Here is a 56830-nt window from a genome sequence, read left to right as displayed (position 1 = left end):
TGATTTTACTGAACTGGGCGCCGGCGAAATTGGTGGCCTGACTTTGGTCCCCGGCCTGTACAAATGGGGCACCGATGTCTTGATCAGCACCGACGTCACGCTTTCGGGTGGACCGAACGACGTCTTTATCTTCCAGGTGGCGGGCCAGCTGAAGCAGGCCAACGCTGCGCGGGTGACCCTGGCCGGTGGCGCACTGGCCAAGAACATCTTCTGGCAGGTCGCTGACAATGTGTCCATTGGAACGACCGCCCACTTTGAGGGCGTCGTGCTGGGTAAAACGCTGGTTGCCGTGAATACCGGCGCATCGGCGAACAGCAGACTGTTTGCACAAACGGCGGTGACTCTTCAGATGAACGCGGTCACGCAGCCCGCTCCTTAAGGACGCAAGGCGCACCCAGGGCCGGACTAAGTAGACGGCCAACCCATGGCTCCATTTTTCTTGCTCCGGCCTTTGCTATTTCCCCTGAAGCGCTGCCTCACCAGGTAAGCACCTTCAAGGGCTGGCAAAACGCTGGCGGCCGGCGGTTTACAGCGCTTTCAAGAAGCGCCAGATGCACACGCGCTCGGCGACCTGCACGAATCGATTGACGAACTGGAAGGCCACCGGGACCATTTTTTGGAGTGATTTTTTGGTGTTTTGATGCCTTGGGCCATACAGAATATGTGTTTAGTGCTATGAAAAAAATAGCAATAAACGCCAGGTCCATGACGTCCTGAGACATTGCATAACCTTCCCTATCCATCGGGATTGGTAAAAATCCGAAAGACGTGCCATAATCGAAGACTTGCAGTTGCACTGGGTGCCCTGCATTTGTACATCTACCTCACACTTTGGACTCTCTAGATTGAGTCACCGCTTCAGGCTGAGTTTGCAGCTGAACCGAATATTCGTTTGATGGTTGATGTTTTATTAACCATGAACGAAGCCTCCTGCATCGCGGGAGGTGGAGTTTCCTGCTCTTCGCCAAAAGCGTCGCACGCAGGGGATTATGAGAAAAAAACATGACTGACTCTTTTGAGGCTCGTGGCGACTCCTCGCCCGAATCTATTACTGATTCCATTTCCGACATCGAAATCAACGTGATTCCGGACTTTTCTTCCGACGAGCCGCTTGCTGTGGCCACCTCGCTGGAAGCCGTTGTTGCCGAGCCTAACGGCTTTGTGAAGCTGGGCCTGGCCAAGGAACTGCTGCAAGCCGTGGCCGATATGGGTTTCACCCAGCCGACCACCGTGCAGTTGGCCACCATTCCCAAGGCCATGCAGGCCCTTGATGCTGATCCAAAAGCGCCAAAATTCACCGATCTGCTGGTTTCCAGCCAGACCGGTAGCGGAAAAACCGCCGCTTTCCTGCTGCCCGTGCTGCACACCCTGCTGAAACAGCAGGAAGACGCCGAGCGCCATGAACGCGCGGAATTCGAACGCTTGAGCGCCGAAGCCATCGCGCGCGGTGAAGCGCCGATGAAAAAGCCCAAGCGCAAAGACCCGACCAACATGCGCAACTTCAAGGCCGCGACGCCCGGGGCGCTGATTTTGTGCCCGACCCGCGAACTGGCCCAGCAGGTTTGCGCTGACGCGATCGATCTGGTTCGCCATTGCCGCGGCCTGCGCATTGCCAACGTGGTTGGTGGTATTCCTTACCAGCTGCAAATTGCAAAGTTGCAAAACGCCGACCTCGTCGTGGCGACGCCCGGCCGCCTGCTGGACCTGCAGCGCAGCATGCAGATCAAGCTCGACCAGGTGCAATTCCTGGTGGTTGACGAAGCCGACCGCATGCTGGACCTCGGCTTTGCCGACGACCTGACCGAAGTCAACCAGCTCACGATCGAGCGCAAGCAGACCATGATGTTCAGCGCGACCTTTGCGCCGCGCATCATGCAGCTGGCTACCCGCGTCATGCGTCAGCCGCAGCGTGTCGAGATCGACTCTCCGCACGAAAAGCATGCGTCCATCACGCAGTCGCTGCTGTGGGCCGACAACATGACGCACAAGCGCAAGCTGCTCGACCATTGGCTGCGCGACACCAGCATCAACCAGGCGATTGTGTTTGCCTGCACGCAGGTCGAATGTGACGGCTTGGCCAATGATCTTGTGCAGGAAGGCTTTAGTGCTGTTGCCTTGCACGGCGCTTTAGGCCAGGGCCTGCGCAACCGCCGTCTGATGGCTTTCCGTGACGGCCGCGTGCAGATTCTGGTGGCTACCGACGTGGCCGCCCGTGGTCTGGACGTTCCGACCATCACCCACGTCATCAACTATGGCCTGCCGATGAAAGCCGAAGACTATGTGCACCGTATTGGCCGCACCGGTCGTGCCGGCCGCGAAGGCCAGGCGATCACGATTGCCGAGTTCCGCGACCGTCGCAAAATTCAGGACATCGAGCATTACACGCAGCAAAACCTCAAGCCCAGCGTGATTGCCGGTCTGGAGCCGCAGCAGCGTTTTGCGCCCACCTCCGAGCGCCCACGCGGCAACTTCGGTGGCGGACGTGATGACCGTGGCGGTGGCCGTAGTTTCGGCGGCGGTGGTGGCGGCTTTGCTGGTCGCAAGCCAGCCGGTGGCGGCTATGCTGGTAATTCGGGTGGTGGCTTTGGTGGTAACCGGGATTCCGGTGGCGGCTTCGGCGGCAACCGTGATGACCGCGGCGGAGCCTTCCAGGGTCGGCCATCTGCGCCTCAGGGCAATGCCTATGCCGATCGTTCGGGCTTCAATGACCGCAATGCCCGTCGCCCGGATGACCGTGGTTTTGGCAACAGCAACGCCGGTTTTGCACCTCGTGAAGAGCGCAATTTTGGCGCCCGCAACGATGGCTTTGCTCCGCGTCCTGATTTCGGGAACAGCAAACCAGCGTTTGCCCGCCCCGCCGGTAAAGTGTTTGTACCGCGCGATGCAGCCAAGAAGCCGGGCAAGTTTTCCAAGCCTGCACGTGACTGATCTTTAGTGATCTGATCCGCCCTGGCGCCAAAAGGCCGCTAGCCCCCGAAAGGTGGCTAGCGGCCTTTGTCATGGGCACTACCACTAACCGCTGGCGTATTCGACACCCTGGCTTACTCGAGCTTGATGCCGGTGTCCTTGACCACTTTGCCCCAGCGCGCCAGTTCCTGCACCAGGTACGACGACATGGCCTCGGGGCTGGATGGTGCAACTTCGACACCTGCGTCAAAGAGGGCCTTTTGGGTGTCGGGTGAATTCATCAACTTGCCAATCTCCAGGTTCAACTTGTTCACGATGTCAGGTGGTGTGCCGGCCGGCGCCAGCAGGGCCAGCCATACCGAAGCTTCATAGCCGGGCACGCCGGCTTCCTGCAGGGTGGGAACGTCAGGCAGCTGTGAAATGCGTTTGGCAGTCGTCACGGCCAGCGCCTTCAGGCGGCCCTGCGGTACCTGCGCCAGCGCATTGGGCACCCCCGCAAAGCTGCTTTCAACCACGCCCGCCACCAGGTCGGTGGCCGCAGCGCCGCTGCCTTTGTAAGGTACATGCTGCAGCTTTGCGCCAGTCATGGAAACAAAAAGCCCGCCCATCAGGTGCTGCGCGCTGCCGTTGCCCGATGACGCATAGTGAATGGTGTCGGGCGCGGCCTTGGCCAGCGCGATAAATTCCTGCACATTGCGTGCCGGAATCTTGGGATTGACCAGCAGCACGTAGGCCGAATCGACCAGTTTGGAGACCGCCGTGAAATTCTTGATGGGGTCGTAAGGCATGCTTTTGTAGATCCACGGGCTGATCACATGCGTGGTCGAAACCATCACCAGCGTGTAGCCGTCGGGCGCTGACTTGGCGACGAAATCAGTGCCGATGATGGAGCCCGCCCCGGCCTTGTTTTCGACCACGAACTGCTGACCCATGGCCGCCGAAAGACGCAGCCCCAGAATGCGCGCCACCACGTCGGTGAAACCGCCGGGCGCAAACGGAACAATCAGCCGGACCGGTTTGTTCGGGTAAGTCTGGGCGGCGCTCTGGGCCAATCCGGCTGACAGGGACGAGGCAAGCAGCGCGCCCAGCAACATTGACCTGACGATGCTTTTCATGGTGTTACCCCTTATAGGCCGGCTCTGGCATGGTGAAGAAGCTGTGCAGGATCTGGTAGACCATCATGTAATTTTTTTGCTGGAAGCTGGCGTGTGATACACCTGCCATCACGCTGAACTGCTTGTTCATGTTGGGCAGCCGCTTGAAGAAAGCTATCAGGTCGTCGAGTGCCGCAATGCCGTCATGCTCACCGCGCAACACGATGGTTGGCACGCTGATTTTTGTCGGGTCCAGCAGCGGCAGCTTCGAGCACATGTCGACATAAGTGCCCGTGGGCATAGAGTCATCGAGTGTCAGGATGGCGTCGGCAAAGGCGTTGACGGTGTTCTCGTCAGCCGTACCGGGATGGTCGCGCTGAAAAATGCTGTGGACGAAAGCGCGGTCGATAGCGCGGCGGTTTTTGGCCAGAAACTCCGGCAGCTTTTTCTTGCGCTGCTCCAGCGTGGGGCTGCCTTCGCCGGTCCAGACAAAGGCATCGAGTGCCAACTTGGCCACGCGCTCGGGGTGCCGTTCGGTGAACAGCGCGGCTTTCAGCGCGCCCGACGAAATGCCATACACCAGCAGCGACGGGGCGCCGGTTTTTTCCAGGATGTAGGCGCTGCCGGCGGCCAGGTCATCGGCACCGTTGCTGATGTCGAAGTTGATGTCACGCTGCTTGTCCGAGCGCCCATAGCCTTCGTTGTCCATGGTCCAGGTGTCAAAGCCTTGGCTTGCAAACCAGTCCATCGCCGACGACCAGGGGCGGCCGGGCACGTGCAGGTCAAACGTTGGCTGCGAAGCCATGGACGAGCCATGCACAAAAAATAGGGTGCCCGCATGCGGCACCTTGCCAGAGGCCTTCTTCTCCCAGAGAAAAAGCCGGATATCGCCTTTGCTGGTCCAGTGCTCCACACCGCCCGTCCATTTCACGTCACTCATGCAGTCTCCTTTTTGTGGCGCCTTAAAAGACGCCTTTGTTCAATCTTTGTTCAATGTTGGCCGGGGCTCAAACAAAACGGTTTTCGATCACGCCCAGGCCGTCGATCTCGATGCGCACGACGTCGCCCGCCTTCAGGTAGCGCGGCGGCTTCATGCCCATGCCCACGCCGGCCGGCGTGCCGGTGGCAATCACGTCACCAGGGTAGAGCGTGATGCCGCGCGAGCAGGTTTCGATCAGCGTTGGGATGTCAAAAATCAGGTCGGAGGTTTGCGCGTCCTGGCGCAGCTCGCCATTGACCCAGCCCCGCACGCGCGTATTTGTTCCGTCCAACTCGTCGGCGGTCACAATCCACGGCCCCATCGGGCAAAAGGTGTCGAAGGACTTGCCCAGGTCCCATTGCTGGTGCCGCATCTGCACGTCGCGCGCGGTCACGTCATTGATGATGGTATAGCCAAACACATGCTTGAGCGCATCCGCGCGTGCAATGTTGCGGCCACCGGTGCCAATCACGATGGCCAGCTCGGACTCATAGTCGATCTGCTCGGAGACGCCGGTCGGCAGCACCACGTCGTCGGTCGGCCCGACCACGCATTCGGGGACCTTGGTGAAGATGATGGGCCAGGCTTCGGGGTTGGTGGTGTTGTCCTTGAAAACCGACGCCGACAACTCTTTGGCGTGGGCGTGGTAATTGCGGCCCACGCAAAATAGATTGCGCCGCGGCAGCGGTAGCGGTGCCTCCAGCTTGACGTCGCGCATCAGAACCGGCGGGCCGAGGCGCCCGGCCAGCTGGCCAAGGTCGGCGCCCAGTTCGATCACCGCCTGCACGCCGGTGCGCGCCTGGCCCGGATCCAGATTTAAGGGCGAGACCGTCAGGCCGTCTTCGGCAACAACGCCCACCTGTCGTTGTCCGTTCAATTGAAAAGTCGCAATACGCAAAATAAGCTCCCTGGCCGTTAAAAAATAGTTGTCATGGGGCTTGCTCGCCCACATCCTGAGTCAAAACGAGGTGGCTGTCAGGCGGCCTTTTTCATGGCTGGTGCGAACAGCGTTTCCATCTCGTGGCGCACCTGGTAGGCCGGGGTCGAGGTGTCCATCGCCACATCGGCCCAGCTCAGGCTCTGGCCTTTCTTGACGGCACGCACCACCTTGACCTGATGCGCCAAGCCCAGCGGCAGGCCGCCCATCTTCAGCGAGGTGTCGGCCGGCAGCAGCTTGCCCCAGACCGTGTAACCTCCTTCGCCGTCCAGCATGTCGCCCGGGTTGAGGTCGCGTTTGGCGGTGGCCACCACGTCGGCGTTCCAGCAGGTCGCCACGCCGGTCGCTTCGCCGCGCAGCGCCACACTGGCGACCGAGACGCCAACCTCCAGCCCGATCAGGTGCCAGCGCTTGTATAGCGTGAAGTAGCGTCCGCTCGGGTCGGTGTGGGCGTTGTACTCTTCAAAGCAGTTCTTGATGTAGTCGGTCTCGGCTTCGACCGTGACCCAGACTCCCATGCGGATGTCGTAGGGGATCTTGCGTCCGTTGGTTTCCAGCGAAGAGATCACCTCGACCATGCCTTTGCGCTCCAGCACGCCGCCCTCGCTAATGGGCCGCGTCACAAACGGAATGTCTTCCACGCTGGCGGGCGGGTAGAGCAGGCCATTGCTGGGCACTGTCAAGCCGGTGGCGTTGGCCACGGCGGTCGATTCGATGGAGGGCTTGGAGCCATCGAGAAAGCTGTTGAACATTTTTGGATTCAGCCCGCCGCGCGCCGCCTGCTCTGGCGTCAAACCATAGTTGCCCCAGACCGTCTCGGGCGTGGATTCGCAAAAATGCGGAAGCCATTTGTGGCCCCGGCCCGCCGCCACCACGGGGAACCCACAGGTGCGCGCCCAGTCCACCAGGTCACAAATCAGCGCCGGCTGGTCGCCGAAGGCCAGTGAATACACCACGCCTGCCTCGGCCGCCTTACGCGCCAGCAGCGGGCCGCAAAAAGCGTCGGCCTCCACCGTGACGTTGACCACATGCTTGCCATGTGCAAAGGCTTGCAGGCAGTGCTCGACCGCCGCGATCGGGTTGCCGGTGCATTCCACAATGATGTCGATTTGCGGATGCGTGACCACCGCCCGCCAGTCATCGGTGATCCAGGTTGCTCCTGTTTTGATAGCTGCTTGCGCAGATTCTGCCTGGGCTAGAGCCGGATTCCATCCTACACGGGCAAGGTTGGTGCGGGCCGCCTCGGGCGATAGGTCGGCAATCGCCACCAGCTGCACGCCGGGGGTTTTGGGAATCTGCGCCAGGTACATGGAACCGAATTTGCCTGCACCTATCAAGCCGATGCGGATGGGTTGGTTGCGCGCTGCGCGCTGCTGGAGTTGGGTATAAAGGCTCATGGTGGACTCACGCGGCCTTGCGTTTCGGGGCGATCTCTTCCATCGAGGTTTGCAGCGCCGTCGCCGGCACGCCGTCTTTCCACGGCAGCGCCACCGCGTAGTCCTGCAGCAGACAGTCGTCGGGCAGGCATTCAATCGGCGTGAAGTCGCGGTGCGCTATGTACTCGGGGCGCTTGTGGCGGCGAATGTGGTTGCTGACCGCGCACAGGCTGAGGTAGACGCTGACACGGTTGAAGGGCGACAGGTTGCTGCCTGAGGCATGCACCAGGCAGGAGTGGAACAAAATCATCGAGCCGGCCGGGCCCTTGGGGCTGACGATGCCGCCCGGGATCGGACGACCGGCGGCGTCAAAGCCGCCTTTACCGCCAGCGCGCTGCACCAGCTGGCGGATCAAATCGTTGTCCACCGTCCATAGCGGGTAGCTGGTGGTGGTCAGGTCGTGCCTGGCATCGACCACGCCTTTCTTATGGCTGCCCGGAATGAACATCAGCGGGCCGTTGTGCTCGGTCACGTCGTCCAGAAAGATCGCCACATTCATCGCGCGTTCGGTCGGCATCAGGTCGTCGTTGAGCCAGGTGCCGTAGTCCTGGTGCCACTGCCAGACATCGCCTTCAAAGGCCATCTTGCCGTTGATCTTGAACTGGTGCATATACAGCGCTTCACCCAGCAGCTCCTGCACCGGTTCGATCATGCGCGGATGCCGTGCCAGTTTGGCAAAAGGCTCGCTGTACAGGTGTGCGGCGAAGTTGGTGCGCACGGCGTCTTTGCCTTTTTCGCGCACGTTGTAGCCCTCGCGCCGAGTGTAGAGATCAGGCACCGCCTGGTTCAGCGTCTGCGTTTCCTCTGGCGTGAACAGGCCGGGAAAAAACAGGTAGCCGTCGCGGTCAAATTGGACGAGTTGGTCGGGGGTCAGTTTCATCGTGGGTCTCCTGGGGTTGTGGCGGTCAGGCGAGTGCATGCCGTGCAGTTGGCGAGCCCGGTGGTTGCAATCGGTTCAGTGCGCCTGCTGACGAATCAGGGTTTCGGCCGTGCCCTCATTGCCGGCGCCTAGCGCTCTGGCAATGCTTTCGTGCTTATCAACCAGGTCCGGTGTGGATTTAATTTTGATGAGATCGGACAGCATGCGGGTGACTCTGTAGACAGAATACCCAGACAGGCTTGCTTTGTACTGCAGGTTTACCCGGATTTTTGGCGCATTGCGCTGGCTGTGCCAATATTCGCTCGTTTCACGATTCCATCAAACAGGAGCATTCATGACCCGACCCGATCCCGAGTGGCTGGACCGCATGTACAACAACCGCGCGCTGGTACCCGAGCACGCCGTCCATTTCAGCCGCTGGGCTGAAGATTCGGCGCAGGCTAGAGGCGCGCAACCCTGCACGCTGGACCTGGCTTATGGCGAAAGCCGCGGCCAAAACGACGGCGAAACCCTAGATATCTTCCCCGCTACGGCCCGGGCAAGCCAAACGCGCCAGCGCGGGGCGCCAGTGCTGGTATTCATTCACGGCGGTTACTGGCGTTCGCTGGACAAGGCCGACCACTCCTTTGTGGCGCCCGCCTTCACTGCGGCCGGGGCCTGCGTGGTGATACCCAATTACGACCTGTGCCCGGCCGTGACGATTCCTGACATTGTTCTGCAAATGGTCAGGGCGCTGGCCTGGACTTACCGCAACGTGGCGCGCTTTGGCGGCGACCCGAAGCGCATCAGCGTGGTTGGGCATTCCGCCGGCGGGCATCTGGCCGCGATGTTGCTGGCTTGCGTGTGGCCGGCGCATGGCGAAGATTTGCCGGCCGATCTGGTGAAGAACGCGCTGTCGATTTCAGGCCTGTACGAGCTCGAATCGGTCATGCAGACACCGTTCCTGAAGGAGTCGCTGCGCCTGACGCCGGCGCAGGTGGCGCAGGCCAGCCCGGCCTGGTTGCCGGCGCCGAAACGCGGCGTGCTTTACAGCGTGGCCGGGGCCGACGAAAGCGAGGAGTTTTTGCGGCATAACGCCCTGATCGAGCAGGCCTGGGGCCAAAAAACGGTGCCGGTGCGTGAAGCGCTGCTGGGCAAAAACCACTTCAGCGTGCTGGAAGCCCTGGTAGAGCCGGACCACCGCCTGCACGGGCTGGCGCTGCAACTGTTGCGGGCCACGGCTTAGTAATGCAGCGCTAGATATCGACGTCGTATTCCAGCGCTACGCTTGAAGCCGGCTGACCACCGCGGATCGCCCAGTTCTCGCGCGGCGCCTCGCGCAGCAGCACCTTGATGTGGTCGGCGGGAATGCCGCAGCGCCCGAGGTTTTGCAGCATGGCCTGGTATAGCGCGCGTTTGGTCTTAAGGGAACGGCCGATGAAACAGTCAATGCTGACCAGCGTGTAGCGGTCGCTCTTGTCGGGCGGCCCGACAAAGCGGTGGGCCTGGTGAACAATCAGGCGTATGACGGTGGTGAAGGGCGGGACCTTGAACGCTGTGGTCAGCGCGTCCTGCACGGCGGCTATGAGGGCGCTTTCCTCATTAGGCGTGTATTGCCGGCTTGTTTCAATCGCTGCAGTGGGCACGAAACCTCGCTTTCATGGGGGGTGAGGCTGGGGTTACTTCGGAGGAGCAATAGCGGTTGCTATTATTTTAATAGCTGCCTGCGCCCGTGTTTATTGGGCTAGAGGCTTATTTGATGGGTATTTTACGCCGCAGGGCTGGAAGCGCGCCGCCGGCTTGCGCCAGCGGCCAGCCAGACCGGTCCGACAGACCTGCAGCGCAGCGTCGCTTTCAGGGCGCAAGGCCTCACGTCAACAGATCTGCGCCAGCGTTGTCGCCACCCAAAATGACATAGTTCACCTTGCGAATGTCCAGCAGCTTTTTGCCGCCCGAATAGCTGATGGCGCTTTGCAGGTCTTCTTCCATCTCGCGCAGCGTATCTTTCAGACTGCCTTTGACGGGTTCCAGAATGCGTTTGCCTTCGACGTGTTTGTACTCGCCCTTGTTGAAGTCCGAGGCGCTGCCGTAGTACTCCTTGAAGCGCTTGCCCTCAATCGTCACGGTCTTGCCGGGACTTTCTTCCAGGCCAGCCAGCATGGCCCCCACCATCACCATGGTGGCGCCAAAGCGGATGGACTTGGCAATGTCGCCGTGCTCGCGAATGCCGCCGTCGGCAATGATGGGCTTGGTTGCCACGCGCGCGCACCATTTGAGCGCCGAGAGCTGCCAACCGCCGGTGCCAAAGCCGGTTTTCATGCGCGTGATGCAGACCTTGCCCGGGCCAATGCCCACCTTGGTCGCGTCCGCGCCCCAGTTTTCAAGGTCAATCACCGCTTCGGGTGTGCCCACATTGCCGGCAATCACGAAGGAGGCGGGCAGGTGCTGCTTCAGGTAGCCGACCATCTTTTGCACCGTGTCGGCATGGCCGTGCGCCACATCGATGGTGATGTACTCCGGCGCCAGACCCAGCGCAACCAGCTGGTCCACCGTGTCGTAGTCGGGCTTTTTCACGCCCAGCGAAATCGATGCGTACAGGCCTTTGGCGTTCATGGCCTTGACGAAAGCAACGCTGTCCAGGTCAAAGCGGTGCATCACGTAGAAGTAGCCGTTTGCCGCCATCCAGGTGCAGATTTCCTCGTTGACCACCGTTTTCATGTTGGCCGTCACCACCGGCAGGCGAAAGCTGCGCCCGCCCAGCGTCACGCCGGCGTCGCACTCCGAGCGGCTTTGCACCAGGCATTTGCGCGGCAGCAGCAAGATCTTGTCGTAGTCAAAAATTTCCATATGTTTCCCAAGCTTTGAAACTGTTGATGAACAGAGGGCGCTTGGAATGGACCGGTTTTGTTGAAACCGCTTGGCGCCGGAAACAAAAAAACCGGGCGCAATTGCTTGGGCCCGGTGCCTGATTTTAGACGCTTTGCCAGGCTCCCGGTATTAAAGCAAGGCTATAGCCATCCTATAAAAAAGTGAATCAGCCCCCAGTGGCCGCCCGCTTGAGCACGAAGGCATACACGACCAGGTTAAGCACCAGCACCCCGACGCCCAACCAGATTTGAAGCGTCCGCGTCAGGCCTTCCGGATAGATGACCGAGAGCAGGTAGTGTTCGATGAAATCGCCTGCATAGCCGTCCTGTCCGGCTGCGGCACGTAGGCTTTTCTCCCACGGCGTGAGCGGGCAGGTCCAGCCCATGATGACCACCAGGGCCGCCCAGGCCACTGCAGGGAGGTGCAGCCACATCCAGGCGCTGTGGTGCAAGGCCAGCAGCCCGCCGAAGACGGCGAAGAGAATAAAACCCGCATGCACCAGCACCAGGGCATCGGCGAGGATTCGGTAGCCCATGGCGGCTCAGGGCCTTTCGTTCTTGTTCTGGGGCACGCATTGCGACGCGGCTGCGACCACGACTTGCCCGGTTTGGTTCTCAACCCAGCCCATCACACGCAGCCGGCTTGCGTCAACGCCTGGGGCAAACCGCATGGAGCGTTGCTCAAAGAATCGATTCTGCTCTGTTTTTAATAGCGGTTTGCGCCCGTCCCAATTGGTCTGCAGCAGGTTTCTGACCAAATTTCGTGGCACCGGCGAGCCTTCGGTGCCAGCCGGCAGGGCTTCGACCAAGGCCAGCCAGGCGGTCCACGTCTGCGCCTTGGCCGCTGGGGGGATGGGTTTGAGCTCTATGGAGGCGCCCAGGTAGTCACCCAACGCCAGGCCGTGGGCCACGCGCAGGCTGCTGCCCGGCAGCCCCTTGATGCGGTGTCTGCTGGCGCTGGTCCGCGCCGGCGGCCGCTGGCGCAGCGCTTGCAGCCGGGCCAGCGCATCACCGCTGGCAGCGGCCGCCAGCGGCGCGTCGTCGCCCTTGGCGCCCGCAACAATCCAGTCCAGCGCGATGGCCCCCGCGTCCGGCCTGGGCGTGGCCGGGTCGGTCCAGCAGTTGTCGCAGTCGGCGTTGATGAAGCGCTCCAGCAGTTGCACCGGCCGGGGCTGGCCGTCGCTGGCGCAATACGACTGGGCGTTGGCTCCTTGCAGCGGTAGGAACGACGCCAGCGTGATCAGCAGGCAGGTCAAAAGGGGAGAAGCAGTAGGGTTCATTCAGGTGGCATCCAAGGGTCATCTAAAAGTTATTTAGAGGTTAATTGGGGCTTTCTACAATGGGGAATGATCCCAGAAACCATCGCTCGCGGCGCGCCAAGCTCCCCGCTCTTGCAAAATCTTAATCCAGAGCAGCTGGCCGCAGTGACCCTGCCCGCCACCCACGCGCTGATTCTTGCGGGCGCCGGCTCCGGCAAGACCCGTGTGCTGACCACCCGCATCGCCTGGCTGCTGCAAACCGGCCAGGTCTCGCCCGGTGGCATTCTGGCCGTCACCTTCACCAATAAGGCGGCCAAGGAAATGCTGCTGCGTCTGTCGGCGATGCTGCCGGTCAACGTGCGCGGCATGTGGATTGGCACCTTTCACGGCCTGTGCAACCGCTTTTTGCGCGCGCACTACAAGATGGCGAATTTGCCTTCGACCTTTCAGATACTGGACACGCAAGACCAGCTGTCAGCTATCAAACGGCTCTGCAAGCAGTTCAATGTCGATGACGAGCGCTTTCCGCCCAAGCAGCTCGCGCGCTTTATTGCCGGTTGCAAGGAAGACGGCCAGCGCGCCAAGGACATCGAGGTGCGTGATGAAGAAGGCCGCAAGAAGGTTGAGATTTATGCGCTGTACGAAGAGCAGTGCCAGCGTGAAGGCGTGGTGGATTTTGGCGAGCTGATGCTGCGCAGCTACGAGCTGCTGCGTGACAATCCTTCCGTCAGGGAGCACTACCAGCGGCGTTTTCGTCACATCCTGATCGACGAGTTTCAAGACACCAACAAGCTGCAATACGCCTGGATCAAGATGCTGGCCGGGCAGGGCGCCGATGCGGCGCAGGGGCTGAATGCCATGCCCGGCGGCTCGGTGATTGCGGTGGGCGACGACGACCAGAGCATTTACGCCTTTCGCGGCGCGCGCGTCGGCAACATGGCCGACTTCGTGCGTGAATTTCAGGTCACGCAGCAGATCAAGCTGGAACGCAACTACCGCAGCTTCGGCAACATTCTCGATTCGGCCAACGAGCTGATCAGCCACAACAGCAAGCGTCTGGGCAAAAACCTGCGCACCGAGGCCGGCCCCGGCGAGCCTGTGCGGGTGTTCGAATCGACCAGTGACTTTGCCGAGGCGCAATGGTTTGTTGACGAGGTCAAACAACTGGTGCGCGATGGTAGCGAGCGCAAGGAAATTGCGCTGCTGTACCGCAGCAACGCGCAAAGCCGGGTGATGGAAACCGCGCTGTTCAACGCCGGCATGCCGTATCGGGTGTACGGCGGGCTGCGCTTTTTCGAGCGCGCCGAGATCAAGCACGCGCTGGCCTACCTGCGCCTGCTGGACAACCCGCACGACGACACCAGCTTCATGCGCGTCGTCAACTTTCCGCCGCGCGGCATCGGTGCGCGCAGCATCGAGCAGTTGCAGGACATAGCGCGCGCTGCGGGCTGTTCGCTGCATGACGGCGTCAGTGCTGTGGCGGGCAAGGCCGGCGCCAATCTGGGCGCCTTTGTCGCCAGGCTGGACGTGCTGCGCGAGCAGACCGCTGGCTGCACGCTGCGCGAAATCATCGAGCAGGTGTTGCAGCACAGCGGGCTTGAAGAGCACTACAAAACTGAAAAAGAAGGCCAGGACCGGCTGGAGAATCTGGCCGAACTGATCAACGCCGCCGAGTCCTTCGTCAGCCAGGAAGGCTTTGGCCGCGACGCCGTGGCGCTGCCGGTCGATGAGCAAGGGGAGGGCTCGGTGACGCGCCTGAACCTCAGCCAGTCACCGGCCAGCCAGGGGCTGGATTCGTCGGCGCCGCTACTGGCTGAAGCCTTGCCCGGGTTGCTGGTGCCCGACACGGAAACCGGTGAAACGCTGTCGCCGCTGGTGGCGTTTTTGACGCATGCGGCGCTGGAGTCCGGTGACAACCAGGCGCAGGCCGGCCAGGACGCCGTGCAACTCATGACAGTGCACTCGTCAAAGGGGCTGGAGTTCGACTGCGTCTTCATCAGCGGGCTGGAAGAGGGACTGTTTCCGCACGAAAACTCCATGAGCGACCAGGACGGCCTGGAGGAGGAGCGTCGCCTGATGTATGTGGCCATCACGCGCGCGCGCAAGCGCCTGTACCTGAGCCATTCGCAAACCCGCATGCTGCATGGCCAGACGCGTTACAACCTGAAAAGCCGGTTCTTTGACGAGCTGCCCGAGGCGGCCCTCAAATGGATCACGCCGAAGCACCAGGGCTTTGCCTCGGGTCTGGGAATGGGTGCTGGCGCGGGCGTCGGCGGCTGGAACAATGCTATTAATTCAGGAGCTAGTGGCGCCCGTGGTGATTGGGCTAAGGGCGTTTTTTCTTCCAAAACAGGCGGTGCGGAGCGATTTGCCAGTCCGACCGTACCGCCGCAGCGCAGCGCACCCGCGCATGGCCTGAAAAGCGGCATGAACGTGTTTCATGCCAAGTTTGGCGAGGGCAAGGTGCAACTGCTAGAAGGCAGTGGCGACGATGCCAGAGCGCAGATCAACTTTACGCGGCATGGCGTGAAATGGCTGGCTTTGAGCGTGGCCAAGCTGACGGTGGTTTAGACGGTGATTTAGGCGCCCAAGTTACCCTGGCCCCTCTACGCCACCCCATGGATTATTTGCCAGCGAGATAAAGATGAACGAGCCCAAGACTTCCGCCGAAACGCCCGCCCCGGTTTATGTGCCGTACCAGGAGTTTCGCGCCGGCCTTCCCGCCGGACGTTTTCGCCTGATCGTGAATCCGGAGCGTGCGCAAAAGTATGTCAAGCAGCGCCTGTTTGTAGTGGGCGTATCACTGCCCATTTTGGGTATAGGCGTCGCCCTGAGCCTGTACGGTTACCCATGGATCGGCTTGCCCCTGGTGCTGATTGGTGCGCTGTTGCACCGCGTCATCAAGGCCCACGCCGCGAAAATCCTGCTGCACCTGGCACTGCACGATGACAAGACTTATCACGAAGCGCTGGAGTACGAAATCCTGGAAGTGCGTTACGCGACCTGATCAATGAGCCGCTTGCCGGCCCGGCCGCATGGTGCTGGCTGGGGTCACGAATCGTCTTCAGTTGTTGCAATCGGGTCGGTCGGTGACGGCTCGGAATCGGTGGCCTCAAAGCTATCACGAAACGTGAAATAAATAGAAGTAAAGAACATCGCCACGATCACCAGTGCGACCGGAAACATCACCACGGTCGCCACCGTCGGGTTGCCCAGCGCGGTGGCAATCAGCGAAACAATAATGGCTGCAAGTACGAAGACGCCGGTCCAGGCCAGGCCGAACACGATGAACGCGCCAAAGTTCTTATAGCAGGCCATGAAGCTGAAAAACAGGCTCTTGACCGGCGACACGCCATGCCAGTGCACCAGCGCAGGGGCGTGCCAAAACAGCAGCGACAGCGGCAGGTACAGTGCCATCGCCACCCACATCGCCGTCTGAAATCCGCTTTGCATCACCAGCTCTTCGGAAATCTTGCCGCCCACCAGGTAGAGCTTGGCAAACTGGCCGCCGTCAAACAGCGCCGACACCGCCATCAGCGCCAAAAAGCCCGCAGCATACAGCGCGCCCAGCACCATCATGGCGCGCTTGCGCTGCTGGCCGGCGCGAAAGGCGCTGATCAGGATAGAGGGCATGGGAAACTTGCCTTTGGTTGCCTCCTGGGTGGCGGCCATCAGGCCCAGCGTGGCGGCCGGCAGCAAAGCCAGCGCCAGCGCCGCCCCGACAAAAGGCACCAGCGTGGCCAGCGAGAGCATGGCCATGAACATGAAAAACAGCCCCGACATGGCCAATGGCTGCTTGACGAAGGTCTTGATGCCGAGCTTGACCCAGGTCAGTCCGGTGCGCGCGGGAACGATGTTTAGTTTCATGGATTCATGGAGAAATTGGGAGGACAGAAGCGTCTGCGTTCAGGGTGCGACAGGAAAATCGGGGCCGGCCGCGCCTGCCATGGAGCACCGTACAGTTTGCCTTAAAGCCGGCGCGCCACCTGCCAAGCCCTTTTGGATGCCATGAACGCCTGGCCTCAAGTACCTCACAGCTGGTAGGGCTGCAGCAGCTGTGCGCGCAAGACGCGCTCGAAATGGCCAGGATCGTGTGCCTTGAGCACGGCGGCCTCGCGCGGCAAGTGAAAGTCCCAGAGCCGGGAGATCCAGAAGCGCAGCGCCGCGGCACGCTGCAGCGCCGGTAACAGGCTTCGCTCCTGCGCCGTCAAGGGCCGCACGCACTGGTAGGCGGCCATAAAGGCATTGGCGCGCGGCGTATCTTGCGCGCCGCTGGCCAGGTCAATGCACCAGTCGTTGAGGCAGACGCCGATGTCAAACAAAAAAGCGTCGCAGCCGGCAAAGTAAAAGTCAAAAAACCCGGTGAGTTGGCCGTCCTCAAACATCACGTTGTCGCGAAACAGGTCGGCATGCACAGGACCGCGCGGCAAGCTGCGGTAGCCCGAAGCGGCGGCGACATGGTTCTGGTACGCCAGCTCGCCCAGGATCAGCGTGCGCTGCGCCGGCTCGAGTCGTGGCAGCACCACGGGCACGGTTTCGTTCCACCAGGCCAGACCGCGCAGATTGGGTTGCTTGCGCGGGTAGTCCAGCCCGGCCAGGTGCAGGCGGGCCAGCGCCTCGCCGACAGCGGCGCAATGCGCGGCCGTCGGCGCCAGTTCGCTGTGGCCACGCAGCTTGTTGACCACGGCCGCCGGCTTGCCTTTGAGTCGGTGCACGATGTTGCCCTTGGCGTCGGGCGCCGGGTCAGGCACGGCCACACCGTGCGCCGCCAGGTGCTTCATCAGGTGCAGGTAGTAGGGCAACTGCTCGAACGTCAGGCGCTCAAACAGCGTCAGCACGTACTCGCCCTGGTCGGTATTTACAAAATAGTTGGTGTTTTCGATACCATTTGCAGTGCCCTTGAGGCTTTGCAACTGGCCCAAATTCAAGGCGCTTAAAAACGCAGCAGCCTCGTCAAACGAGACTTCGGTATAGACGGCCATGCCTGAAACTGAACTAAAAAGGGAAAGGAGAAGAAAAGGAGAAAGCTAGAACTTAAGGAAGTTCCAGACGCGCGAACCGTTTGTGTCGCTGCTGCCTGCCGCCGGCGCCTTGCCGCGCGCGCCTTCCGCCGGCTTGACCTCGTAAGCGGGCGCCCTGGTCTTGGGCTGGATCGTGATTTGCTGGGTTTCGCCGCCTACCCGCAGCTCATCAATGCGCGCGCCGGCGTCTTCGGTGCGGATGCGTTCGATCGCCCGGTCTGGACGCGAGGCGCGGGCGGGGGCCTCTGCCGCCAAAGTGGGCGCGGCGTTTTGCGCAGTCGCCTGGGTTTGTGCCAAGGCTGCGGTCAGCGGCAGCGCAGTGAGTGCAGTGGCCAGCCCGAGGCGGCAAAGATGACCAAAAGAAGTGCGAAAAGCGTGTTCCATCCCTGTATTGTAGGCGGCCGGAGACCGACTGAAAAAGCCTGGAAAACGGGCCCTGGCCTAAAAAAGAGCTTCGACGAAACGCGTTGCCCGGCTACGTCATTTCCTTGCGCACTTAAAGCGACCCTGGCGTCAAAGAGGCGTCCGTGCCCCGCGGCAGTCTGATAGTGAAGGTGGTCACTGCGATCATTGACTCCGCCGTGATGGTTCCACCATGGGCGCCGACAATCGATTTGGCAATGGCCAGCCCCAGGCCAGTGCCTTCACTGCTACGTTGCCGTGAGTTGTCGACCCGGAAAAAGCGGTCAAAAACCCGCTTCCAATATTCTTGGGGAATTGTGTCGCCGATGTTTTTCACGCAAACCGAGACCATTTCCTTGTTGGTGTTGATCGCCACGTTTAGCGTGGTATTCGCGGTCGAATGCCGGACCCCGTTGGATAACAGGTTGCCCAGCGCGCGGCGCAACATAAGCCGGTCTGCGCTCACCTCGCCGTTGCCTTCAAGCACGAGGCGCAGTCCCTTTTCTTCGGCCACTGCATCGTAATAGTCAAACAGCACAAGAACCTCTGCGGCTAGATCGACCATTTCGCGGGCCTGCGTCCCCAAGCCGTTTTCGGCCTTAGCCAGCAGCAGCATGTCCGAGATCATCCGCGCCATGCGCCCGAACTCCTCGGCATTCGACTCGAGGATGCTGCGGTAATCGTCCGCACTGCGCTGACGCGACAGGGCCACATGAGTTTCAGTCATCAGGTTGCTGACCGGGGTCCGCAGTTCGTGCGCGATGTCGGAAGAAAAATCGGAGAGTCGATGAAACGCCTTTTCAAGGCGCGCCAGCATGTCGTTCAGGGACTGGGCAAGTTCGGCCAGTTCGACCGGCGTCGATTCCAGCGGCAGGCGATGGCTCAGTTGTTGGGCCGTAACCACTTGCGCCTGTTCGCGCATGGCGCGCAGCGGTGCCAGGCCACGCCGTGCCGCCGCCCAGCCGAGAATTCCGGTCAGCGCCGCGGCCACGGCCACGAACAGCCACAGCGTCCGCAGGAAAGAACGCAAGAACGCCTGATGGTGCGCGATGTCAAGGGACACCGCCACGAACACCCTGGATTGTTCCTTGATACCGGTCGACAGTTCAGCGGCGATGCCGCGGTAGCTGCTTTCGCCAATCGTCCAGGTGAACGGGCGGTGCGGGTTGCGCCTGGCGTTGACAGACGCCAGATTGATGGGAGCGCTGGCGCCTGGCGTGGCGAAGATTACCGTCTGGTTTGGACTGAAGATGCTCACGTCGAGCCCAGGGTGCCCTACCAGAGCATTACGCAACTGCTGCTTCATGCGTTCCAAATCGTTTTGCGACTGCAATTTCTCGAGGGCATAGCCGGCCAGTTCCATCTTGCCCGTCAGCACTTCCATGTCCTGCTGCTCGAAGTGCTTTTCCACTGAAGAGGCGATCACGAAGCCAAGCGCCAGTAGCACGGCCGACGACGCGAAGACGAACAGCAGTGTCAGGCGCCGGGTGATTGATGTTCGTCCATTCACGCGCAATCGGGGTTCTCCAGAACGTAGCCCATACCGCGTACGGTGCGGATCAGTTTGGGCTCAAAATTGTCGCCCAGCTTGACGCGCAGGCGGCGCATCGCGACCTCGATCACATTGGTATCGCTGTCAAAATTCATGTCCCATACTTGCGACGCGATCAGCGAGCGCGGCAGGACTTCACCCTGGCGGCGCAGCAACAGCTCAAGCAGGGCAAATTCCTTGGCCGTCAGATCGATTCGCCGCCCCGCGCGAGCGACGCGACGCCGCACCAAATCGAGTTCCAGATCAGCGGTGCGCAGAAACTCCGGCGTCGTGGCCTTGACTCCGCGGCGCAGCAAGGTTCGCACCCGGGCCAGCAACTCAGAGAAAGCAAAAGGCTTCACCAAATAGTCGTCCGCGCCAAGTTCCAGTCCCTTGACGCGGTCATCAACATGGTCGCGTGCGGTCAGGAACAGTACCGGCGTGTCCTTGCCCGCCTTCCGGATGCCTTGCAAAATTGCCCAGCCGTCGATGCCGGGCAGCATCACATCGAGAATTGCCAGGTCGTAAGCATCGGTCAATCCGTGATGCAGACCATCTCGGCCGTCACGTAGTAAGTCGACAACGAAGCCGGCTTCGACCAAACCTTGTTTCAGGTAGTCCCCGGTCTTGGGTTCGTCCTCAACAATGAGGATTTTCATGGCAGTACTCCTTGATAGCGCAACGTTGCAGCCATTTTGCGTTGCCCGGAACCGTGCGCGGCGTAGATGACAAAAATGTAATCGTGCAGTCAGGCGTTTGTTGGGGACGTGCCCGGAGGCCCGTAGGGATGGTTCCGTCGGCGGCAGGACCGCAAGCACTTTTGTCGCAGCGAGCAGGAAACAAGCCCGTGGCAAACGTGACCGATTGCGCGGGAAATCCGCTTCGTCGACCGGCTTGCGGTTGTCCATCGTTGTCGCGCAAATGCGGGGCCGCCGACAAGGGTCTGAAAGGTAGATTGAACGCTTTGACCGCAGAGGTATGACGCTAACGGAAGATTACACAACGATGACTGAAGTGTCACGTTCGGGTCATTCTCCCGACAGCTTCATTTTCATAAGATGCTATTGCGTTTTATGTTTATCAACCAGGAGAAAATTTATCATGTTCAAAAAAATGTTGGTTGTCTTTGCAGGCAGTGTGGTCGCCTTGTCCGCGTTTGCGGTAGACGCGAACAAAGTGGAGAAATCCGTCGAACTCCAGGATGGATCAACCATCTATCTCTTTAAAGACGGCAAGATGGCAATGGAAAACAAGCTCGGCAAAGTCGTCCGAATGGAGCCGGGACATGTGATGGAGACCAAGGACGGCCAGAGAGTCATCATGGTTGGCGATGAAGTAGCTCGTCTGGAATCGCTTCTGAAACCTCGCGGCGGAAATCGATAACACTGGTCATTTTCTTCTTTTCGAGCCCCTATCAATGGGGCCGTTTTCTTGGAAAATATGCCCATAGTGCGCGCTGCCATCAATACAAATCGGAAATCGCTGCGCCGCATTGCCCCGCTGTTGCTGCCGGGCATTGTGATGGCGGGTTGCGCCTCGGGCCCAAGCGCACCCTCGGCTGCTGCTGCGTCAATTGGCTCGTTTGCAAACGCTTAGCCTGATCAAAAAGGCGGCGCTTGCCGACCGCTATACCTCACGTGTTTGGGGCAATCGGCAATCGCTGCGGCTTTCTCTCTCACCCGCTTCACATCATCCCAGCCACGGCTGGCGTGCATTGAACGCTTCTAAAAAAATGCCATGACATAACTTGTTAGTGACTATTGCGGCTGGCACAGTTACGGCCTGCTTGGAGGGAGAGTGCCCCATCGCCGGCGATTTCCCCCGACAATCTGAGCTATGAGCACTGACAAAAAAACCCTGCTGCTGGTTGATGGTTCCAGCTACCTGTACCGCGCCTTTCATGCCATGCCGGATCTGCGCGTCAAACCCGGCGACCCGCAGAGCCCCGCCACCGGCGCCATTCGCGGCATGATCAACATGATGCAAAAGCTGCGCAAGGACGTGCGTGCCGACTACGCCGTCTGCGTGTTCGACTCTAAGGGCCCGACCTTTCGCGATGCGCTGTACCCCGCCTACAAGGCCCAGCGCTCGGCCATGCCCGATGATTTGCGCAGTCAGGTTGAGCCGATCCATGAGGTGGTGCAGCTGCTGGGCTGGAAAGTGCTGGCCGTGCCGGGGGTCGAAGCCGACGACGTGATCGGCACGCTGGCCTGCATGGCGTCCAGGCAGTGCATCGAAGTCATCATCTCCAGCGGCGACAAGGACCTGAGCCAACTGGTCGATGAACACATCACCGTCATCGACACGATGAATGACCGGCGCCGCGACCTGGCGGGCGTCGAAGCGGAATTTGGCGTGCCGCCGCGCCTGATGGTGGACTATCAGACGCTGGTGGGCGATGCGGTCGACAACGTGCCCGGTGTGCCTAAAGTCGGCCCCAAGACTGCCGTGAAGTGGTTGAAAGAATACGGCTCGCTCGATGCCCTGGTGGCCAGAGCCAGCGAGATCAAGGGTGCCGTCGGCGAGAATCTGCGTGCCTCACTGGACTGGCTGCCCAAGGGCCGCGAGCTGCTGACGATCAAAAAAGACTGCGCGCTGGCCGACTATATTAATGGCTTGCCTGCTATGGAATCAATAGCTATTGGCGCCCAGCAGACGGAGGCTTTGAAGGTTTTTTATGAAAATTATGGGTTCAAGGGGCTGGTCAAGCAAATTGACATTGAAAGCACGCCGCCGGAATTGATTGGCGGTGCCGAACGGCGCCATTCGCGAACGCCTGCCGCTTCCAGCGATTCTCCCGGCCTGTTTGACGAGCCTTCGCTGCTTGACACGCCGCTGGCCGAGCGCGCCAGCAACCTCAAGTACGACACGATTTTGACGTGGGATTTGCTGGACACCTGGCTCGCCAAAATAGACGCTGCAGAGCTGGTGGCGGTGGATACCGAAACCAACTCGCTCGATGAAATGCTGGCGCAAATAGTCGGTGTGAGTTTTAGCGTCACGCCCGGCGAGGCGGCCTATATCCCTTTGAACCACGACTATCCCGACGCGCCCGCCCAGTTGCCGCGCGATGAGGTGCTGGCGCGTCTCAAGCCCTGGCTGGAAAATCCGGGCAAGGCCAAGCTTGGCCAGAACGTCAAATACGACCGCCACGTGTTTGCCAACCATGGCATTGAAGTGCAGGGCTATGCGCACGACACCATGCTGCAAAGCTATGTGCTCGAAGTGACCAAGCCGCACGGACTGGCCAGTCTGGCCGAGCGCCATGTGGGCCGCAGTGGCATCAACTACGAAGACCTGTGCGGCAAGGGTGCCAGCCAGATCAAATTCAACCAGGTCGATATTGCGAAGGCCGCTGAATATTCATGTGAAGACTCTGATCAGACGCTGGATGTGCACGGCGTGCTGTGGCCGCAACTCCAGGCCAATGACAAACTGCGCTTCATCTACGAGCTGGAAATGCAAAGCAGTGAATCGCTGTACCGCATTGAGCGCAACGGCGTGCTGATTGACGCGCCGACGCTGGCCAAACAAAGCGGCGAGTTGGGCGCGCGCATTTTGCAACTGGAGAGCCAAGCGCATGAGCTGGCGGGCCAGATTTTCAATCTCGGCAGCCCCAAGCAGATTGGTGAAATATTCTTCACCAAGCTGGGTCTGCCGGTCGTCAAAAAAACCCCCAGCGGCGCGCCCAGCACCGACGAGGAAGTGCTGGAAAAGCTGGCCGAAGACTTCCCGCTGCCCGCCAGAATCCTGGAGCATCGCGGTTTGTCCAAACTCAAGGGAACTTACACCGACAAGCTGGCGCAACTGGCCAATCCCAGAACCGGCCGGGTGCACACGCACTACGCCCAGGCGGTGGCTGTCACCGGTCGTTTGTCGAGCAACGACCCAAACCTGCAAAACATTCCGGTGAAGACTGCCGAAGGCCGGCGTGTGCGCGAAGCCTTTGTGGCGCCGGCCGGCAGCGTCATTGCCAGCGCCGACTATTCGCAAATCGAGCTACGCATCATGGCCCACATCAGCGGCGACGAAGCGCTGCTGCACGCCTTTACTGCCGGTCTGGATGTGCACCGCGCGACCGCCGCCGAGGTCTTTGGTGTGGCGCTCGAGCAGGTCAGCAGCGAGCAGCGGCGCTATGCCAAGGTGATTAACTTCGGCCTGATTTATGGCATGAGCAGTTTTGGCCTGGCGCGCAACCTGAGCATTGAAACCAAGGCGGCTGCCGCCTACATCGACAAGTATTTTCAGCGCTACCCTGGCGTGAAAAGCTATATGGACGAAACGCGTCTGTCGGCTAAAAGCAAAGGCTATGTCGAAACCGTGTTTGGCCGGCGGCTCTACCTGCCCGAGATCAATTCACCGAACGGCCCGCGTCGCGGCGGCGCCGAACGCGCCGCCATCAACGCGCCCATGCAGGGTACGGCCGCCGACCTGATCAAGCTCAGCATGAACAAGGTGCAGGACGTGCTCGATGCCGAAAAGCGCGGCACCAAAATGATCATGCAGGTGCATGACGAACTGGTGTTTGAAGTGCCCGAGGCCGAAGTCGAGTGGGTCAGGCTTGAGGTCCCGCGCCTCATGGCCGGCGTGGCGCAACTTAAAGTGCCGTTGCTGGCTGAGATTGGGGTGGGCGCCAATTGGGAGAAGGCGCACTGATGGGCGTACCGACAAGTGCAGTGAAAATCGTGCTTTTGCCTACACAATTTACAAGTAGAAACCCTCTGTGTTTTAGCGTACATAACCCCGTGCGATGGTGGGACTTGCCGCTTGCCTTGCGTTGTTCATACAAACCGCGCGATAAAGTCAGGTCTCATGGTTAGTCTGGGCCTAGACCACTGAAACCATGACAGGTGGAAGACTTAAATGTCTTTCGTATCAACCAGTCATGCAACTTCAGGGAGACCCGCATGATCACGTCAAAAACGAAGTCGGTCACGACCAAGGTCGGCGCTGTAGGCGTATTCACAGCTACCTTATCGAGCTCGGCATTTGCAGCCTCAAGCTCAGCTCTTAAACAAGACGATTTCGTCGGAATATCCTTTTGGATAATCTCGATGGCTCTTATCGCATCCACTGTTTTTTTCTTCCTGGAACGCGATAGAGTTTCTGCAAAATGGAAGACATCACTGACTGTATCCGGCTTGGTAACGCTGATCGCCTCAGTCCATTATTTTTACATGCGTGACGTTTGGGTCGCCACGGGGTCTACGCCTACGGTGTTTCGTTACATCGACTGGTTGATTACCGTTCCGCTCCTCATGATTGAGTTTTACCTGATTTTGTCAGCCATCACAAAGGTCCCCAGCGGCGTGTTCTGGCGCCTGATGATCGGCACATTCGTGATGCTGATAGGCGGCTACCTTGGCGAAGCCGGTTACATGCCTGTCTGGCCTGCTTTCATCATTGGTATGGCGGGTTGGGCATTTATTTTGTACGAAATTTTCTTTGGCCAAGCGGGGAAAATCAACGCCCAAAGTGCACCACCAGCAGTCCAGTCAGCCTTCAACTCCATGCGTTTGATCGTGACTTTTGGCTGGGTGATCTACCCATTGGGATACTTTTTTGGTTACCTGACCAGCAGTAGCCCAGAGACCAGCGCCAATGCTTTGAACATCATCTATAACGCTGCGGATGTGTTAAACAAGATTGCGTTCGGCTTGATCATCTGGTCAGTCGCAGTCAGCGAATCTGAGCACGCAAAAGCCAGCTGAGAATTTCAAAAGTCAGTGCACAGCTTTTAAATTGGCTGGCTCGCGATTTTTTAGCGACGTCTGAAGTCAACCGATGGTGGTGAAAACGCGATATCTGGCATGTTTTCGCTACCACTGATTGGCAGCAACATTGGATTTGAGGCCGAGAGGCGATAGCAATGTCTGATTGAAAAATCAGACGAGAGTATCAAATCTTTCTCTGCTTTTCGAGGGGTATTTTATGCAGGGTCTTGTCACCAGGCGGGCAGCCCGTGTTGACGCAGCGGCTTCGGATTTGCTCGAAGTTGAGCGAACAATGGAGGCCCTCATTGGGGTAGGTGACGAGGAAAGCACGCCTGTCGCAGACATCGCAAGGTCTGCTGCGATGTATCACCTTGAATCTGGCGGCCAAAGAATTCGCGCAAGACTTGCTTTACACGCTAGCGAGAGCCTCGGCTTGGTGAAAAGCGATGCATTTTCACTGGCAGCCGCTGCTGAACTTTTACATAATGCATCGCTGGTACACGACGATCTTCAGGACCGCGACAGAGCAAGGCGGGACTGTGAAACGGTTTGGGTCGTCTATGGTGATGAGGTAGCCATTTGCGCGGGAGACCTGTTGTTATCAGCAGCCTATTGCGCCCTTGCGGGAGTCGGTGACAAGCGCAGATTGCCACAACTGATAAGCCTCACGCACACTCGCATTACCCAAGCTATCCGCGGGCAATGCGTTGACCTCGCCCTATTGAGAACCCGGCCGTTCAGTGTTGACGATTACAGAAGGATTACCATCGCCAAATCTGGCGCTCTACTCGGCTTGCCGATCGAACTGGCGCTATTGGCAGCCGATAAAACTGATGCACTGGCTGGCGCAAAAAGAGCGGCTGATTTGTTCGCTATTGGCTACCAGATTTATGACGACCTGCTTGATGTTGAAGCGGACATAGTTCGGGCTGGGTCAGCACCAGCGATCAACATTGTCCAAGTTCTACAGGCAATCCATGCTGCCAGCGACTTCAGAGCCAGAGAACTTGCCCGGAAGCTGGGCCTTCAATACCTCCTGTCAGCGGCTGCTGCCAGTGCTGACTTACCCTGGCAGGCCGGTTGTCTATTTCAGCAACTGGCGATTGAATTACATGCACGGTTGATGGGCAAGCGCTTTCGATGAAGGCGCTTGTTGTTGGTGGCGGTTTTGGAGGCATGGCTGCGGCATTACGAATGCGTGCCAAAGGTTATGACGTGTTGATTATTGACCGTTGCGCAGCACTCGGAGGACGGGCACAGGTATTCGAACGAGATGGATTCCGGCATGACGCCGGGCCTACAGTCATCACGGCACCGTTTCTGTTTGAAGAACTATTTGCGCTATTTGGCGAGAAGATGACAGACCACATTCGGCTGGTTCCGTTGAAGCCGTGGTACCGCTTTCAATTTTCCGACAACACGAGCTTTGACTACGGCGGCACGCTCGATGAAACACTGGCTGAAATTGCACGCATAGAGCCACGCGACTGCGACGGCTATCGCGAGCTGCTGGCTGAGTCGAAGAGAATCTTCGATGTCGGTTTTACAGAGCTCTCTGCCATGCCTTTTCACCGTTTCATGACCATGGTCAGACAAATTCCCAGGCTCGTTGGACTTCGAAGTTATGCAACCGTCTGGCAACTGGTTTCCCGCCACTTATACAGCCCCAAGTTAAGGCAGGCGTTCTCCATTCAACCACTTCTGGTTGGTGGAAATCCGTTCGATACCACCAGCATCTACGGTTTGATTCATTACCTGGAGCGTGCGTATGGTGTGCACTTTGCGATGGGTGGAACAGGTGCGATAACCGCAGCGCTGACCAGCTTGATGGTCAGACACGGAATCGATATCAAGCTCAACACCACCGTCAGTCAGATCGATATAGAACAAGGTGTTGCACGCGGCGTCGTCCTGGCGGATGGCGCAACCCTGTCGGCTGATGTGGTGGTGTCAAATGTCGACCCTGCGCATCTGTACAGTGCAATGATCAGGCCCACAGAGCAAGCAGTATCCAGTCGGTTAAAACTGAAGGCTGCAGAGTTTTCGATGGGCCTGTTTGTCCTGTACTTCGGGACCACGCGTGTCTATCCGGGCGTTGCGCACCATACCATCTGGATGGGCGATCGTTATCGTGAATTGCTCGACGATATTTTTCACGGTAAAACCCTGTCGGAAGATTTTTCCTTGTATCTTCATCGCCCTACCGCAACTGATCCCAGTTTTGCGCCCGCCGGTTGTGACAGCTTTTATGTACTGTGCCCAGTGCCAAATCTTGCAGGCGCGGTTGACTGGAAAAAGGAGGCACCAAGGTTGCAATCGCGCATTGTTGCCGCGCTGGACAAAACAATCTTGCCCGGCCTTGCGCAGTGCATTACCAGCGATTTTTTCATGACACCGGAAGACTTTCAAACCGACTATCTCAGTGCATATGGTGCAGGGTTCTCGGTAGCACCCCTATTTCGGCAATCTGCCTGGTTTCGTTTTCACAACCAGGCGGAGGGCATCAAAAATCTATACCTGGTAGGCGCTGGAACCCATCCCGGTGCGGGCGTTCCAGGCGTTTTGTGCTCGGCCAAAGTGCTGGATGCTTTGATACCGATGGTCCACTCGAATGCTGGAGTGACTGTGAGAGGTGCTCCGTGAATTTGCAAACCAATAGTGCGGGTAAATCAGGCTTATGCCAAGCCGATATGACCTTGGCGCAAAAGGGCAAGACGTTTCACTGGGCACGCCATCTGATGGGATCACTGCACGCCTCCAGAGCAACCCGGCTCTACAGCTTTTGCAGACACATTGATGACCTTGCAGACGAATCCAGTTCCCCTGAATTGGGCAGCGCAGCACTTGTGCTTGCTGCTCAAGACATAACAAGAGGCACGTCGGATCATCCTGTGATTCAAGATGGAATTGATCTCATGCGCGAATGTGCCATCGAGCGTTCCATAGTGCTGGAATTGATTTCGGGAGTAGCTTCAGATCTGGGCGTTGTTCTGATACCTGACGAAAATGCCTTGCTGCGTTATTGCTATCAGGTTGCGGGTACAGTGGGCTTGATGATGTGCAGGGTGTTGGATACCCAAGATTCTTCTGCTCTACCTTATGCTGTTGACCTTGGGATTGCCATGCAACTGACCAATATTTGTCGTGACATTGCGGCAGACGCACAGACTGGGCGGCGGTATATTCCTCAATCCATGTTGGGCGACTTGGCGCCGCAGGCATTGATTTGCCCGGTCGAGGCGCTGCGTCCGGCGCTCTTTCGGTGTGTAGCCGCTCTTTTAGACCGCGCGGACGTGTACTACCGCAGTGCAGAGCTGGGACTGCCTTATTTGCCGCTAGGCGCGCGCAGTGGCATTTTGGTGGCGGCACGCACCTATCAGGCGATTGGGGCACAGCTCAGGCAGCGCGACTATGCGTACTGGACAGGACGAGCCATCGTGCGCAAGCCTCAAAAGGCAGTGGTCACGGCGCGGGCGCTTTTGACGGTTCCGTTACATCGCGCATTTTGGCGGTGCCCCCGGTCGCATGACGACACCTTGCATGCCCCTTTGGGCGGGCTGATGGGTTTCGAGCGCTTATCCAGACCAGGCCATGGCGTGTAAAACCGATCTGCTTGTTTTGGGCGGTGGCTGCGCCGGATTGAGCCTTGCCGTGGCGCTTGCCAAGCTGGGTGGCCAGAGTTCGCTCATCCCAAAGGTCATGGTGCTGGAGAGCCGCATCAGCTACTCCAATGACCGGACCTGGTGTTTTTTCAAAGATCCCACAGGCCTTGCGCAGCACCGGGTGCAGCAGCAGTGGCAAACCATGCGGGTGACAACCGTGGAGCGTAGCGTCACGCTTGATTGCGGCGCTACGCCCTATCTCATGGTACCTGCTGGACTGTTTTATGAAGATGCGGAAAATGTGATAAATCAGTCGGATCAAATTGCGCTTCATAGGGGCACGACAGTCACCCACGAGCCAGAAAAGCAAGGTGACTTGTGGTGTATTGAGACCAGTGCCGGCCCTGTATTGAGTCGCTATGTGGTTGACACCCGACCCGTCTGTCAACCCGTGCGTGATGGTGCGGTGCTGTGGCAGTCGTTTTACGGCCAGGAAATTGAATGCAAGGCCGACGTTTTTAACCCGACTTGCGGCGAACTGATGGACTTTTCTGCAGCCAATGCCAGTGGCGCGCTGGTTGCATTTCCCAACGCGGTTAGTTTTGTTTATTTGCTACCTGTATCCAGCACCCGGGCGCTGATCGAGTTCACTGTCTTTGGACCCGACCCGCTGGGTCCAGATGCTTTCAGGGATGTGCAGGCCAAGGCAGTGGCGCAGTGTGTCGGCAACGCTACGGTTTCAGTGCTTCATACCGAGCATGGGGTGCTTCCAATGGGGGGCCGCCCCGTACTACCCAGCCCTGACACCAGCTATGTTCGCGCTGGCCTGACTGCGGGCGGCGCCCGGCCCAGTACCGGGTATGCGTTCGTACGCATTCAGCGTTGGGCTACTGCCTGTGCACATTCGGTTGCCAGCGGCCAAGCCCCGATTGGACACGCGCCTGACCGCTGGGCGCTGCGCGCCATGGACGCGCTTTTTTTGAACGTGGTTCGTACGCATCCGCAGCTCGCGCCAGATTTATTCATGGCACTGTTTGAAGCGGTAGATACCAGACGCATGATTCGGTTTTTAAGCGATCAAGGCACATTTGCAGATTACGCCGCAGTAGTGGCTGCACTGCCCCCATGGCCTTTTTTGCAAGCGCTGGCAAGGCCGCGTTCACGAAAAGTGCAGCGGCCTGCCGCAGCTTAAAAAATGCGTCCACTACAAATTCAAGGTTTGGCGTTCAGCGTGCTGGCCTTGATGTTGACGGTTGCTGCCACCGCGTTGCCGCAGCTCAACCCACAAGCAGAGTTGTGTATTTTTGCAATACTGGTACTTGTTTTTGGCGTGCCGCATGGGGCGCTTGACCCGATTTTTGCAAGGCAGTTGTATGGCATTCAGTCACTGCCGGGCTGGATTGCTTTTACAGTAATTTATGTCACCTTGGGCGCTATGGTGATTGGGCTTTGGTGGTTGATGCCCAGCGCATTTTTGACACTTTTTTTGATCGCATCTGCAGTGCACTTTTCCGGCGATCTGGTTCCTGATACACCACGGGTCGCCCGCATTTTTTACGGCGGTGCATTCATTTTTTTTCCGGTATTGCTACATGCCGCTGAGGTCTCTCAGCTATTTGGTTTTTTGACAGGTGCCAGCGCTGCGGATACCCTGGTCGCAGGCATGCGTTGGCTCGCATGGCCATGGTTGACAGCTACTGCGCTGGTATTGGTTTTTATGTGGCGACGAAATTGGCTGACTTTTCTTGAAATTGCATCAGTCAGCTTGTTGGCAATTGCTGTACCACCGCTGCTGGCATTCGCGTTATTTTTTTGTGTCATGCACAGCGCTCGCCATGTGCTGCGTACCCAACGGTACGCAGGGTTGTCTGCGTTCAGATTGTTGCTGACCAGTGCTGCGCCGATGGCTGCAGTGTCAGTCGGGTCTGCGTTGGCCTTGTATTTTTTCCAGGATTTGGCGTTCGATATGCATATCGTGCGGCTTGTTTTTATTGGATTGGCGGCTTTGACTGTGCCGCATATGCTGCTGGTGGAAAGGGTCCGGTTTTCTGGTTGGGTGAAATCTGGTAGTTTTTAGGGGAGGTCAAAACAAGATGAAGTCTTGAGTCGCCCGGATCAAGCTCAGCATGGTCAAGGTGCAGGACGTGTTGGACCTTGAGAAGCGCGGCAACAGAATGATCATGCAGGTGCATGACGAACTGGTGTTTGAAGTGCCTGCGGCCGAGGGCGAATGGGTCAGGAACGAGGTTCCGCGCCTGATGGCCGGCGTGGCGGACCTCAAAGTGCCGCTGCTGGCCGAGATTGGTTTTGGACCGAACTGGGAAAAGGCTCACTAACTTAACGCGTGGATCGTGCGCCGTCAGCGGTTGCGAGCAGCGGCAAGGCAGTCCGCGTTTAAATGGGTAGTTCACCGCGTGGCCCACCCCACCACACCATCACGAGGAACATCATGGCCAGCTCCAGCAAACAACAAAAAGCGTCCGGCGCGACGCCGTCCACTTCGTCCTACGATGCCGGCCAGATCGTGCTGGTGCTGCAGGGCGGCGGCGCGCTCGGCGCCTACCAGGTCGGGGTTTATCAGGCCCTGCATGAGGCGGGGATGGAGCCGCAATGGGTCATTGGCACATCCATCGGTGCCATCAACGGTGCGATCATTGCGGGCAATCCCCCGGCCCAGCGAATGGACAAGCTCAGCCGGTTCTGGCACATGGTGCAGCAGCAGGACCGGGCGGACTTCGGCGCATGGTGGGCGGCTCTGAGCCATGCGGCGGCCAACTACAAAATCTATGCCGGTGGGGTTGGCGGGTTTTTCAAACCGAACCGGCGTGCCGCGGGTGACGTGAATGCCGCAGTCGGCGTCGAGCAGGCGGCTTTTTACAGCACCGAACCCTTGCGCGACACGCTGGCGGCACTGATTGACTTTGACTACATCAACGCCGAGAATTGCCGTTTGACGCTGGGGGCTGTGTCCGTGGTCAGCGGGGAAATGAACTATTTTGACAGCCGCGACAGCCGAGACGGGCCGCTTGGCGTCGAGCACGTCATGGCATCGGGCGCGTTGCCGCCGGCGTTTCCGGCCATACGCGTTGACGGTGAGGCGTATTGGGACGGCGGCATTTATTCCAACTCTCCTATCGAGGTGGTGATGGACGACATACCGCGACGCAACTCATTGATCTTTTCGGCCAACGTATGGCATCCGCAGGGTCCCGAGCCACAAAGCGTTTGGCAGGTGATGGGCCGCCAGAAGGACATTCAATATGCCAGCCGTGACAAGAGTCACGTCAGGCGCCAGCAGCAGATTCACCAGATGCGCCACGTCATTCGCGAACTCGGAAAATACCTTCCAGCGGCAAAACGTGAGGACGCAGACGTGCGCGAGCTGCTCGACTTCGGTTGCGCCACCGTCATGCATCTGGTGCCCCTGCTGGCGCCCCGGCTGGCGCTTGAAGACCTGACCAAGGACATTGACTTCAGCGCGGACGGCATTCAGGCGCGCTGGCAGGCAGGTTACGCCGATACGCGCCGACAGCTCGAGCTGGCGCCGTGGCAGCGACCGGCGGGCACGATGGACGGCGTAATCATTCATGAGGAGACGCAGTATGAACAGGCAATTTGACAGCATCATTATTGGCACCGGTCAGGCCGGGCCACCATTGGCCGAGCGACTGGCCAAGGCGGGCCAGAAGGTGGCCATCATTGAGCGCAAGCGCTTTGGCGGCACGTGCGTCAATACCGGCTGCATGCCCACCAAGACGCTGGTCGCCAGCGCTTATGCCGCGCAACTGGCGCGGCGCAGCGCCGACTACGGCGTGATGATTGACGGCAAGATCAGGGTTGACATGAAACGCGTCAAGGCGCGCAAGGATGCGGTCGCGGACACCGCCAGCGTCAACATCGAAAAGTGGCTCAAGGGCCTGGCCGGCGCTACGGTGATTGAAGGGCATGCGCGCTTTGAGTCCCCCGACACGCTGCGCGTCAATGGCGATGTGCTGCAAGCGAAGCAAATTTTCATCAACACCGGCGCCCGTGCGCTGGTGCCGCCCATTGCGGGTCTGGAGCAGGTGGCGTACTTCACCAATTCCAGCATCATGGACGTTGACTATTTACCCGAACACCTGATCATCATCGGCGGCAGCTACATCGGGCTGGAGTTTGCGCAAATCTACCGGCGCTTTGGCGCGCAGGTCACTGTCGTCGAGAAGGCGCAGCAGATCATTGGCCGCGAAGACGCTGATGTGTCGAGCTGTATTGCCGATATCCTGCGCAACGAAGGCGTTCGCATTGAAACCGCTGCCGGGGGCATGACGGTAGAAAAGCGTGGCGCGCAGATCGCCGTCAAATGGGATTGCGCCGGGGCCTCGCGCGAGGTGCTGGGCTCGCACCTGCTGGTGGCCGTGGGGCGTGTGCCCAATACCGACGACCTGGGGCTGGATAAAGCCGGCGTGGCGCTCGACCCGCATGGCTACGTCGTGGTGGACTCTGGCTTGCGCACTCCGGTGCCCGGCATCTGGGCGCTGGGCGACTGCAATGGTAAGGGCGCCTTCACCCACACGTCCTACAACGACTTTGAGATCGTGGCCGACAACTTGCTCAAGGGTGAAAGCCGCAGCGTTGACGACCGAATCACGGCCTATGGCCTGTTCATTGATCCGCCGCTGGGCCGTGTCGGCATGAGCGATGCCGAGATCCGCAAGTCCGGTCGCCGCGCCCTGGTGGGCCAGCGCATGATGACGCGCGTGGGCCGCGCGGTCGAGAAGGGCGAGACCCAGGGCTTCATGAAGATAACGGTGGATGCCGATACGCAGCAGATTCTGGGCGCAGCGATCTTGGGCGTGGGCGGCGACGAAGCCATCCACTGCATCCTGGATGTGATGTACGCCAAGGCGCCCTACACCGTGCTGCAGCGCTCGGTTCACATTCATCCTACCGTAGCCGAGCTGATTCCTACCGTGCTGGGTGATTTGAAGCCCATGGACTAGCACCGAGCGCTGCTGCGCAATGGTTAACGGTTAACGCGCGCAGCCGCAACCATGGGCGCTGCGCTTTTGGCATTGCCCGAGGTGCTTGAGACCGCACCGCCCGCCGCTTCGCCAAAGCTGGCTACCTCGCCATCGCGCCCGAACTGTATGCGTGCCAGGGCAACCCTGGCACGTACAACGAAATTGCCAAGCTCATTTCCGAAGTGGTCGCCAAGGTGCCCGACGAACAGGTGATGGCCGACCTGGACGGTGCCGTGAAATGGGCTGGCGCCAACGGCGGCAATACCCGCAAAGTCGGCATCACCGGCTTTTGCTGGGGCGGCCGCATTACCTGGCTGTATGCCGAGCACAGCAAAAACGTTCAGGCCGGCGTGGCCTGGTACGGCCGCGTGGTCGGCACGCCGTCGCCGCTCAGCCCCAAAAATCCGCTGGATCTGGCCAGCAGCCTGAAGGCCCCGGTGCTCGGCTTGTACGGCGGGCAAGACGGTGGCATTCCGCTGATCAGCATCAACCAGATGAAAGACGTGCTGGCTGAGTCCGGCCACAGGGGCAATGCGGCCGCCAGGGACTCGGAGTTTGTGGTGTACCCTCAGGCGCCACACGCCTTTCATGCCGACTACCGCCCCAGCTACCGTAAGGCCGAGGCCGAAGACGGCTACCGGCGTGCGTTGGCCTGGTTCAAGGCGCACGGCGTCGCCTAGACTTCGCCTGGTCCTCGCCTAAACCTCGCCCAAACCGCGTATTTATTCAGCGCCAGCCGCTTCAGCGAAGCGGCGGCGGCTTTTTTTCGGGCGCCTTGACGCGCTTGATAAGATAGGACGAACCCCGGTGTTTGGCAGTCATGCCGCGTCCGGGGTTTGTGATTTGTGGCGTACCCAGACTGGTTACCTTGCAGGTTTTTGCTAATCATTTTGGGCTCTAGCCCAATAAATACGGGCGTTAGCAGCTATGACTTTGATAGCAATCTTGGTAGGAACCCTGGCCGCTGGCATCGGCAGCGTGTGGCTGGCGGCATTGCTTAGCTTTGGCGCGCTGGCGCGCTACACCCAGCACATGCTCAGCCTGGCCGCCGGTGCGCTGCTGGCCACCGCCTTCATGCACCTGCTGCCCGAAGCCTTCGAAAGCAAGGCCAGCCCCGACAACCTGTTTGCCGCGCTGCTGGTCGGGCTGGTGTTTTTCTTCCTGCTTGACAAGGCCGAGCTGTGGCACCACGGGCATGAACATCGAGACGAAGCCCCGAGCGGCCAGAAAGCAGAGGCCGGCCATCACGCCCATGGCCATGAAAATGAGCACGACCACGATCACGTCCACAAAAGCGGCGGCTGGGCCGTGCTGGCGGGCGACAGTGTGCACGCGTTTGGCGACGGCATCCTCATCGCCTCAGCCTTCATGGCCGATCTGCGCTTGGGCGTGGTCGCCGCGCTGGCCGTGATGGTGCACGAAGTACCCCACCACATGGGCGACCTGGTGGTGCTGCGCCAGAGCTCCAACAACCGGCGAATCGCCCTCATCAAGGTGTCACTGGCCGGCGCCGTGACTGCACTGGGCGGCGTGATCGGCTTCGCGCTGGTTGACCAGCTTTTGGGCTACCTGCCTTTTTTCCTGGTGCTGGCCTCCAGCAGCTTTGTTTATGTCGCGCTGGCTGATCTGATTCCGCAGCTTCAAAAACGCGTGACGGCCCGCGAAACCGCGGCGCAGATAGCCTGGCTGGCCATTGGCATCGGCTTGGTGACGCTGATCAGCCGAGTTGCGAATTCGCATTGATGGAGCAGTAGGCTTCAATGCCCGCGCACCCGATTTATTTTATTTCCAGATCATCCTTGCACTTTGTCGGCTTCGCCTTCACGAATGATCTGGAAACGGAATTACAGGCTAAATCGAGCTCTAGCCTAATAAGAGCGGGCGCAAGCAGCTATCAAAAAAGTAGCGTCTGCGGAGCGCAGGCTCAAACTTCCAGGTTGTCAATCAGCCGGGTATTGCCCAACTTGGCTGCGCCCAGCACCACCAATGTTTCGCCCGTCAGCGCGCCTTGCGGCGGCAGCAGGTCGGCGCGGCGCCGCAGCGTCAGGTAGTCGGGCTTCCAGCCGCGCCGCGCCAGCGTCTGCATGGCCTGGGCTTCCAGCGCTGGCAAGTCGGGCGTGCTGCTGGCTTGGGCGGCTTGGCCCAGCGCCTGCAAGGCTTTAGACAGCTGCACCGCTTCCAGGCGCTCGTCCGGGCTCAAGTAGCCGTTGCGCGATGACAGCGCCAGCCCGTCTTCTGCGCGCTGGGTCTCGCCGGCCAGAATATCGATCGGCAGGGCAAACTGCTGCACCATGCGGCGCACCACCAGCACCTGCTGATAGTCTTTTTTGCCAAAGGCCGCCACCCCTGAAGGCATACCGGCGTAAACGCAGGAAAAGAGCTTGAGCACCACGGTGCTGACGCCTATGAAAAAGCCGGGCCGAAAATGCCCTTCGAGCAGGTCGCTCAGGTCGCTGGCGGGGTGAACCTTGTAGGTTTGTGGCTGGGGGTAGAGCTCCTGCTCGCGCGGCGCAAACAGCACGTCGCAGCCGGCCGCTTCCAGGCGCTGCGCGTCGGTGTCCAGCGTGCGCGGGTAGCTTTCGAAGTCTTCGTGCGGCGCAAACTGCAGGCGGTTGACAAAAATACTCGACACCGATACATCGCCCAGCGGCTTGGCCTGCCTGACCAGCGCGATATGGCCGTCATGCAGATTGCCCATGGTGGGCACAAAAGCTGGGCGCTTGAACGGGCTGAGCTGCTTGCGCAGCTCTTCAATGGTGTGAACGATGTGCAATTTTTGTCCTTGAAGGGGGAGGGCTAACTACCAGGCGTGGCTGGCGTTGACCGGAAAGCTGCCGTCTTTGACGGCGCGTACATAGGCCTCCATGGCGCCGCGCACGCTGTGCGCGCCCTCCATGAAGTTGCGTACAAACTTCGGCATCTTGCCCAAATTCATACCCAGCATGTCGTGCAGCACCAGCACCTGGCCGGCGGTGTCAAGGCCTGCGCCTATGCCTATGGTGGGGCAGCGCGCCAACTCTAGCGTCAGCGCGGCCGACAGCGCGGCAGGCACCATCTCCAGCACCAGCATGGCGGCGCCGGCGTCTTGCAGCGCGTGCGCCTCGCGGCGCAGGCTGGCCGCGGCGACTTCGGTCTTACCCTGCACGCGGTAGCCGCCCAGCGCGTGAACGGTTTGCGGCGTCAGGCCCAGGTGGGCGCACACCGGAATGCCGCGCTCAACCAGAAAGCGCACGGTATCAAGGGTCCAGCCGCCGCCTTCGAGCTTGACCATGTGCGCGCCCGCCTGCATCAGCACTACGGCGCTGCGCAGCGCCAATTCCTTGGACTCCTGGTAGCTGCCAAACGGCAGATCGCTGATTAACCAGGCCGTGCCTTGCGCGCGGCGCAGGCCCCGGCTGACGCAATCGGTGTGATGCCGCATGGTTTCCAGCGTCACGCCGACGGTGCTGCTCAGGCCCTGGCAGACCATGCCCAGCGAGTCGCCGACCAATATGCATTCCACGCCAGCGGCATCGGCCACGGCGGCAAAGGTCGCGTCATAGGCCGTCAGCATGGTGATTTTCTCGCCCTGCGTGTGCATTTCACGCAGGCGCGGCAGGCTGATGGGCTTGCGCGACGCGGGCATGGACGCTGGCGGCAGCGTGCCATAGGGCGAGCCCGATCCGTTGCCCGCTGCAGGGGCGCTGGCGGTGTCGGCTGTGGTGGCGGTGTTGGCGGAAGAGGGGGTCATGGGGTGCTCCTGAATTAGCGAAAGTCTAATTCCATTTCCAGCCATTCCACGTCAATTCGACAGTTCCGACCGCATATGTCCGGCCTCCTATGTCGATGCATTCTCTGACCGCACTACCGCACGGTCTGCGGCAGCGCTTCCAATCTCATTTACGTAGCAGCTGCCGCAGGCGCGGAGCGCGTCATGCCCAGGCGCTCCAGCAAGGCCACATCGGCCTCGGTGTCGGGGTTGCCGGTGGTCAGCAGCTTGTCGCCATAAAAGATCGAATTGGCGCCGGCCAGAAAACACAGCGCCTGCACGCCGTCGCCCATCTGCTGGCGCCCGGCCGAAAGGCGGACCCGGGCTGTCGGCATGGTGATGCGCGCCACGGCGATGGTGCGGACAAATTCAAACAGGTCCAGGTCAGGCTGATCGGCCAGCGGCGTGCCGGGCACCTTCACCAGATTGTTGATGGGCACCGATTCGGGATAGGGCGTGAGGTTGGCCAACTCGGCCACCAGGCCGGCGCGCTGGCGCCGCGTTTCGCCCATTCCCACAATGCCGCCGCAGCAGACCTTGACGCCTGCGCTGCGCACGCGCGCCAGCGTATCGAGCCGGTCCTGGTACTGGCGTGTGCTGACGATGTCGCCGTAAAAATCGGGCGCGCTGTCCAGGTTGTGGTTGTAGTAGTCCAGCCCGGCGCTCTGCAGCGTTTGCGCCTGGCCGTCTTCCAGCATGCCCAGCGTGGCGCAGGTCTCCAGCCCCAGCGCCTTCACGCCGCGCACCAGCTCGGCGACTTTCTCGATGTCGCGCTCTTTCGGTGAGCGCCAGGCTGCGCCCATGCAAAAGCGCGTAGCGCCGGCCGCCTGGGCCAGCCTGGCGGCGGCCAGCACGTCGGCCGTATCCATCAGTTTGCTGGCCTCTACGCCGGTGTCATAGCGGGCCGCTTGCGGGCAGTAGCCGCAGTCCTCGGCGCAGCCGCCGGTCTTGACGGACAACAACGTGGCAAATTCAATGCGCGTGGGGTCGAAGTTCTCGCGGTGAACTAGTTGCGCGCGGTGCATCAGCTCGGGAAAAGGCAGCTCAAACAGCGCCTCGATCGCGTCAACGCTCCAGCGCTCGGCGCCGGTTTCACTGGCCTGCGGGGCGGGTGTGCAGGGGCGGCGCAAGGTGATGATTTGCTTTACAGGGATGGACATGGTGTGTTTTCCTTCAAGAAAGTTGGTTTGAAGTGGCTCTGAAGTGTTTCTGGCATGGTGTCAGCGGGATGCCTGGGCCAAGGTGGTCAGGGCGTCGATCAACTGGTCAATGTCGGCCTCGGTGTGAGCGGCTGACAGGGCAATACGCAGGCGGGCCGTGCCTTCGGGAACGGTCGGCGGGCGGATCGCCGGCACCCAGATGCCGCGTGCGCGCAGGCCTTCCATGGCGGCCAGGGCCTCGTCGTTGCGGCCAATCAGCAGCGGCTGGATGGCGGTTTGTGATTCGGACAATTTCCACTCGCTGCCATGCAGACCAGCGGTCAGGCCGCGTCGCAGGCGGGCTATGAACTGGTGCAAATGGGTTCGCCGCCAGTCATCCTGCGCTATCCGCTGCAGGCTGGCGCTCAGGGCGCTGGCCAGCAGTGGGGGCGCGGCCGTGGCAAAAATATAGCTGCGGGTTTTTTGCAGCAGCCACTCGACCAGCGCGTCGTCGCCCGCCACAAAGGCACCGGCCGCGCCGGCGGCCTTGCTCAGTGTGGCCATGTAAAGCACGCGGCGCGAGGCCTTGGCGCCATGCACACCGGCCTCGGCCAGGCTGCCGCGGCCTTGCGGGCCCTTGACGCCAAAGCCGTGCGCATCGTCCAGCAGCAGCAGGGCGTCGTGGCGTTCGCACAGTGCCAGCAGGCCGGCAATGTCGGCACAGGCGCCGTCCATGCTGAACACCGCGTCGCTGATTACCAGCTTGCGCGGGGCGCTGCTTTGCGCCAGTTCGTGGTTCAAGGCCGCCAGGTCGGCATGCGCGTAGCGGTGAACCTGCGCGCGCGAGAGCCTGGCGCCATCAATCAGGCAGGCGTGGTTCAGTGCATCTGAAAAGATCGCATCACCGGCTCCCACCAGTGCCGGGATGATGCCGATGTTGGTGGCGTAACCGGCATAAAAGTAGAGCGCGCGCGGCAGGCCCACAAACCTGGCCAGTTCGTGCTCCAGGGCCTCGTTGGCGGCACTGTGGCCGCTGACCAGCGGCGAGCCGCCGGCGCCCACGCCATAGGCCTGGGCGCCGGCGCAGGCTGCCCGCACCAGGTCGGGATGGGTGGACAGGCCCAGGTAGTCGTTGCTGCAAAAAGCCAGCATGCTGCGCCCGTCGACCATTAAACGCGCGCCGCTGTCAGGCGCAACCACCGTGCGGCGGCGGCGCAGGTGGGCATGGTCCAGTTGTTTGATGCGCGCCGGGAAGTCGTCAAGCCAGGAGTGTGTCATTGCCACTCCAGTGGAAGCTTGAAAGTCAAAGCGCGAGGATCGGGCACGCGCTGGTGGGGAATAGTCGCCAGCAGCGGCGCCCCGAGCTTTTGCTGCAGAAAGGCGATGTTGTCCTGCTGCGCCAGCATGGCGGCGTCCAGGTGGTTGGCGACCCAGCCAGCCAATGTCAAACCGCGTGCGCGTATCGCATTGGCCGTGAGCAGCGCATGGTTCAGGCAGCCCAGCCGCAAGCCCACCACCAGCACCACCGGCAAGCCTAGCGCCTGGGCCAGGTCGGCGCCGGTCTCGGTTGCCGAAAGCGGCACCTCAAATCCGCCTGCGCCTTCGACCACCACCGCGTCGGCCAGCGCCGCCAGCGCGCGGTGGCAGGCCACCAGATGCGCGACGTCAATCTTGACGCCGGCACGGGCCGCGGCAATATGCGGCGACACCGGGTCGGGCAAAAGCACCGGGTTGTCGAGTTCGGGCGGCACGGCGCAGGTGGAGGCGGCGCGCAGCGCGAACACGTCGGTATTGATTTCCACGCTACCGATGAATTCGGTGCCTGCTGCCACTGGCTTCATGCCGGTGACGCGCAGATGGTGGCGTGCCAGGGCATAGAGCAAGGCGGTGCTGACCAGCGTCTTGCCCACGCCCGTGTCGGTGCCGGTGATGAAAAGAGACAGCGTCGGTTTTTCGCTTTCAGCCATTGGTATTGCCCTGGTCGGCCAGCGTGGCTTCAAGTGCGGCAAGTGCGCCGTGTGCCAGATGGACGGCCGTTTGCGCGTCGAGGATATAGGGCGGCATGGCATAAAGCGTGTTGCCGATCGGGCGCAGCACCACGCCGTGCGCCATGGCATGCCGCGCGTAGCGGCCCGCAAATCCGGGCTGTGGACTTGCGCCGTCAAAACCTTCGTCAATGTCCCAGGCCCAGATCATGCCCTGCCGGCGCGCGTGTCGAACCGAGGGGTGCCGGGTCAGCGGTGCAAAGGCCTGGTCTAGCGTTTGCGCAAGCAGGGCGTTGTGACCGAGCACGTCGGTTTGTTCAAACAGTTCCAGCGTGGCCAGCGCAGCCCTGCAGGCCAGCGGATTGCCGGTGTAGGAATGCGAATGCAAAAAGCCCCGCGCCACCTCGTCGTCGTAAAAAGCGTTGTAGACCGTGTCGGTGGTCAGTACAGCCGACAGCGGCAGCGTGCCGCCGGTGAGCCCTTTGGAAAGGCAGATGAAGTCGGGCCGGATGCCCGCCTGCTGGTGTGCAAACATCGTGCCGGTGCGGCCAAAGCCGGTCGCGATCTCGTCGGCAATCAGATGCACCTCGTAGCGGTCGCACAGCGCGCGCGCCGCGCGCAAATAACTGGCGTCGTGCATGGCCATGCCGGCAGCGCACTGCACCAGGGGCTCGACGATGAGGGCGGCGGTCTGCGCATGGTGCTCTTCCAGCCAGTCCTGCAAGCCCGCCGCCGCGCGGTGTGCCGCATCGGCAGCGCTCTGGCCGGGCAAGGCTGCACGGGCATCGGGGCTGGGCACGGTGGCGGCCAGCCGCACCAGCGGCGCATAGGCTTCCCGGAAAATGGCAATGTCGGTGACCGCCAGCGCACCCACTGTTTCGCCGTGGTAGCCGCCAGCCAGTCCGATAAATCGGCACTTTTCAGGCCTGCCGGTGTTGCGCCAGTAATGCGCGCTCATCTTCAGGGCAATCTCGGTGGCGCTGGCGCCGTCGCTGCCGTAAAAGGCATGGCCCAGGCCGGTCAGGGCGCCCAGCCGCTCGGACAGCTCGACCACCGGCTGGTGCGTGAAACCGGCCAGCATGACATGGTCAAGGCGGTCCAGCTGGTCAACCAGCGCTGCCTTGATATGTGGATGGTTGTGGCCGAACAGGTTGACCCACCAGGAACTGACGCCGTCCAGGTAGCGCCGGCCTTCGAAGTCATAAAGCCACACGCCGTCGGCCCGCGCAATCGGCAGCGGCGGGTAAGCTTCGTGCAGCTTCATCTGGGTACAGGGGTGCCAGACATGGCGCAGGCTGCGCTGGATCATTGATGCGTTGTGCATGGACCTGATGGGTAAAGCAAAAAGGGGATCGAAGGGCTGAGCGCGCCGTCCGGTCAGGCCATCTGCACCGGGATGGTCGAGCGCTCTTCCTTGATGCGGTTGTCCGGATTGACGAACACCAGCTTTGGCGCAAAGCTGGCGACTTCCTTTTCATCGACCTGGGCAAACGCGGCAATGATCACCAGGTCACCGACTGCGGCGCGGCGTGCTGCCGAGCCATTCACCGAAATGATGCGGCTGCCGCGTTCGGCCCGGATGGCGTAGGTGATGAAGCGCTCGCCGTTGTTGATGTTCCAGATATGCACCTGCTCGTTTTCGCCCAGGTTGGCGGCGTCCAGCAGGTCTTCGTCAATCGCGCAGGAGCCTTCGTAATTGAGCTCGCAGTGCGTCACGCTGGCGCGGTGAATCTTCGATTTAAGCAGGGTTCTGAACATGGCGGGAAGGATTGAGGACAATGGAAAAAGGCTGGCTGGGCCGCTTGCGCCAGGCTGCCCGGCAACCACCGGGGCGCCATGGGTTTTGACGGGCTGTAACCTTGCTTGGCGACAGACCCCACGGATTTACCCCTAGTTTAGGTCACTGTACAGTTCGCCTTTTCATCGACATTTTTTACCCGGATTGCGCATGCCCAAGTCATTCAATTTTTCTGCCGAGGCGCTTGCCCGGCTGGCGCAGGAAGATGTGGCGCGCGCGCTGGCCGAAGACGTGGGCTCGGGCGACTTGACCGCAACCCTGATTGCCCCCGGTTTGCAGGCGAAGGCGCAGGTGCTGGCCCGCGAGCGCGCCGTGATTTGCGGCAGCGCCTGGGTGGAGGCCGCTTTCAGGCAGCTCGATCCGCAGGCAACGCTGGTCTGGCATTTGCAGGACGGCGAGCGCTGCCAGGTCAATCAGGTGGTGTTCGAGGTGCAGGGCCAGGCCCGTGCCCTGTTGACGGGTGAGCGCACGGCGCTGAATTTTTTGCAGCTTTTAAGCGCAGTTGCCAGTAAAACCGCTACTTATGTGGCCATCGTGGCCGGCACAAAGGCCAAGATCGTGGACACACGAAAAACCCTGCCTGGCCTGCGCCTGGCGCAGAAGTACGCGGTCCTGACCGGCGGCGGTACCAACCACCGCGTCGGCCTGTACGACGCGGTGCTGATCAAGGAAAACCATATCGCTGCGACCGGCGGCATCGCGCAGGTCTTGCAGCAGGCCGCACAGGTCGCCGCGCAAGCTGATTTTGTCGAGATCGAAGTCGAAACGCTGGACCAGTTGACGCGGGCGCTGGCCGCCGGTGCGCGCATGGTGCTGCTCGACAACATGGACCTGCCCAGCTTGAGGGAAGCGGTTCGCCTCAATGCCGGGCGGGCGGTTCTGGAGATTTCGGGTGGCGTCACGCTGGACGGCCTGCGCGCGCTGGCCGAAACCGGCGTGGACCGCATTTCCATTGGCACGTTGACCAAGGACGTGCAGGCGATTGATTTTTCGATGCGCTTTGAGGTGCAGCAAGGAGGCCAGCCATGAGTCCAGTCATTTCCCGCATCCAGGTCGATTACGAGCAGCCCCTGAACGCCGTCGGCGCCAAAGCTGGCAAGGCCTGCGCCACGCGCCACGCCTGGGCGCGCGTGCCGGTTGAGCCGACGCAAACCGAGCGGGCTGCGCTGAAAGAGCGAATTCGCGGCTTGCTGAAAGCGCGCAACGCCGTCATGGTGTCGCACTACTACGTACACCCCGATCTGCAAGACCTGGCCGAGGAAACCGGTGGCATCGTGTCCGATTCGCTGGAAATGGCGCGTTTTGGCCGCGACCACGCCGCGCAGACGCTGGTGGTGTCGGGTGTGCGCTTCATGGGCGAAACCGCCAAAATCCTGTCGCCCGAAAAACGCGTGCTGATGCCCGATCTGGACGCCACCTGCTCGCTGGATCTCGGCTGCCCGATTGACGAGTTCAGCGCGTTTTGTGACGCTCACCCAGATCGCACAGTGGTGGTGTATGCCAACACCAGCGCGGCGGTAAAGGCGCGCTCCGACTGGCTGGTGACATCAAGTTGCGCCGTCGACATCGTGCGTGCGCTAAAAGACCAGGGTCAGAAAATCCTCTGGGCGCCTGATCGGCATCTGGGCGGCTACATCCAGCGTGAAACCGGCGCCGACATGCTGATGTGGAATGGCGCCTGCATCGTTCACGATGAGTTCAAGGCCTTCGAGCTTCAGGCTTTGATGAAAGAGCACCCCCAGGCCAAGGTGCTGGTACACCCCGAATCCCCGCCCGACGTGGTGGCGCTGGCCGATGCCGTTGGCTCGACCTCGGCTATTTTGCGGGCCGTACGCGAGATGGATGCGCCGGAATTCATCGTCGCCACCGACAGCGGCATGATGCACAAGCTGAGCACCCTGAACCCCGGGAAAATCTTTATCGAAGCACCGACGGCCGGCAACAGCGCCACCTGCAAGAGCTGCGCCCATTGCCCGTGGATGGCCTTGAACGGACTGGCCGGGCTGGCGCAGGTGCTGGAAACCGGCGCGAACGAGGTGCAAGTCGATCCGGTGCTGGGCCTGCGCGCGCGCCTGCCGATTGACCGCATGCTGGTTTTCACGGCTGCGCTCAGTAAGGGTCAGCCCACCGCCGGGCTGGTGCCGCACTTTGGCGCGGCATAAAGCCCGCGCGCCGGGTCGGCACCACCGGCAGAGCCTGGCGTACGCATGGATACGGCCAAAATACTCCTGTTTTGATAGCTGCTCGCGCCCGTCCGGCGGGCGCTAGATGCCAATATGACCCCTAATTCACGGATTGACTTCGCCGATCCGCACGACAGTGCCGCGCCGCGCCTGCGCCACGCCTTCGGCACGCCGCGCGCGGTATTGGTCGCGCATGAACTGGCCGAGGTGCGGCCCGTGCTCGACGCCGTGCAGGCCGCTGCGCTGCAGGGCCGCTGGTGCGTGGGCTACCTGCGCTACGAAGCTGCCACTGCCTTTGACGCCGCCCTGGCCGTGCACGCGCCCGACGGACCGCTGGCCTGGTTTGCCGTGCATGACCAAGCCTTGCCCTGGCCCGAGGACCGCTTCGCCGGCACGGGCGCCACCGCCCAGGTGCAGTGGCATGAAAGCTGTTTGCGCCCCGCATTTGACGCGGCCATGGACCAGATCCAGCGTGCCATCGCAGGCGGCGAGTTGTACCAGGTCAACTTCACGGCACTGCTGGAGGGCGCCTGGCAGGGCGAACCGACAGAAAACGCGGCGCAGGCCCTGTTCGCCGCCCTGCAGCGCGCCCAGCCGGGCGGCTACGCGGCCTTCATCGACACCGGCCACACAGGCGACGGGCAGCTGCTGTCGGTGTCGCCCGAGCTGTTTTTTGACTGGCGCGGCGGCCACATCCTGGCTCGGCCCATGAAGGGAACCGCCGCGCGCGGCGCCACGCCGCAAGACGACGCCGACCAGGCCCAAGCCCTGCGCGCCTCGCCCAAGGAGCGCGCCGAAAACGTCATGATCGTGGACCTGCTGCGCAACGATATCTCGCGCATTGCCGAGCCCTTTAGCGTGCGGGTGCCGCGCCTTTTCCATACCGAGGCGCTGCCCAGCGTGTGGCAGATGACGTCCGACGTGCTGGCCCGCACCCGCGCTGGCACCACGCTGGCCGACGTGTTTGGCGCGCTGTTTCCCTGCGGCTCCGTCACCGGAGCGCCGAAGGTGGGGGCCATGCAGATGATCCGCACGCTGGAAGCCGGTCCGCGCGGCGTCTACTGCGGCGCCATCGGCGTGGTGCGGCCGGGTGAGCCGGGGCAGGGCATAAGAGCCACCTTCAACGTGCCGATTCGCACCGTCACCGTGCGGGGCCGCACACTGCGCTGCGGCATTGGCAGCGGCATCACCTCGGACGCCGTGCCGCCGGCCGAATGGCAGGAATGGCGCCACAAGCGCGCGTTTGTCGAGCGGGCCAGCCTGCCGTTTGACCTGCTGGAAACCCTGGCGCTGCAAGATGGCCGGCTGCGCCACAGCGCCGAGCACCTGCAGCGTCTGGCCGGCGCGGCCGCGCATTTTGGCTACGCCTGGAACCCGGCCAAGGTCCGCCACTGTCTGCACGAACTGGTGCAAGTCCACCCGCAGGGCTTGTGGCGCGTGCGCCTGCTGCTCAATGCCCAGGGTCAGGCGCGCGCCCAAGCCTTTGTCATGGACGCATCACCGGCCCGAGTGCGCCTGCAACTGGCCGGGTGCCCGCTGGACGAAGCCCACGGCGAATTCGTGCGTTTCAAAACCACCCGCCGCGCGCATTACGACGCCTTTACGCCCATCCAGCCCGGCGTGTTTGACACCGTGCTGTGGAACACCGAAGGCGAAATCACCGAATGCACGCGCGGCAATGTAGCCATGCTGATCGATGGCTGCTGGCTGACGCCGCCGCTCGCTTGTGGCTTGCTGCCAGGCGTGGGGAGGGCGCTGGCGTTGCGCGATGGAAAGCTGACCGAGGCCGTGGTGCGGGTGGACGACGTGAAGCGGGTGCAGGGCTGGGCCTTTGTCAACAGCCTTAGAGGGCGGATACCGGCTCGAATGAACTGAGCAGATTTTCCTATTCGCCAGCCGTCGGCTACTTTGGGAATTTGTTCTGCCGGCAGAAAACCTGCTTTGTTTTCCGGCGCACTCATGAGACCGCCTCCATCAGTTTTTTATCTGCTCTCTTGCCGGACGACAAGGCCTTTTTCAGAAAGCGATTTGCAGGTTGCTCAAGAAATTTGAAAGTGAGAAGGCTCGCCGCGATCATTGGCACCACGCAGGCCACGAAATGGCTGGGCCCCTGCTGGAACCTTTGCAGGTCATTCACCAGATAGTCGGTAATGATGAACCACAATGGCCAGTGCAAGAGATACAGGGCGTAGCTGGCTTCGCCTAGCAACACCATGGGCTTCGTGGCTAGAAACCAGGCCAACGCGCCGCGACCGCAGGCGAGGCTGTAGATCAGGGCCATCATCATCGGTGCCGTTGCACCATTCATAAATACGCTTTCGGGCGCGTCTAAGGACAAAAAAGCCACAAGCGCGAGGACCGATCCCACTGCGATGTATTGGGGGTAGCGGTCAAAAACCCCCTGCTTTCGCGTCAGCCAGAACTTGCCAAGTGCAATCCCCAATAAAAATTCTGGCAGTCTTACCAAAGGGTTGTTCGACCAGAAGGTATGGTCAAAGTGTGCGGTCACGAAGCCAGCCAACGGCCCTGCCAATGAGGCGATCCAAAAAACAGCGGTTGCCACAAGCAGGCCTTGTGGCTTGAGTTTCAAGATGGCCGGGGCAACAATCGGGAACAACAGGTAGAAGAATGCTTCGACCGAGAGAGACCAGGCGGGCGGATTCCAAACCATAGACGCAACCGATGACCACGACTGCATCAGCGTTAACGCCGCCGCAGCGAAGATGCTGGTATCTATCCACGGGGAGGCACCGCCTGTCGCCGCTATCTCTCGCACCGTCAAGGGAGCGGCAATCAAAAATCCCAGTAAATAGACGGGATAGATGCGCGCGAACCTGGCAACCCAAAAATTGCGCTTGCTGGTTTTTGGGCTTCCTTCCTGGCTCATGTAGCTGTAAGTAAGAATGAAGCCCGACAGGATGAAAAACAAGGTAACGGCGACGAACCCGTGGTCTAGCACGTTGCGGACGGACTGCTCGAATTGCGGCAATGGCGGTTTTCCAAAATGGTGGAGGACGACCAGAAACGCCGCAATAAACCGCAGGCCTGTGAGCGAATTGATGGGTTGCTGTTTTATGGCTGTAATCACTGTGGTGCGCTTTCCCAGGTATCGCCCGAACTAATAATTCCAAAAAAGCCGCGCATCAATCTGGCCGGATGCAATCAGGTACTTGAGCTGCTTGAGGCGGGTGAAAGGCCTTGCTTCGAAAGTCGCCAGGTCGATTCCAATCCGCTGGTACACGTCGTGCAGTTGCTGGGCGCCCTTGGGCGCGTCCCAGCTGCATTTAAAGCCCGGCAGCTGATCGTGAATTTTTCCGAAGCTGACCCGGTAGCTGCGGTTGTCGCCGCCAGCCCGGCCGAATGTCAACCCGCAACCGGGATAGACGCCCGCGACGATCTGCGCAATCTCGCGCACCTGGTAGTTGTCGGCGTCATGGCCGACGTTGAAAATCTGCGCGTGTATGGCTTCTTGTGGGGCTTCGAGCGCGCAGGCAATCGCTTCGCAGATGTCCAGCACATGCACCAGTGGCCGCCACGGCGTGCCGTCGCTGGTCATCGTGATTTTTCCGGTGGTGGCCGCGATACCGCACAGATTGTTCAACACGATATCGAAGCGCATGCGCGGTGACGCGCCATAGGCGGTCGCGTTGCGCAGAAAAGTCGGCGAAAACGTCGGCGAGGCCAGCGCGGCAACATCGCGCTCCACCAGCGTCTTGCAGGTGGCGTACGCGGTTTGCGGATTGGTCGGCGACAGCTCGGTCATCGGCTCGGCGCCATTCGCCACCCCGTAGACGCTGCAAGACGAGGTGTAGACGAAGCGCTTCACGCCGGCGGCCTTCGCCAGTTCGGCAAGCCGCAGCGAAGCCTGGTGGTTGATCTGGAAAGTCAATTCAGGGACGTTCTCGCCCAGCGGGTCGTTGGACAGCTCCGCCAGGTGCACGACCGCATCGATCCCGCGAACATCTTCGGGCTGGATGTCGCGAATGTCGCGGTTGATGGTCCGCGGAAATCCGGGCACCAGTTTACGGTCGCTGAACAACCAGCCATCGCGGTAGTAGCCGGTATCGAGTCCGACGATGTCGTGTCCGCGAGCCTGCAGAAAGGGTGCAAGAAGGCAGCCGATATAGCCCTCAACGCCAGTGACGAGCAGTTTCATGGAGTGGCTTCGTTGCGTGATTTGGAATAGTCAGGGAAGAATCGGGCCAGCTGTTCACGCCAGAGCCGGTCGCACAGCCGGTTCGGCGGCAACTCGACATCGGCGAATGTCAACAGCGTGGCTTTGGAAATCGCTCGCTTGAGCCTGCAGCCCTCGGCAAGACCGATGGGGAGCAAATCCTGCGCGCGGGCCGTCGGCAAATTCTCGGCAGGTCCATAGCGCATGTAGCCGCCCAGGCGGTCCATTTTGCCGACCCGCATTCCCGGCACGGCGGTGGTGATCTGCGGCGCAACGCCGCGCGCCATGAAGCCAGCGCCCACCAGATCAACGCGAATGGGTCGACCTTCTTGTTCGCGCCTTTGCAATGGGGTATCGACAATGATCATCCTGTGCCGTCCTGGCGTACGAAGTCTGGCCAGCTGCGGTCCTTGTCCGACATACTAAGAATAGGCACCGGCCACTTAATGGCGAACGCCGGGTCATCGTGCCGGGCACCTCCCTCAGCCGCAGGCGTGTGAAACTCCGAGACCTGATAGTTAACCATCGCGTCATCCGTTAGCGTGATAAAGCCGTGGGCGAAGCCTTTCGGTACCAACAGCATCCGCTCGCTGGAATCGTTTAGCTCGACTCCTATCCATTGGCAGTATGTCGGCGACTCCGGGCGGATGTCGACGATCACGTCCCAAATCGCGCCCCGCACGCAGCGCACCAGTTTGTCCTCGGCATGCGGGGGCAGTTGATAGTGCATGCCGCGCAAGGTGCTCGCTTGGTGCGTCAGCGACACGTTGGCCTGCACCATCCGCGCAGGCAGCCCATTGGCCTGGAACTCTCGCTCGCAGTAGGTGCGGCCGAAATAGCCCCGCGTGTCCTCGCGCCGCTCGACATCGACAATCATCGCGCCTGCTAGCGACGTCTTCGTGAAAATCATGGTTTACTTTGTAAAAGGCGCAAGAACCAGGGTCACCCTATTTTTCAGGACGCCTCGCCCGTTTCCCACAAGGATTCAAGCGTCTGCTTGTCACGCAAAAACTGCTTGATCAAATGGCCTTTGTAGCCCCAGCAGATGACGAAGTCGTTCAGCCCGTGCGCCAGAAACATTTTCTTGAGGTGCCAGGCCAAAGGCTTGCCGCCGCTTTCGACCATTGGCGCGGGGCGAACCGCTCTCTCTTCGCTGATGCCGGCGCCCAAGCCGCCGGCAGGCATCATGACCTGCATGTTGATGCCTTCGGGTTGATGGCGAGTGATTGATTCGACGTACCCGGTCCGCACGCCATCGATTTCAAAAGCGCCGCATTCTCCAGCGCGTGCGCGGCTTGCTCGATCAGATCCAGTGGGATTTTGGAGCGTTCCGCCATGGCCAGCAGGTCTTGGCTGCCGTCTGCGAGGTTGAGCACCCAGAGAAGCGCCTGTTCAAGCGCGCGCGGCCCGGCTCCGCCAACCTTGCCGTACAAGCCACGTTTGCCGAGCTGGGGTTCCCCCTTCGGGCTCAGGTTCACAACGCGTCGATTGACGTCGATGACCGACATGACGCTTGCCACCGCCCGAATCGAGCCGGCGAGGCTTTCGCGCTTGATCAGCGACAGGTCGTCGGCCGACGTGTGGTATTCAGGATAGCCGGCGTTGGAGGATCGTGTGATGCGCCCGATTGGCAGGTCAAAACCCGGGGAGCAAAACTGGCGCTCATCGTAGCCGTAAGGCTCAAAGTCAGTCAGAACGCCACGATGGGAATCATGGGCCAGCACGTAGGCCGCCGCGCGGTCAGTCAGGGTATCGCCGCGACGGCTTCGCTTGTAAGTAACAGGCCCGGCGTCGCCGAGCAAACCGAGCACCAGGCCTGCCTGCAATCGCTGCAGGCGATCTTCGTTGCGCGACAGCCATGCGAGAGAGCCTATCGTTCCCGGTCCGAAAATAAAACGCCAAGTCAGGCGTGGCCGATCATGGCGCAATGCGCTCGCCAGCACGGCGGCCACGGCGATGCCGGTCAGGTTGTCATTGGCCAGTGAAGGATGGCAGGTGTGCGTGTAGACAATCGCCTCGCCGTCGGTGCTGCCCTGAACTACCGACTCGGCGTAAGTGAGGTGCCCGGCTGCCAGGTCCGAATCAACGACGACACGAAAAGGGCCGGCAGCGAGCGCCTCCCGGTCTTTGTGCCGCAGGCAAAAGCCCCAGTTCTCGTTGTAATACGAGGTGCGATACGGGATCCAGTCCGGCTGGTCCGGCAGTGAATGCAGATGCGGCTGAAGTTCGTCAAGCGTCATCGTGCGGTTGACAGGCACTGAATAGCTGACGACGTGCAGATTGTGCTGGCGAAAGTCCACCAGCCTGCGACCTTCGAGATCTGCAATGTAGGCATCGCGGATGTTCCACTCGCGCGGGATTTCCCAGTCAAAAGCGGCAGAACCGGTCGGGATCTCGGTGCGCTCAAGCGGCGTCACTTGCTCGACCAGATCCAGTGTGCGGCGCACGCCTTCGCCGGTAATACTCCGGCAGATCGGGTACATCTTGGCCATCAACGCGAGCGCTTCGTCTGCCGCCCTGAGCGATGCGCTAACGGTTTGCAATTCACTCAGCATAAAAGCGCTTCTGACGCGGCGTCAACGGTGACTGGACGCGAGCTCGGGTGTGCCCAGCACTTCGACCTCCGGAATTGGCACCACGAATTGGCCACCCCATTCGGCGATGTAGGATGCCGCGCTGGAAATTTCGTCTTTGAGGTTCCACGGCAGGATCAGCACGTAATCAGGACGGGCCTGGCGAATACTGTCGGGCGCAAGAATCGGGATTCGCGTGCCCGGCGTGTACTTGCCCTGTTTATAGGGGTTGGCGTCGACAGTGAAGTCGAGGAAGTCAGTACGGATGCCGCAGTAGTTCAGCAGCGTGTTTCCTTTGCCTGGTGCGCCGTAGCCGACGATTCGCTTGCCGCGCTGCTTCGCGTCAATCAGAAACGCCAGCAGCTTGCGCTTGGTCGCCTTGACCTGCTCGCCGAAGCCCAGGTAATGCTCCAGCGTCATAAAGCCTTCTTCGACCTCGGTAACCAGCATGGCGCGGACGCGCTGGCTCACCGGAAGGGTCAAATTGTTCGTGTGGCGGGCGTAGATACGCAATGAGCCCCCATGCGTCGGAAGTTCGTCCACATCGAACAACGTCAGCCCGTGACTGGCAAAAACCTTCTCTACCGTCAGGAACGAAAAATAACTGAAGTGCTCGTGGTAGATGGTGTCGAACTGGTTGCACTTCATCAGTTTGCGCAGGTGCGGAAATTCCATCGTGATCACGCCGTGCGGTGCGAGTAGCCGCTTCAAACCAGCGACGAAGTCGTTGAGGTCGGGCACGTGCGCGAGCACATTGTTGCCGAGCAGCAAGTCGGCCTGGCCATGCGTGCTGGCAATTATTTCGGCGGTGGCGCTGCCCAAAAAACGGATCTCGGTGGGGATGCCTTTCAATGCGGCTACAGCGGCGACATTGGCAGCAGGCTCGATGCCCAGCACCGGTATGCCCTTGGCAACAAAATGCTGCAGAAGGTAGCCGTCGTTGCTGGCAATCTCTATGACTTTGCTGGTCGGCCCTAGTTTGAAACGCTCGACCGCCATTTCGGTGTAAGCGCGCGCATGCTCAACCCAATTGCTCGAATACGACGAAAAATAGGCGTATTCACCGAAAATGTTTTGCGGCGCAACGAACTCCTGTAGTTGCACCAAAAAGCAGTTGCCGCAAACATAGGCATGCAGCGGGTAGGTCGGCTCCATCAGTTGCAACTGGTCGGCGCTGATGTGTGTCTGGCACAGCGGCGACATTCCAAGATCTACAAAAGTGTGCTCAAGCGCGGTTCCGCAGAAGCGGCAGGTTGCGCTCACGGGAGGCGGGCTGAGAAGCGGGTGCTGGAGGGGGGAGAAATCATTCATGATGGCGTTTTCACTGGATTGCAGCCAAGTTGCCTGAACTAAGAGGTTTGTGAGTTTGCGAATCCTTCACTTCGCTGGACAACGCTCGGGTTCCGACCAACTCATGAAGCACCCTTGAACGAACTGGCGCCCCAGGATCATCGGGAAATTTGCGCGCAAAGTAAGCGGGGGAATTTTTCAGCTGTTCGATGTTCTCTTCATCAAACTCGCCGGTATGAGCCTGGTTAAAAAGCTGCACACAGTGGTTCATCGGCCCCTTGCTTGCTCGCAGGTGCATGAGAAGTGTGGGAATCAGGATTTCCTCGGACAGGCGAAGGCGGCTGAAATAGCTCCACAGGCGAGGGCGGTGAAAACTTTCGGCCATGGCAGCGATGATGTGCCGGCGGGCACCAAACCACGCAGAACCATAATAGGCGCGAAAGTTCTCATCAAAAATGTGCCGGCCAATCGACCGCCGGCTGAGCGCCTGGGTGAGCTGAAGCGCAAGCCACGATACAGGCGTTTTTGAGCCGCCGCTGTGCAGCCATATACCGGCCTCGTCGCGCCTGCCCGCAGAGGCACCGAAGTAGGCGCTCGACAGCCGGCTGGCAATCCGGTGCCGCAATGACCTGTCGGGCGTAAAGGCCCGGTAACCGATTGACATCAGCGCGTCCTGGTCGTTCAGCACGTCAACACAGTCGAAATGTGCATCGGCGCGGCCCGATACATGTGCTTCGAACTGCTCGATTGGCTTGATCGGAAGGCACGTCGGACTGAGCAACTGCAGGTAGTCGAAATCTAAATGTGTCAGCGCGTACTGCATGGATTGGAAAATACCCTCGACGAAACCGAAAACCCCCCAGCCGGTGCGTTTGGGATCGGGGACGAAACGGACGTTCGGCGCGCTCAGCGGAAACACCGGCGTCTGCGAAAAATCGTGATGCACAAGCACGGTGTGGGGCGCCAGCGCGCGTGCTAGTTGATCGACTGTTTCGGGTTTGCTTACAGCGGACATCACAAGGAAGACGATTCTTGCTTTCATGGCTCTTAAATCTCAATTAGAACTGGCTTGTTTTGTCTGCCAAAGGCACTGTGACACCTTGCAGCAATGCTGCGGTGGCAGGGGAGACGACTGCAACGCAAATAGCCGCATCCACGGCGTGTCCGCAACCAAACTGAACCAGGACTCCCCAGGCTGACGGCTTCCCAAGTTGAAAAATTAATGGTAACTTTTTGCACAGCCCTAATTTTTAAGCTTTTAGAAAACTCGTCAATCTCATAAACGGACTATTGACACTTCCCCGAAAAAGTCAACTGTTGAATTATTGAATCACGAGATCGCGGCGCATGCGCCAGCGTGGGCCGAACACCTGTTCCCCTTGCCGCTGCTGGGCATGACGCTGGTTATCCAGATCTTTGTCTACCCAAACGCCTGGCCCACTCACTTGTCCTGGGCAGGGCTGCTGCGCTACCTGCTGAGCCATGGCGCCGGCAGGCTGTCGCTCGATCGGTTGCTTTCTATCCACTAAAAAGGCGTAAACCCGTTGAAAAAGAATTGCTATTAAAACGTGAGCTAGCAGCGCCCGCCAGATATGGGCTAGAGCCCCATTTGATGAATAAACAGCGGGCAAGACGCACCGGGGCGTGCCCAGGCCCAACCTAGCTCAAGCCAGCGGCGGCACCAGGACTGTGGGCACGGCCTGCTTTGCCATTTCTGGGTAATCGCGGCTGTAATGCAGCCCCCGGCTTTCGTGCCGGCCGTGTGCCGAGCGCACGATCAGCTCGGCTACCTGAACCAGGTTGCGCAACTCCAGCAAATCGCGCGAGACCCGGAAATTGGCATAAAACTCGTGAATTTCCGATTGCAGCAAGGTGATGCGGTGGGCAGCGCGTTCGAGGCGCTTGGTGGTGCGCACAATGCCGACGTAGTTCCACATGAAGCGGCGCAGCTCGTCCCAGTTGTGCGCGATCACCACGGTTTCGTCGGCATCGGTGACCTGGCTCTCATCCCAGGCGGGCAAGGCGCTGATGGGGGGGGCGGCGCCAGGGGTGTTTTCTATGGCCTGGGCGGTGGCGCGCGCCAGCACCACGCACTCGACCAGCGAATTGCTGGCAAGCCGGTTGGCGCCGTGCAGGCCGGTGCAGGCGGTCTCGCCAATCGCATACAGGCCGCTGCTGTCGGTACGCCCGGCCAGGTCGGTCAGCACGCCGCCGCAGGTGTAGTGCGCGGCCGGCACCACCGGAATCGGCTGCTTGGTAATGTCGATGCCCAGCTCGGCGCAGCGCTGCAGGATATTAGGAAAGTGCTCGCGCAGAAATTCCGGGCTCTTGTGCGAGATGTCGAGGTAGACGCAGTCGAGCCCGTGCTTTTTCATCTCGAAATCAATCGCCCGGGCCACCACGTCGCGCGGCGCCAGTTCGGCGCGCGAGTCATGCGCCGGCATGAAACGCGTGCCGCCAGCAGAACCAGCAGAAGGCGGCAGCAGCAACCGGCCGCCTTCGCCGCGCACTGCCTCGCTGATCAGGAAAGACTTGGCTTGCGGGTGGTACAGGCAGGTCGGGTGGAACTGGATGAACTCCATGTTGCTGACGCGGCAACCGGCGCGCCAGGCGGCGGCAATGCCGTCGCCGGTGGCGGTGTCCGGGTTGGTCGAATACAGGTAGACCTTGCCCGCGCCGCCGGTCGCCAAAATGGTGTGGGCCGCGCTGAAGGTGGCGACCGCGCCGCTGTTCACGTCCAGCGCATAGGCGCCGTGGCATTGCGCGCCCGGGCGTTTGAGCTGCCGGTCGGTGATCAGATCGACCAGCATGTGGTGCTCAAACACGGTGATGTTGGGGCTGCGGCGCAGCTCGGCGATCAGGGTGCGCTGCACGGCGGCGCCGGTGGCGTCGGTGGCGTGCACGATGCGACGCTGGCCGTGGCCGCCTTCGCGCGTCAGGTGCAGCTCGCCGGGGCGCTCGCTGTCTTCGGAAAAAGGCACGCCCAGCGCGCGCAGCCAGGCAATCGCCCCGGGCGCGCCCTCCACCACGGCGCGCACGGCGGCCAGGTCGCACAGGCCGGCGCCGGCCACCAGGGTGTCGCTGATGTGTTGCTCCAGCGTGTCGCCCTCGGCCAGCACGGCAGCCATGCCGCCTTGCGCCCAGCCGCTGGAGCCGTCGCTGAGTTCGCGCTTGGTCAGCAGCGCCACGCGCCGCCCTGGGGCCAGCAGCAAGGCGGCGGTCAGCCCCGCCAGACCGCTGCCGATGATGAGAACGTCAAAAGTTTGCTGTGTCGGGCTGGGCGAGGGGGTCATGGGGCGCCTTTGGAGGCCTTGGTGTCTTGGGGTTAGGCCGGTATATGGGGGGTGTAGGCCAGTCGCACGTAAATTGGTGCAAAGGACTCGGCCTGGGTAATTTCAAGCAGGCATTCCTTGGCCAGTTCAAGCAGGGCGATGAAGGTCACCACCAGCACCGGCATGCCGCGCGTGGCGTCAAACAGGTCCTCAAATTCAAGAAACTTGCGGCCTTGCAGCTTGCGCAGCACGATGCTCATGTGCTCGCGCACCGAAAGCTCTTCGCGGGAGATGACATGGTGCTGGACCAGTTTGGCGCGTTTCACGATGTCGCGCCAGGCCTCCTGCAAATCGACCACCGTCACGTCGGGAAAGCGCGGCTGCAGCGATTGCTCGACAAACACCTGGGCGCGCAGGAAATCGCGGCCGAATTGCGGCATCTCGTTGAGCTTGTGGGCGGCCAGCTTGATCCGCTCGTATTCCAGGAGTCGCCGCACCAGCTCGGCGCGCGGGTCTTCAGCCTCCTGGCCCTCGGCCACCTTTTTGGGCGGCAGCAGCATGCGCGACTTGATTTCAATCAGCATGGCGGCCATCAGCAGGTATTCGGCCGCCAGCTCCAGATTGGTGGCGCGGATCTCGTCGACATAGACCAGGTACTGGCGCGTCACCGCCGCCATCGGAATATCAAGAATGTTGAAGTTCTGCTTGCGGATCAGGTAGAGCAGCAAGTCCAGCGGGCCTTCAAACGCCTCCAAAAACACCTGCAGCGCGTCCGGCGGGATGTACAGGTCATGCGGCATGGCAAACAGCGGTTCGCCATACAGGCGGGCCAGTGCGACCTGGTCGATCACCTCCGGCATATCGTCCAGCACAGAGAGATCGCCGGGCCGGCTCGGACCAGCCGCGGGCGGCAGCTCATGCGAAGAGGACTGGGAAGACTGGGAAGACTGGGAAGTGGGGATGCGTGACATGGTGCAGCCTGGGCGGTTCGGGTGTGCAAGTCATTTGCTATTAAAAAAATAGCTGCTTGCGCCCGTCCTGTATGGGCTAGAGGCCT

General features: G+C 60.7%; 53 protein-coding genes and 2 pseudogenes (1 of these 55 running past the window's edge). 22 read left to right on the top strand and 33 right to left on the bottom strand.

The features are described from left to right. Window positions 1-379, top strand: the end of a protein-coding gene (locus tag HHJ18_RS07570; RefSeq protein WP_296913435.1) for an ice-binding family protein. 803 nt of this gene lie to the left of the window's left edge; 379 of the gene's 1182 nt are visible here — the last part of the coding sequence; the start codon falls outside the window, past its left edge; the stop codon is at window positions 377-379. A 97-nt stretch (window positions 380-476) separates the two neighbouring features. Here the strand turns inward: HHJ18_RS07570 and HHJ18_RS20960 are convergent, their stop codons facing one another. After that, on the bottom strand, window positions 477-797 hold the full coding sequence (locus HHJ18_RS20960) for a hypothetical protein (RefSeq protein WP_366558812.1): 321 nt from the start codon (window positions 795-797) through the stop codon (window positions 477-479). Between the two features lie 205 nt (window positions 798-1002). On the opposite strand from HHJ18_RS20960, the gene HHJ18_RS07560 reads away from it, so the two are divergent. Continuing rightward, complete coding sequence (locus tag HHJ18_RS07560) at window positions 1003-2928, top strand: DEAD/DEAH box helicase (protein WP_296913433.1); 1926 nt, start codon at window positions 1003-1005, stop codon at window positions 2926-2928. A gap of 113 nt (window positions 2929-3041) precedes the next feature. On the opposite strand, the gene HHJ18_RS07555 is transcribed toward HHJ18_RS07560, so the two are convergent. From HHJ18_RS07555 to HHJ18_RS07530, 6 genes are all read right to left on the bottom strand, one after another. Beyond that, entirely contained in the window at window positions 3042-4022 is a 981-nt protein-coding gene (locus HHJ18_RS07555; protein ID WP_296913430.1) for a tripartite tricarboxylate transporter substrate binding protein, read from the bottom strand. Between the two features lie 4 nt (window positions 4023-4026). Then, window positions 4027-4941: an alpha/beta fold hydrolase gene (locus HHJ18_RS07550; protein ID WP_296913428.1), complete on the bottom strand. Its 915-nt coding sequence runs from the start codon at window positions 4939-4941 to the stop codon at window positions 4027-4029. A 67-nt stretch (window positions 4942-5008) separates the two neighbouring features. Then, window positions 5009-5878, bottom strand: coding sequence for a fumarylacetoacetate hydrolase family protein (locus HHJ18_RS07545; protein ID WP_296913426.1), 870 nt, complete (start codon window positions 5876-5878; stop codon window positions 5009-5011). Between the two features lie 77 nt (window positions 5879-5955). After that, entirely contained in the window at window positions 5956-7314 is a 1359-nt protein-coding gene (locus tag HHJ18_RS07540; protein ID WP_296913424.1) for a Gfo/Idh/MocA family oxidoreductase, read from the bottom strand. A 7-nt stretch (window positions 7315-7321) separates the two neighbouring features. Further along, on the bottom strand, window positions 7322-8233 hold the full coding sequence (locus HHJ18_RS07535; protein ID WP_296913421.1) for a phytanoyl-CoA dioxygenase family protein: 912 nt from the start codon (window positions 8231-8233) through the stop codon (window positions 7322-7324). A 75-nt stretch (window positions 8234-8308) separates the two neighbouring features. Next, window positions 8309-8437, bottom strand: a complete 129-nt coding sequence (locus HHJ18_RS07530) for a hypothetical protein (RefSeq protein WP_296913419.1) — start codon at window positions 8435-8437, stop codon at window positions 8309-8311. 130 nt (window positions 8438-8567) lie between these two features. On the opposite strand from HHJ18_RS07530, the gene HHJ18_RS07525 reads away from it, so the two are divergent. Then, complete coding sequence (locus HHJ18_RS07525; RefSeq protein ID WP_296913416.1) at window positions 8568-9458, top strand: alpha/beta hydrolase; 891 nt, start codon at window positions 8568-8570, stop codon at window positions 9456-9458. Window positions 9459-9468: 10 nt separating this feature from the next. On the opposite strand, the gene HHJ18_RS07520 is transcribed toward HHJ18_RS07525, so the two are convergent. The 4 genes from HHJ18_RS07520 to HHJ18_RS07505 form a co-directional block, all read right to left on the bottom strand. After that, on the bottom strand, window positions 9469-9858 hold the full coding sequence (locus tag HHJ18_RS07520) for a tautomerase family protein (RefSeq protein ID WP_296913412.1): 390 nt from the start codon (window positions 9856-9858) through the stop codon (window positions 9469-9471). A 223-nt stretch (window positions 9859-10081) separates the two neighbouring features. Continuing rightward, a complete protein-coding gene (locus HHJ18_RS07515) occupies window positions 10082-11059 on the bottom strand; it encodes a GMP reductase (RefSeq protein ID WP_296913409.1) in 978 nt (325 codons plus the stop codon). Window positions 11060-11246: 187 nt separating this feature from the next. Then, window positions 11247-11615 (bottom strand): DUF2784 domain-containing protein, encoded by a 369-nt coding sequence (locus tag HHJ18_RS07510; protein ID WP_296913407.1) that lies wholly within the window; start codon window positions 11613-11615, stop codon window positions 11247-11249. Window positions 11616-11621: 6 nt separating this feature from the next. After that, window positions 11622-12359 (bottom strand): hypothetical protein, encoded by a 738-nt coding sequence (locus HHJ18_RS07505; RefSeq protein WP_296913404.1) that lies wholly within the window; start codon window positions 12357-12359, stop codon window positions 11622-11624. Window positions 12360-12425: 66 nt separating this feature from the next. Here HHJ18_RS07505 and HHJ18_RS07500 point away from each other — a divergent pair, with 66 nt between their 5' ends. Both HHJ18_RS07500 and HHJ18_RS07495 read left to right on the top strand, forming a co-directional pair. Then, window positions 12426-14909 carry a UvrD-helicase domain-containing protein gene (locus HHJ18_RS07500; protein ID WP_296913402.1) on the top strand — a complete coding sequence of 828 codons (2484 nt, stop codon included), beginning with the start codon at window positions 12426-12428 and terminating at the stop codon, window positions 14907-14909. Between the two features lie 73 nt (window positions 14910-14982). Next, entirely contained in the window at window positions 14983-15345 is a 363-nt protein-coding gene (locus HHJ18_RS07495) for a hypothetical protein (protein ID WP_296913399.1), read from the top strand. A 44-nt stretch (window positions 15346-15389) separates the two neighbouring features. On the opposite strand, the gene HHJ18_RS07490 is transcribed toward HHJ18_RS07495, so the two are convergent. The 5 genes from HHJ18_RS07490 to HHJ18_RS07470 all read right to left on the bottom strand — a co-directional run bounded on the left by HHJ18_RS07490 (window position 15390) and on the right by HHJ18_RS07470 (window position 19951). Beyond that, window positions 15390-16205, bottom strand: coding sequence for a BPSS1780 family membrane protein (locus tag HHJ18_RS07490; RefSeq protein WP_296913396.1), 816 nt, complete (start codon window positions 16203-16205; stop codon window positions 15390-15392). A gap of 164 nt (window positions 16206-16369) precedes the next feature. Continuing rightward, window positions 16370-17320, bottom strand: coding sequence for a homoserine kinase (locus tag HHJ18_RS07485; RefSeq protein ID WP_296913394.1), 951 nt, complete (start codon window positions 17318-17320; stop codon window positions 16370-16372). Window positions 17321-17365: 45 nt separating this feature from the next. Then, complete coding sequence (locus tag HHJ18_RS07480) at window positions 17366-17743, bottom strand: hypothetical protein (protein WP_296913391.1); 378 nt, start codon at window positions 17741-17743, stop codon at window positions 17366-17368. Window positions 17744-17855: 112 nt separating this feature from the next. Continuing rightward, complete coding sequence (locus tag HHJ18_RS07475) at window positions 17856-19271, bottom strand: heavy metal sensor histidine kinase (RefSeq protein ID WP_296913523.1); 1416 nt, start codon at window positions 19269-19271, stop codon at window positions 17856-17858. Beyond that, the gene (locus HHJ18_RS07470; protein ID WP_296913389.1) at window positions 19268-19951 is read right to left on the bottom strand and encodes a heavy metal response regulator transcription factor; all 684 of its coding nucleotides are present in this window, start codon (window positions 19949-19951) and stop codon (window positions 19268-19270) included. Before HHJ18_RS07470 ends, HHJ18_RS07475 begins: the two co-directional genes overlap by 4 nt. A 442-nt stretch (window positions 19952-20393) precedes the next feature. Between HHJ18_RS07470 and copK the strand changes: the two genes are divergently transcribed. The 13 genes and pseudogenes from copK (at window position 20394) to HHJ18_RS07405 (ending at window position 35354) form a co-directional block, all read left to right on the top strand. Further along, the gene (gene copK, locus HHJ18_RS07465) at window positions 20394-20675 is read left to right on the top strand and encodes a periplasmic Cu(I)/Cu(II)-binding protein CopK (protein WP_296913386.1); all 282 of its coding nucleotides are present in this window, start codon (window positions 20394-20396) and stop codon (window positions 20673-20675) included. Window positions 20676-21128: 453 nt separating this feature from the next. Beyond that, window positions 21129-23948: a DNA polymerase I gene (gene polA / locus HHJ18_RS07460; protein ID WP_296913384.1), complete on the top strand. Its 2820-nt coding sequence runs from the start codon at window positions 21129-21131 to the stop codon at window positions 23946-23948. Window positions 23949-24199: 251 nt separating this feature from the next. Then, window positions 24200-25003, top strand: coding sequence for a bacteriorhodopsin-like (locus tag HHJ18_RS07455; protein WP_296913381.1), 804 nt, complete (start codon window positions 24200-24202; stop codon window positions 25001-25003). A 166-nt stretch (window positions 25004-25169) separates the two neighbouring features. Next, a complete protein-coding gene (locus HHJ18_RS07450; protein ID WP_296913380.1) occupies window positions 25170-26150 on the top strand; it encodes a polyprenyl synthetase family protein in 981 nt (326 codons plus the stop codon). Then, window positions 26147-27649: a phytoene desaturase family protein gene (gene crtI / locus HHJ18_RS07445; RefSeq protein WP_296913378.1), complete on the top strand. Its 1503-nt coding sequence runs from the start codon at window positions 26147-26149 to the stop codon at window positions 27647-27649. The genes HHJ18_RS07450 and crtI overlap by 4 nt, the downstream gene beginning before the upstream one ends. Continuing rightward, window positions 27646-28608, top strand: coding sequence for a phytoene/squalene synthase family protein (locus tag HHJ18_RS07440; protein ID WP_296913375.1), 963 nt, complete (start codon window positions 27646-27648; stop codon window positions 28606-28608). The genes crtI and HHJ18_RS07440 overlap by 4 nt, the downstream gene beginning before the upstream one ends. Beyond that, window positions 28598-29800, top strand: coding sequence for a lycopene cyclase family protein (locus HHJ18_RS07435; RefSeq protein WP_296913373.1), 1203 nt, complete (start codon window positions 28598-28600; stop codon window positions 29798-29800). The genes HHJ18_RS07440 and HHJ18_RS07435 overlap by 11 nt, the downstream gene beginning before the upstream one ends. Before the next feature lie 3 nt (window positions 29801-29803). Continuing rightward, a complete protein-coding gene (locus tag HHJ18_RS07430) occupies window positions 29804-30685 on the top strand; it encodes a Brp/Blh family beta-carotene 15,15'-dioxygenase (RefSeq protein ID WP_296913370.1) in 882 nt (293 codons plus the stop codon). A gap of 49 nt (window positions 30686-30734) precedes the next feature. Next, window positions 30735-30944, top strand: coding sequence for a DNA polymerase (locus tag HHJ18_RS07425; protein ID WP_296913367.1), 210 nt, complete (start codon window positions 30735-30737; stop codon window positions 30942-30944). Between the two features lie 113 nt (window positions 30945-31057). Next, a complete protein-coding gene (locus HHJ18_RS07420) occupies window positions 31058-32227 on the top strand; it encodes a patatin-like phospholipase family protein (RefSeq protein WP_296913364.1) in 1170 nt (389 codons plus the stop codon). Beyond that, window positions 32211-33590 carry an FAD-containing oxidoreductase gene (locus tag HHJ18_RS07415; protein WP_296913362.1) on the top strand — a complete coding sequence of 460 codons (1380 nt, stop codon included), beginning with the start codon at window positions 32211-32213 and terminating at the stop codon, window positions 33588-33590. The genes HHJ18_RS07420 and HHJ18_RS07415 overlap by 17 nt, the downstream gene beginning before the upstream one ends. 95 nt (window positions 33591-33685) lie before the next feature. Next, window positions 33686-34291: pseudogene (locus tag HHJ18_RS07410) on the top strand (dienelactone hydrolase family protein); the annotation flags it as partial. A gap of 247 nt (window positions 34292-34538) precedes the next feature. Continuing rightward, window positions 34539-35354 (top strand): ZIP family metal transporter, encoded by an 816-nt coding sequence (locus tag HHJ18_RS07405; RefSeq protein ID WP_296913359.1) that lies wholly within the window; start codon window positions 34539-34541, stop codon window positions 35352-35354. Between the two features lie 181 nt (window positions 35355-35535). Here HHJ18_RS07405 and panC read toward each other — a convergent pair whose 3' ends face one another. The 7 genes from panC to panD form a co-directional block, all read right to left on the bottom strand. Beyond that, window positions 35536-36384 (bottom strand): pantoate--beta-alanine ligase, encoded by an 849-nt coding sequence (gene panC / locus HHJ18_RS07400; RefSeq protein WP_296913356.1) that lies wholly within the window; start codon window positions 36382-36384, stop codon window positions 35536-35538. A 27-nt stretch (window positions 36385-36411) separates the two neighbouring features. Further along, window positions 36412-37236, bottom strand: a complete 825-nt coding sequence (gene panB, locus HHJ18_RS07395; protein WP_296913520.1) for a 3-methyl-2-oxobutanoate hydroxymethyltransferase — start codon at window positions 37234-37236, stop codon at window positions 36412-36414. A 254-nt stretch (window positions 37237-37490) separates the two neighbouring features. Beyond that, window positions 37491-38519 (bottom strand): biotin synthase BioB, encoded by a 1029-nt coding sequence (gene bioB / locus HHJ18_RS07390; RefSeq protein WP_296913352.1) that lies wholly within the window; start codon window positions 38517-38519, stop codon window positions 37491-37493. A gap of 60 nt (window positions 38520-38579) precedes the next feature. Continuing rightward, the gene (gene bioF / locus HHJ18_RS07385; protein ID WP_296913349.1) at window positions 38580-39776 is read right to left on the bottom strand and encodes an 8-amino-7-oxononanoate synthase; all 1197 of its coding nucleotides are present in this window, start codon (window positions 39774-39776) and stop codon (window positions 38580-38582) included. Then, on the bottom strand, window positions 39773-40465 hold the full coding sequence (bioD, locus tag HHJ18_RS07380) for a dethiobiotin synthase (RefSeq protein WP_296913346.1): 693 nt from the start codon (window positions 40463-40465) through the stop codon (window positions 39773-39775). Before bioD ends, bioF begins: the two co-directional genes overlap by 4 nt. Further along, complete coding sequence (bioA, locus tag HHJ18_RS07375; RefSeq protein WP_296913345.1) at window positions 40458-41807, bottom strand: adenosylmethionine--8-amino-7-oxononanoate transaminase; 1350 nt, start codon at window positions 41805-41807, stop codon at window positions 40458-40460. The genes bioD and bioA overlap by 8 nt, the downstream gene beginning before the upstream one ends. Window positions 41808-41860: 53 nt before the next feature. Next, window positions 41861-42241 (bottom strand): aspartate 1-decarboxylase, encoded by a 381-nt coding sequence (gene panD / locus HHJ18_RS07370; protein WP_296913342.1) that lies wholly within the window; start codon window positions 42239-42241, stop codon window positions 41861-41863. 190 nt (window positions 42242-42431) lie between these two features. On the opposite strand from panD, the gene nadC reads away from it, so the two are divergent. From nadC to HHJ18_RS07355, 3 genes are all read left to right on the top strand, one after another. Next, complete coding sequence (gene nadC, locus HHJ18_RS07365; protein WP_296913340.1) at window positions 42432-43310, top strand: carboxylating nicotinate-nucleotide diphosphorylase; 879 nt, start codon at window positions 42432-42434, stop codon at window positions 43308-43310. Continuing rightward, window positions 43307-44443, top strand: a complete 1137-nt coding sequence (nadA, locus tag HHJ18_RS07360; RefSeq protein ID WP_296913338.1) for a quinolinate synthase NadA — start codon at window positions 43307-43309, stop codon at window positions 44441-44443. The genes nadC and nadA overlap by 4 nt, the downstream gene beginning before the upstream one ends. Before the next feature lie 114 nt (window positions 44444-44557). Then, window positions 44558-46339: a chorismate-binding protein gene (locus tag HHJ18_RS07355; RefSeq protein WP_296913335.1), complete on the top strand. Its 1782-nt coding sequence runs from the start codon at window positions 44558-44560 to the stop codon at window positions 46337-46339. Between the two features lie 82 nt (window positions 46340-46421). Here the strand turns inward: HHJ18_RS07355 and HHJ18_RS07350 are convergent, their stop codons facing one another. Genes HHJ18_RS07350 through HHJ18_RS07315 form a run of 8 tightly spaced genes read right to left on the bottom strand, consistent with a single transcriptional unit; the run spans window position 46422 to window position 53543 of the window. Further along, entirely contained in the window at window positions 46422-47552 is a 1131-nt protein-coding gene (locus HHJ18_RS07350) for an acyltransferase (protein WP_296913332.1), read from the bottom strand. Between the two features lie 30 nt (window positions 47553-47582). Continuing rightward, the gene (locus HHJ18_RS07345; RefSeq protein ID WP_296913330.1) at window positions 47583-48620 is read right to left on the bottom strand and encodes an NAD(P)-dependent oxidoreductase; all 1038 of its coding nucleotides are present in this window, start codon (window positions 48618-48620) and stop codon (window positions 47583-47585) included. Continuing rightward, on the bottom strand, window positions 48617-49006 hold the full coding sequence (locus tag HHJ18_RS07340) for a hypothetical protein (RefSeq protein ID WP_296913327.1): 390 nt from the start codon (window positions 49004-49006) through the stop codon (window positions 48617-48619). The genes HHJ18_RS07345 and HHJ18_RS07340 overlap by 4 nt, the downstream gene beginning before the upstream one ends. Next, window positions 49003-49548, bottom strand: coding sequence for a dTDP-4-dehydrorhamnose 3,5-epimerase (rfbC, locus tag HHJ18_RS07335; RefSeq protein ID WP_296913326.1), 546 nt, complete (start codon window positions 49546-49548; stop codon window positions 49003-49005). Before rfbC ends, HHJ18_RS07340 begins: the two co-directional genes overlap by 4 nt. A gap of 44 nt (window positions 49549-49592) precedes the next feature. Further along, complete coding sequence (locus HHJ18_RS07330) at window positions 49593-49835, bottom strand: hypothetical protein (RefSeq protein WP_296913324.1); 243 nt, start codon at window positions 49833-49835, stop codon at window positions 49593-49595. Further along, window positions 49823-51193 carry a DUF4910 domain-containing protein gene (locus HHJ18_RS07325; protein ID WP_296913321.1) on the bottom strand — a complete coding sequence of 457 codons (1371 nt, stop codon included), beginning with the start codon at window positions 51191-51193 and terminating at the stop codon, window positions 49823-49825. Before HHJ18_RS07325 ends, HHJ18_RS07330 begins: the two co-directional genes overlap by 13 nt. Window positions 51194-51214: 21 nt before the next feature. Next, window positions 51215-52522 carry a class I SAM-dependent methyltransferase gene (locus HHJ18_RS07320; RefSeq protein WP_296913318.1) on the bottom strand — a complete coding sequence of 436 codons (1308 nt, stop codon included), beginning with the start codon at window positions 52520-52522 and terminating at the stop codon, window positions 51215-51217. A gap of 10 nt (window positions 52523-52532) precedes the next feature. Further along, on the bottom strand, window positions 52533-53543 hold the full coding sequence (locus HHJ18_RS07315; protein WP_296913315.1) for a hypothetical protein: 1011 nt from the start codon (window positions 53541-53543) through the stop codon (window positions 52533-52535). A 292-nt stretch (window positions 53544-53835) separates the two neighbouring features. Here HHJ18_RS07315 and HHJ18_RS07310 point away from each other — a divergent pair. Then, window positions 53836-54030 (top strand): annotated as a pseudogene (locus HHJ18_RS07310) (DoxX family protein); the annotation flags it as partial. Between the two features lie 135 nt (window positions 54031-54165). Here HHJ18_RS07310 and nadB read toward each other — a convergent pair. Both nadB and HHJ18_RS07300 read right to left on the bottom strand, forming a co-directional pair. Continuing rightward, window positions 54166-55794 carry an L-aspartate oxidase gene (gene nadB / locus HHJ18_RS07305; RefSeq protein WP_296913312.1) on the bottom strand — a complete coding sequence of 543 codons (1629 nt, stop codon included), beginning with the start codon at window positions 55792-55794 and terminating at the stop codon, window positions 54166-54168. Window positions 55795-55826: 32 nt separating this feature from the next. Then, on the bottom strand, window positions 55827-56633 hold the full coding sequence (locus HHJ18_RS07300; protein ID WP_296913517.1) for a ScpA family protein: 807 nt from the start codon (window positions 56631-56633) through the stop codon (window positions 55827-55829). Window positions 56634-56830: the final 197 nt, after the last annotated feature.

The organism is Polaromonas sp. (genome assembly GCF_012927455.1).
In the GTDB taxonomy this organism is placed as follows: Bacteria; Pseudomonadota; Gammaproteobacteria; order Burkholderiales; family Burkholderiaceae_C; genus Polaromonas.
This window is presented reverse-complemented; position numbering and strand designations above follow the sequence as displayed.

Coding starts and splice junctions, on each gene's coding strand:
- HHJ18_RS07510 (WP_296913407.1), bottom strand. CDS start 11,615: ATGGGCTACCGAATCCTCGCCGATGCCCTGGTGCTGGTGCATGCGGGT.
- HHJ18_RS07345 (WP_296913330.1), bottom strand. CDS start 48,620: ATGAAACTGCTCGTCACTGGCGTTGAGGGCTATATCGGCTGCCTTCTT.
- panB (WP_296913520.1), bottom strand. CDS start 37,236: ATGCCCGCGTCGCGCAAGCCCATCAGCCTGCCGCGCCTGCGTGAAATG.
- crtI (WP_296913378.1), top strand. CDS start 26,147: ATGAAGGCGCTTGTTGTTGGTGGCGGTTTTGGAGGCATGGCTGCGGCA.
- HHJ18_RS07495 (WP_296913399.1), top strand. CDS start 14,983: ATGAACGAGCCCAAGACTTCCGCCGAAACGCCCGCCCCGGTTTATGTG.
- HHJ18_RS07325 (WP_296913321.1), bottom strand. CDS start 51,193: ATGCTGAGTGAATTGCAAACCGTTAGCGCATCGCTCAGGGCGGCAGAC.
- panD (WP_296913342.1), bottom strand. CDS start 42,241: ATGTTCAGAACCCTGCTTAAATCGAAGATTCACCGCGCCAGCGTGACG.
- HHJ18_RS07430 (WP_296913370.1), top strand. CDS start 29,804: ATGCGTCCACTACAAATTCAAGGTTTGGCGTTCAGCGTGCTGGCCTTG.
- bioA (WP_296913345.1), bottom strand. CDS start 41,807: ATGCACAACGCATCAATGATCCAGCGCAGCCTGCGCCATGTCTGGCAC.
- HHJ18_RS07555 (WP_296913430.1), bottom strand. CDS start 4,022: ATGAAAAGCATCGTCAGGTCAATGTTGCTGGGCGCGCTGCTTGCCTCG.
- HHJ18_RS07355 (WP_296913335.1), top strand. CDS start 44,558: ATGACCCCTAATTCACGGATTGACTTCGCCGATCCGCACGACAGTGCC.
- HHJ18_RS07525 (WP_296913416.1), top strand. CDS start 8,568: ATGACCCGACCCGATCCCGAGTGGCTGGACCGCATGTACAACAACCGC.
- HHJ18_RS07490 (WP_296913396.1), bottom strand. CDS start 16,205: ATGAAACTAAACATCGTTCCCGCGCGCACCGGACTGACCTGGGTCAAG.
- HHJ18_RS07540 (WP_296913424.1), bottom strand. CDS start 7,314: ATGAGCCTTTATACCCAACTCCAGCAGCGCGCAGCGCGCAACCAACCC.
- bioD (WP_296913346.1), bottom strand. CDS start 40,465: ATGGCTGAAAGCGAAAAACCGACGCTGTCTCTTTTCATCACCGGCACC.
- HHJ18_RS07505 (WP_296913404.1), bottom strand. CDS start 12,359: ATGAACCCTACTGCTTCTCCCCTTTTGACCTGCCTGCTGATCACGCTG.
- HHJ18_RS07515 (WP_296913409.1), bottom strand. CDS start 11,059: ATGGAAATTTTTGACTACGACAAGATCTTGCTGCTGCCGCGCAAATGC.
- HHJ18_RS07485 (WP_296913394.1), bottom strand. CDS start 17,320: ATGGCCGTCTATACCGAAGTCTCGTTTGACGAGGCTGCTGCGTTTTTA.
- HHJ18_RS07500 (WP_296913402.1), top strand. CDS start 12,426: ATGATCCCAGAAACCATCGCTCGCGGCGCGCCAAGCTCCCCGCTCTTG.
- HHJ18_RS07320 (WP_296913318.1), bottom strand. CDS start 52,522: ATGAATGATTTCTCCCCCCTCCAGCACCCGCTTCTCAGCCCGCCTCCC.
- HHJ18_RS07530 (WP_296913419.1), bottom strand. CDS start 8,437: ATGCTGTCCGATCTCATCAAAATTAAATCCACACCGGACCTGGTTGAT.
- polA (WP_296913384.1), top strand. CDS start 21,129: ATGAGCACTGACAAAAAAACCCTGCTGCTGGTTGATGGTTCCAGCTAC.
- HHJ18_RS07435 (WP_296913373.1), top strand. CDS start 28,598: ATGGCGTGTAAAACCGATCTGCTTGTTTTGGGCGGTGGCTGCGCCGGA.
- HHJ18_RS07550 (WP_296913428.1), bottom strand. CDS start 4,941: ATGAGTGACGTGAAATGGACGGGCGGTGTGGAGCACTGGACCAGCAAA.
- HHJ18_RS07470 (WP_296913389.1), bottom strand. CDS start 19,951: ATGAAAATCCTCATTGTTGAGGACGAACCCAAGACCGGGGACTACCTG.
- bioF (WP_296913349.1), bottom strand. CDS start 39,776: ATGACACACTCCTGGCTTGACGACTTCCCGGCGCGCATCAAACAACTG.
- HHJ18_RS07420 (WP_296913364.1), top strand. CDS start 31,058: ATGGCCAGCTCCAGCAAACAACAAAAAGCGTCCGGCGCGACGCCGTCC.
- HHJ18_RS07560 (WP_296913433.1), top strand. CDS start 1,003: ATGACTGACTCTTTTGAGGCTCGTGGCGACTCCTCGCCCGAATCTATT.
- nadA (WP_296913338.1), top strand. CDS start 43,307: ATGAGTCCAGTCATTTCCCGCATCCAGGTCGATTACGAGCAGCCCCTG.
- bioB (WP_296913352.1), bottom strand. CDS start 38,519: ATGTCCATCCCTGTAAAGCAAATCATCACCTTGCGCCGCCCCTGCACA.
- rfbC (WP_296913326.1), bottom strand. CDS start 49,548: ATGATTTTCACGAAGACGTCGCTAGCAGGCGCGATGATTGTCGATGTC.
- HHJ18_RS07425 (WP_296913367.1), top strand. CDS start 30,735: ATGGTCAAGGTGCAGGACGTGTTGGACCTTGAGAAGCGCGGCAACAGA.
- copK (WP_296913386.1), top strand. CDS start 20,394: ATGTTCAAAAAAATGTTGGTTGTCTTTGCAGGCAGTGTGGTCGCCTTG.
- HHJ18_RS07330 (WP_296913324.1), bottom strand. CDS start 49,835: ATGCAGGTCATGATGCCTGCCGGCGGCTTGGGCGCCGGCATCAGCGAA.
- HHJ18_RS07535 (WP_296913421.1), bottom strand. CDS start 8,233: ATGAAACTGACCCCCGACCAACTCGTCCAATTTGACCGCGACGGCTAC.
- HHJ18_RS07340 (WP_296913327.1), bottom strand. CDS start 49,006: ATGATCATTGTCGATACCCCATTGCAAAGGCGCGAACAAGAAGGTCGA.
- nadC (WP_296913340.1), top strand. CDS start 42,432: ATGCCCAAGTCATTCAATTTTTCTGCCGAGGCGCTTGCCCGGCTGGCG.
- HHJ18_RS07480 (WP_296913391.1), bottom strand. CDS start 17,743: ATGGAACACGCTTTTCGCACTTCTTTTGGTCATCTTTGCCGCCTCGGG.
- HHJ18_RS07405 (WP_296913359.1), top strand. CDS start 34,539: ATGACTTTGATAGCAATCTTGGTAGGAACCCTGGCCGCTGGCATCGGC.
- HHJ18_RS07415 (WP_296913362.1), top strand. CDS start 32,211: ATGAACAGGCAATTTGACAGCATCATTATTGGCACCGGTCAGGCCGGG.
- HHJ18_RS07315 (WP_296913315.1), bottom strand. CDS start 53,543: ATGAAAGCAAGAATCGTCTTCCTTGTGATGTCCGCTGTAAGCAAACCC.
- HHJ18_RS07300 (WP_296913517.1), bottom strand. CDS start 56,633: ATGCCGGAGGTGATCGACCAGGTCGCACTGGCCCGCCTGTATGGCGAA.
- HHJ18_RS07455 (WP_296913381.1), top strand. CDS start 24,200: ATGATCACGTCAAAAACGAAGTCGGTCACGACCAAGGTCGGCGCTGTA.
- nadB (WP_296913312.1), bottom strand. CDS start 55,794: ATGACCCCCTCGCCCAGCCCGACACAGCAAACTTTTGACGTTCTCATC.